Origin of the sequence: Acinetobacter sp. WCHAc060042 (assembly GCF_003231195.1) — a bacterium.
Lineage (GTDB): Bacteria > Pseudomonadota > Gammaproteobacteria > Pseudomonadales > Moraxellaceae > Acinetobacter.
In genome coordinates, this window is the sequence record NZ_QKVN01000019.1 from 1 (window position 1) to 57,671 (window position 57,671).

The 57,671-nt window shown below is 40.0% G+C and carries 55 protein-coding genes and 1 pseudogene (1 of these 56 running past the window's edge); 21 read left to right on the top strand and 35 right to left on the bottom strand.

The window, feature by feature from the left end; translation table 11 throughout:
* Both DPG01_RS18825 and DPG01_RS09640 read left to right on the top strand, forming a co-directional pair.
* On the top strand, nt 1–230 hold a 230-nt coding region (locus tag DPG01_RS18825), incomplete at its 5' end, for a hypothetical protein (protein WP_213065996.1).
* 16 nt (nt 231–246) lie between these two features.
* Nucleotides 247–1,044, top strand: a complete 798-nt coding sequence (locus tag DPG01_RS09640; RefSeq protein ID WP_110974936.1) for a type 1 glutamine amidotransferase domain-containing protein — start codon at nt 247–249, stop codon at nt 1,042–1,044.
* Nucleotides 1,045–1,187: 143 nt separating this feature from the next.
* Here the strand turns inward: DPG01_RS09640 and DPG01_RS09645 are convergent, their stop codons facing one another.
* The 8 genes from DPG01_RS09645 to DPG01_RS09680 form a co-directional block, all read right to left on the bottom strand.
* The gene (locus tag DPG01_RS09645; protein WP_110974937.1) at nt 1,188–1,955 is read right to left on the bottom strand and encodes an alpha/beta fold hydrolase; all 768 of its coding nucleotides are present in this window, start codon (nt 1,953–1,955) and stop codon (nt 1,188–1,190) included.
* A gap of 278 nt (nt 1,956–2,233) precedes the next feature.
* Nucleotides 2,234–3,541, bottom strand: coding sequence for an MSMEG_0569 family flavin-dependent oxidoreductase (locus tag DPG01_RS09650; protein ID WP_110974938.1), 1,308 nt, complete (start codon nt 3,539–3,541; stop codon nt 2,234–2,236).
* 14 nt (nt 3,542–3,555) lie between these two features.
* Nucleotides 3,556–3,846 carry an MSMEG_0570 family nitrogen starvation response protein gene (locus tag DPG01_RS09655; RefSeq protein WP_086208581.1) on the bottom strand — a complete coding sequence of 97 codons (291 nt, stop codon included), beginning with the start codon at nt 3,844–3,846 and terminating at the stop codon, nt 3,556–3,558.
* Complete coding sequence (locus DPG01_RS09660; protein ID WP_110974939.1) at nt 3,834–4,880, bottom strand: sll0787 family AIR synthase-like protein; 1,047 nt, start codon at nt 4,878–4,880, stop codon at nt 3,834–3,836. The genes DPG01_RS09655 and DPG01_RS09660 overlap by 13 nt, the downstream gene beginning before the upstream one ends.
* A complete protein-coding gene (locus tag DPG01_RS09665; RefSeq protein ID WP_110974940.1) occupies nt 4,880–5,443 on the bottom strand; it encodes an MSMEG_0567/Sll0786 family nitrogen starvation N-acetyltransferase in 564 nt (187 codons plus the stop codon). The genes DPG01_RS09660 and DPG01_RS09665 overlap by 1 nt, the downstream gene beginning before the upstream one ends.
* Before the next feature lie 10 nt (nt 5,444–5,453).
* Nucleotides 5,454–6,533 (bottom strand): MSMEG_0568 family radical SAM protein, encoded by a 1,080-nt coding sequence (locus tag DPG01_RS09670; protein WP_110974941.1) that lies wholly within the window; start codon nt 6,531–6,533, stop codon nt 5,454–5,456.
* A 33-nt stretch (nt 6,534–6,566) separates the two neighbouring features.
* On the bottom strand, nt 6,567–7,559 hold the full coding sequence (locus tag DPG01_RS09675; protein ID WP_110974942.1) for a Nit6803 family nitrilase: 993 nt from the start codon (nt 7,557–7,559) through the stop codon (nt 6,567–6,569).
* A 28-nt stretch (nt 7,560–7,587) separates the two neighbouring features.
* Complete coding sequence (locus DPG01_RS09680; RefSeq protein WP_004638761.1) at nt 7,588–8,070, bottom strand: MSMEG_0572/Sll0783 family nitrogen starvation response protein; 483 nt, start codon at nt 8,068–8,070, stop codon at nt 7,588–7,590.
* Nucleotides 8,071–8,287: 217 nt separating this feature from the next.
* Between DPG01_RS09680 and DPG01_RS09685 the strand changes: the two are divergent.
* A pseudogene (locus tag DPG01_RS09685) lies at nt 8,288–10,212 on the top strand (sigma 54-interacting transcriptional regulator).
* Between the two features lie 49 nt (nt 10,213–10,261).
* On the opposite strand, the gene DPG01_RS09690 reads toward DPG01_RS09685, so the two are convergent.
* The gene (locus DPG01_RS09690) at nt 10,262–10,681 is read right to left on the bottom strand and encodes a winged helix-turn-helix transcriptional regulator (RefSeq protein WP_110974943.1); all 420 of its coding nucleotides are present in this window, start codon (nt 10,679–10,681) and stop codon (nt 10,262–10,264) included.
* 112 nt (nt 10,682–10,793) lie between these two features.
* Between DPG01_RS09690 and namA the strand changes: the two genes are divergently transcribed.
* The 3 genes from namA to chrA all read left to right on the top strand — a co-directional run bounded on the left by namA (nt 10,794) and on the right by chrA (nt 14,799).
* Nucleotides 10,794–11,870, top strand: a complete 1,077-nt coding sequence (namA, locus tag DPG01_RS09695; RefSeq protein WP_110974944.1) for an NADPH dehydrogenase NamA — start codon at nt 10,794–10,796, stop codon at nt 11,868–11,870.
* A gap of 653 nt (nt 11,871–12,523) precedes the next feature.
* Complete coding sequence (locus DPG01_RS09700; RefSeq protein WP_110974945.1) at nt 12,524–13,444, top strand: chromate resistance protein ChrB domain-containing protein; 921 nt, start codon at nt 12,524–12,526, stop codon at nt 13,442–13,444.
* 2 nt (nt 13,445–13,446) lie between these two features.
* A complete protein-coding gene (gene chrA, locus DPG01_RS09705; RefSeq protein WP_110974946.1) occupies nt 13,447–14,799 on the top strand; it encodes a chromate efflux transporter in 1,353 nt (450 codons plus the stop codon).
* Nucleotides 14,800–15,552: 753 nt separating this feature from the next.
* Here the strand turns inward: chrA and DPG01_RS09710 are convergent.
* The 4 genes from DPG01_RS09710 to arsC form a co-directional block, all read right to left on the bottom strand.
* On the bottom strand, nt 15,553–16,350 hold the full coding sequence (locus tag DPG01_RS09710) for an undecaprenyl-diphosphate phosphatase (RefSeq protein ID WP_110974947.1): 798 nt from the start codon (nt 16,348–16,350) through the stop codon (nt 15,553–15,555).
* 475 nt (nt 16,351–16,825) lie between these two features.
* The gene (arsB, locus tag DPG01_RS09715; RefSeq protein WP_110974948.1) at nt 16,826–17,875 is read right to left on the bottom strand and encodes an ACR3 family arsenite efflux transporter; all 1,050 of its coding nucleotides are present in this window, start codon (nt 17,873–17,875) and stop codon (nt 16,826–16,828) included.
* A gap of 111 nt (nt 17,876–17,986) precedes the next feature.
* The gene (locus DPG01_RS09720; RefSeq protein WP_086208593.1) at nt 17,987–18,307 is read right to left on the bottom strand and encodes a metalloregulator ArsR/SmtB family transcription factor; all 321 of its coding nucleotides are present in this window, start codon (nt 18,305–18,307) and stop codon (nt 17,987–17,989) included.
* 34 nt (nt 18,308–18,341) lie between these two features.
* The gene (arsC, locus tag DPG01_RS09725; protein ID WP_110974949.1) at nt 18,342–18,776 is read right to left on the bottom strand and encodes an arsenate reductase (glutaredoxin); all 435 of its coding nucleotides are present in this window, start codon (nt 18,774–18,776) and stop codon (nt 18,342–18,344) included.
* A 170-nt stretch (nt 18,777–18,946) separates the two neighbouring features.
* On the opposite strand from arsC, the gene DPG01_RS19075 reads away from it, so the two are divergent.
* Nucleotides 18,947–19,024, top strand: a complete 78-nt coding sequence (locus tag DPG01_RS19075) for an LPXTG cell wall anchor domain-containing protein (protein WP_110974979.1) — start codon at nt 18,947–18,949, stop codon at nt 19,022–19,024.
* A gap of 121 nt (nt 19,025–19,145) precedes the next feature.
* On the opposite strand, the gene DPG01_RS09735 is transcribed toward DPG01_RS19075, so the two are convergent.
* Together DPG01_RS09735 and DPG01_RS09740 are read right to left on the bottom strand one after the other, a co-directional pair.
* On the bottom strand, nt 19,146–20,870 hold the full coding sequence (locus DPG01_RS09735) for a GMC oxidoreductase (RefSeq protein WP_110974950.1): 1,725 nt from the start codon (nt 20,868–20,870) through the stop codon (nt 19,146–19,148).
* A 111-nt stretch (nt 20,871–20,981) separates the two neighbouring features.
* Nucleotides 20,982–22,427 carry a coniferyl aldehyde dehydrogenase gene (locus DPG01_RS09740; RefSeq protein WP_110974951.1) on the bottom strand — a complete coding sequence of 482 codons (1,446 nt, stop codon included), beginning with the start codon at nt 22,425–22,427 and terminating at the stop codon, nt 20,982–20,984.
* A gap of 151 nt (nt 22,428–22,578) precedes the next feature.
* Here DPG01_RS09740 and DPG01_RS09745 point away from each other — a divergent pair, with 151 nt between their 5' ends.
* Nucleotides 22,579–23,598, top strand: coding sequence for an AraC family transcriptional regulator (locus DPG01_RS09745; protein WP_110974952.1), 1,020 nt, complete (start codon nt 22,579–22,581; stop codon nt 23,596–23,598).
* A 68-nt stretch (nt 23,599–23,666) separates the two neighbouring features.
* Here the strand turns inward: DPG01_RS09745 and DPG01_RS09750 are convergent, their stop codons facing one another.
* Nucleotides 23,667–24,236 (bottom strand): hypothetical protein, encoded by a 570-nt coding sequence (locus tag DPG01_RS09750; RefSeq protein ID WP_228156983.1) that lies wholly within the window; start codon nt 24,234–24,236, stop codon nt 23,667–23,669.
* A 48-nt stretch (nt 24,237–24,284) separates the two neighbouring features.
* Nucleotides 24,285–24,491: a hypothetical protein gene (locus DPG01_RS18910; RefSeq protein ID WP_228156984.1), complete on the bottom strand. Its 207-nt coding sequence runs from the start codon at nt 24,489–24,491 to the stop codon at nt 24,285–24,287.
* Nucleotides 24,492–25,174: 683 nt separating this feature from the next.
* On the opposite strand from DPG01_RS18910, the gene DPG01_RS09755 reads away from it, so the two are divergent.
* A complete protein-coding gene (locus tag DPG01_RS09755) occupies nt 25,175–26,419 on the top strand; it encodes an OmpP1/FadL family transporter (RefSeq protein WP_110974953.1) in 1,245 nt (414 codons plus the stop codon).
* A 329-nt stretch (nt 26,420–26,748) separates the two neighbouring features.
* Nucleotides 26,749–27,906, top strand: coding sequence for an OmpP1/FadL family transporter (locus DPG01_RS09760; protein WP_110974954.1), 1,158 nt, complete (start codon nt 26,749–26,751; stop codon nt 27,904–27,906).
* 82 nt (nt 27,907–27,988) lie between these two features.
* Here the strand turns inward: DPG01_RS09760 and thrH are convergent, their stop codons facing one another.
* Complete coding sequence (gene thrH, locus DPG01_RS09765) at nt 27,989–28,606, bottom strand: bifunctional phosphoserine phosphatase/homoserine phosphotransferase ThrH (protein ID WP_058869095.1); 618 nt, start codon at nt 28,604–28,606, stop codon at nt 27,989–27,991.
* 201 nt (nt 28,607–28,807) lie between these two features.
* Between thrH and DPG01_RS09770 the strand changes: the two genes are divergently transcribed.
* Together DPG01_RS09770 and DPG01_RS09775 are read left to right on the top strand one after the other, a co-directional pair.
* Nucleotides 28,808–29,542: a phosphoadenylyl-sulfate reductase gene (locus DPG01_RS09770; RefSeq protein WP_110974955.1), complete on the top strand. Its 735-nt coding sequence runs from the start codon at nt 28,808–28,810 to the stop codon at nt 29,540–29,542.
* Between the two features lie 161 nt (nt 29,543–29,703).
* Nucleotides 29,704–31,083 carry a WS/DGAT/MGAT family O-acyltransferase gene (locus DPG01_RS09775; protein ID WP_086208602.1) on the top strand — a complete coding sequence of 460 codons (1,380 nt, stop codon included), beginning with the start codon at nt 29,704–29,706 and terminating at the stop codon, nt 31,081–31,083.
* A 62-nt stretch (nt 31,084–31,145) separates the two neighbouring features.
* Here DPG01_RS09775 and DPG01_RS18775 read toward each other — a convergent pair whose 3' ends face one another.
* The 6 genes from DPG01_RS18775 to DPG01_RS09800 form a co-directional block, all read right to left on the bottom strand.
* The gene (locus DPG01_RS18775; protein ID WP_086208603.1) at nt 31,146–31,319 is read right to left on the bottom strand and encodes a PA1571 family protein; all 174 of its coding nucleotides are present in this window, start codon (nt 31,317–31,319) and stop codon (nt 31,146–31,148) included.
* Nucleotides 31,320–31,450: 131 nt separating this feature from the next.
* Nucleotides 31,451–32,905, bottom strand: coding sequence for a ribonuclease G (gene rng, locus DPG01_RS09780; protein WP_086208604.1), 1,455 nt, complete (start codon nt 32,903–32,905; stop codon nt 31,451–31,453).
* Between the two features lie 38 nt (nt 32,906–32,943).
* Nucleotides 32,944–33,510, bottom strand: a complete 567-nt coding sequence (locus DPG01_RS09785) for a Maf family nucleotide pyrophosphatase (RefSeq protein WP_110974956.1) — start codon at nt 33,508–33,510, stop codon at nt 32,944–32,946.
* Nucleotides 33,498–33,989, bottom strand: coding sequence for a rod shape-determining protein MreD (gene mreD / locus DPG01_RS09790; RefSeq protein WP_086208606.1), 492 nt, complete (start codon nt 33,987–33,989; stop codon nt 33,498–33,500). The genes DPG01_RS09785 and mreD overlap by 13 nt, the downstream gene beginning before the upstream one ends.
* Complete coding sequence (mreC, locus tag DPG01_RS09795; protein WP_086208607.1) at nt 33,976–34,833, bottom strand: rod shape-determining protein MreC; 858 nt, start codon at nt 34,831–34,833, stop codon at nt 33,976–33,978. The genes mreD and mreC overlap by 14 nt, the downstream gene beginning before the upstream one ends.
* Nucleotides 34,834–34,848: 15 nt before the next feature.
* The gene (locus tag DPG01_RS09800) at nt 34,849–35,895 is read right to left on the bottom strand and encodes a rod shape-determining protein (RefSeq protein WP_086208608.1); all 1,047 of its coding nucleotides are present in this window, start codon (nt 35,893–35,895) and stop codon (nt 34,849–34,851) included.
* A gap of 133 nt (nt 35,896–36,028) precedes the next feature.
* Here DPG01_RS09800 and gatC point away from each other — a divergent pair, with 133 nt between their 5' ends.
* Genes gatC through gatB form a run of 3 tightly spaced genes read left to right on the top strand, consistent with a single transcriptional unit; the run spans nt 36,029 to nt 39,362 of the window.
* Nucleotides 36,029–36,343, top strand: coding sequence for an Asp-tRNA(Asn)/Glu-tRNA(Gln) amidotransferase subunit GatC (gene gatC, locus DPG01_RS09805; RefSeq protein WP_004694671.1), 315 nt, complete (start codon nt 36,029–36,031; stop codon nt 36,341–36,343).
* 53 nt (nt 36,344–36,396) lie between these two features.
* Nucleotides 36,397–37,875 (top strand): Asp-tRNA(Asn)/Glu-tRNA(Gln) amidotransferase subunit GatA, encoded by a 1,479-nt coding sequence (gene gatA, locus DPG01_RS09810; protein ID WP_110974957.1) that lies wholly within the window; start codon nt 36,397–36,399, stop codon nt 37,873–37,875.
* Complete coding sequence (gene gatB / locus DPG01_RS09815; RefSeq protein WP_110974958.1) at nt 37,875–39,362, top strand: Asp-tRNA(Asn)/Glu-tRNA(Gln) amidotransferase subunit GatB; 1,488 nt, start codon at nt 37,875–37,877, stop codon at nt 39,360–39,362. Before gatA ends, gatB begins: the two co-directional genes overlap by 1 nt.
* Nucleotides 39,363–39,409: 47 nt before the next feature.
* On the opposite strand, the gene DPG01_RS09820 is transcribed toward gatB, so the two are convergent.
* Complete coding sequence (locus tag DPG01_RS09820; protein ID WP_110974959.1) at nt 39,410–40,936, bottom strand: hypothetical protein; 1,527 nt, start codon at nt 40,934–40,936, stop codon at nt 39,410–39,412.
* Between the two features lie 385 nt (nt 40,937–41,321).
* Between DPG01_RS09820 and DPG01_RS09825 the strand changes: the two genes are divergently transcribed.
* From DPG01_RS09825 to DPG01_RS09835, 3 genes are all read left to right on the top strand, one after another.
* The gene (locus DPG01_RS09825) at nt 41,322–41,795 is read left to right on the top strand and encodes a hypothetical protein (protein ID WP_110974960.1); all 474 of its coding nucleotides are present in this window, start codon (nt 41,322–41,324) and stop codon (nt 41,793–41,795) included.
* A 223-nt stretch (nt 41,796–42,018) separates the two neighbouring features.
* Entirely contained in the window at nt 42,019–42,597 is a 579-nt protein-coding gene (locus DPG01_RS09830) for a DJ-1/PfpI family protein (protein WP_110974961.1), read from the top strand.
* A 126-nt stretch (nt 42,598–42,723) separates the two neighbouring features.
* The gene (locus tag DPG01_RS09835) at nt 42,724–43,356 is read left to right on the top strand and encodes a hypothetical protein (protein ID WP_110974962.1); all 633 of its coding nucleotides are present in this window, start codon (nt 42,724–42,726) and stop codon (nt 43,354–43,356) included.
* Between the two features lie 121 nt (nt 43,357–43,477).
* On the opposite strand, the gene DPG01_RS09840 is transcribed toward DPG01_RS09835, so the two are convergent.
* From DPG01_RS09840 to sbmA, 4 genes are all read right to left on the bottom strand, one after another.
* Nucleotides 43,478–43,996 (bottom strand): hypothetical protein, encoded by a 519-nt coding sequence (locus tag DPG01_RS09840; RefSeq protein ID WP_110974963.1) that lies wholly within the window; start codon nt 43,994–43,996, stop codon nt 43,478–43,480.
* A gap of 114 nt (nt 43,997–44,110) precedes the next feature.
* Nucleotides 44,111–44,974 carry a hypothetical protein gene (locus DPG01_RS09845; protein WP_110974964.1) on the bottom strand — a complete coding sequence of 288 codons (864 nt, stop codon included), beginning with the start codon at nt 44,972–44,974 and terminating at the stop codon, nt 44,111–44,113.
* 59 nt (nt 44,975–45,033) lie between these two features.
* A complete protein-coding gene (locus DPG01_RS09850; protein WP_110974965.1) occupies nt 45,034–46,089 on the bottom strand; it encodes a hypothetical protein in 1,056 nt (351 codons plus the stop codon).
* Between the two features lie 140 nt (nt 46,090–46,229).
* Entirely contained in the window at nt 46,230–47,423 is a 1,194-nt protein-coding gene (gene sbmA, locus DPG01_RS09855) for a peptide antibiotic transporter SbmA (protein WP_110974966.1), read from the bottom strand.
* A 453-nt stretch (nt 47,424–47,876) separates the two neighbouring features.
* Here sbmA and DPG01_RS09860 point away from each other — a divergent pair, with 453 nt between their 5' ends.
* Nucleotides 47,877–48,071: a hypothetical protein gene (locus tag DPG01_RS09860; protein WP_086208620.1), complete on the top strand. Its 195-nt coding sequence runs from the start codon at nt 47,877–47,879 to the stop codon at nt 48,069–48,071.
* A 169-nt stretch (nt 48,072–48,240) separates the two neighbouring features.
* On the opposite strand, the gene DPG01_RS18830 is transcribed toward DPG01_RS09860, so the two are convergent.
* Together DPG01_RS18830 and DPG01_RS18835 are read right to left on the bottom strand one after the other, a co-directional pair.
* A complete protein-coding gene (locus DPG01_RS18830; protein ID WP_213065997.1) occupies nt 48,241–48,663 on the bottom strand; it encodes a YbaN family protein in 423 nt (140 codons plus the stop codon).
* 9 nt (nt 48,664–48,672) lie between these two features.
* The gene (locus tag DPG01_RS18835; RefSeq protein WP_416332350.1) at nt 48,673–49,269 is read right to left on the bottom strand and encodes a biliverdin-producing heme oxygenase; all 597 of its coding nucleotides are present in this window, start codon (nt 49,267–49,269) and stop codon (nt 48,673–48,675) included.
* A 280-nt stretch (nt 49,270–49,549) separates the two neighbouring features.
* Here DPG01_RS18835 and DPG01_RS09870 point away from each other — a divergent pair, with 280 nt between their 5' ends.
* Together DPG01_RS09870 and DPG01_RS09875 are read left to right on the top strand one after the other, a co-directional pair.
* Entirely contained in the window at nt 49,550–50,095 is a 546-nt protein-coding gene (locus tag DPG01_RS09870) for an RNA polymerase sigma factor (RefSeq protein ID WP_086208621.1), read from the top strand.
* Entirely contained in the window at nt 50,092–51,090 is a 999-nt protein-coding gene (locus DPG01_RS09875) for a FecR family protein (protein ID WP_162622335.1), read from the top strand. Before DPG01_RS09870 ends, DPG01_RS09875 begins: the two co-directional genes overlap by 4 nt.
* Before the next feature lies 1 nt (nt 51,091).
* On the opposite strand, the gene DPG01_RS09880 is transcribed toward DPG01_RS09875, so the two are convergent.
* The 4 genes from DPG01_RS09880 to DPG01_RS09895 all read right to left on the bottom strand — a co-directional run.
* Nucleotides 51,092–52,585: a porin family protein gene (locus DPG01_RS09880; protein ID WP_110974967.1), complete on the bottom strand. Its 1,494-nt coding sequence runs from the start codon at nt 52,583–52,585 to the stop codon at nt 51,092–51,094.
* Between the two features lie 70 nt (nt 52,586–52,655).
* Entirely contained in the window at nt 52,656–53,474 is an 819-nt protein-coding gene (locus DPG01_RS09885) for a Slam-dependent surface lipoprotein (RefSeq protein ID WP_086208624.1), read from the bottom strand.
* 329 nt (nt 53,475–53,803) lie between these two features.
* Complete coding sequence (locus DPG01_RS09890; protein ID WP_110974968.1) at nt 53,804–57,016, bottom strand: TonB-dependent receptor domain-containing protein; 3,213 nt, start codon at nt 57,014–57,016, stop codon at nt 53,804–53,806.
* Nucleotides 57,017–57,507: 491 nt separating this feature from the next.
* Nucleotides 57,508–57,671 carry the final stretch of an energy transducer TonB gene (locus tag DPG01_RS09895; RefSeq protein WP_228156986.1) on the bottom strand. It continues 598 nt past the right edge of the window, so the window shows 164 of its 762 coding nt (coding positions 599–762); its start codon lies off the right edge, out of view — the gene reads right to left on this strand; it ends in the stop codon at nt 57,508–57,510.

Below are 57,671 nucleotides of genomic sequence, written 5' to 3' on the forward strand. Positions count from 1 at the left end.
TTGAAACATCTTTAAACTTTGATTATCACTTTCCATTAGGATTCAGTAGTTATGAAAAGCTCTCTCAACTTTATCTTACACCTGAAGCAAAAGTTGCTTATCAAAAGGGATTGGCCTTACCAGACTCAGCCCGACACTTATTAGATATGGATTTTGGTACGCTCACTCAAAAATCATCTTCAAAAATTCGTTTCACAAACCCCAAAGCTTTGGAAACTGTAAAAAATTAAATCAAGGTGAATAAATATGTCTATCTTTTTGAGAATATGTATATTCCTAGGAGCATTCTTGAGCTTTAATCCAGCATTTTCTGCCGAACAATCAAACAACGCTAAAGCCTCTATTGTTCCTACAAAAATTTTAGTGATTCTGACCAATCATGCTCAGTATCCACATCGAGCCGACTCCACTGGATTATGGCTTACGGAACTCACGCATTTTATAGATATTATTGACACTGCTGGTTTTGAATTAGATTTTGTCAGTCCTAAAGGTGGGAAAGTCCCATTAGATGAGCGTAGCCTTGGATGGTTATATATGGATCGCGCTGCCAAAGCCTATTTAAATGATCCAGAGTTCATATACCTTCTCAATCACACACGCCAACCCGAAGATATTAACCCATTAGAATATAAGGCTATTTATTTTACAGGTGGGCATGGAACAATGTGGGACTTTCGCAATAACGTGACACTCAAAAATATTGCAGAAGAAATTTATAATCACGGCGGTATAATTTCATCTGTATGCCATGGAGCAGCAGGACTACTAAACTTACAAGATTTGAATGGAAAGGCACTAATTGCTGATCGTCATGTTACAGGATTTTCTAACACTGAGGAAAAATTATCAGGGATTGAGGAGCAAGTGCCTTTTTTCTTACAAAATGAACTGATTTCTCAAGGTGCAAACTATAAAAAGGCGTTGTTACCATTTCAATCTTTTGTTGTTGTAGATAATCGTTTTATAACAGGGCAAAATCCCAATTCAAGTAAAGCAGTTGCTAGGGAATTGATCAAACTCATTCAACGTAATAATCAATGATTAAAAACTAATCCAAACCTATAAATAATAAAGTAAAATTCTCTATCTTTAGTGTTTGGCCCCACATCTGTACAAGAATCACCCATACACAGATGTAGGACCGCCTCACTTATAATCTAGTAATCTAGGGCAATTTAACGCTACTATTTCGATACCGCATTCACAGCTTCAAGAATCACTTTAGCGACTGCTTTGGGTTGAGAAATCTGTGGCGTATGCCCTGCTTGCAGCGTTGTAACATGCGCTGAGATTTTTTTTGCCATTGCTACCTGTGCAGCAGGTTGAAGCATATAGTCTTGCTGACTCACGACATACCATGAAGGTTTCGTCTTCCATGCCGCGACAGTCACCTTTTCTTCAAAATTATGACTGTTCGTTGGCGTTTGTGTAGCGAACATTAAGCGCGTTTGTTTTGCAGCAACATCTGGTGCAAGATGCTTCTGAACACCTTCTAAGCTTAATGTTACAAATCCATCTTTATCTGCGACAAGATGACTAAAACCAGATGGTGTCGGATAATCTTTCGAAACATCAACCACGGATTGTCCTTCAGATGGAGCAAATGCAGCAACATAAACCAATGCTTTTACTTTGTCCTTTTGACCAATTTGAGTCACAGGAACACCACCCCAAGAATGTCCAACGAGAACCACAGGACCTTTCTGCATATCTAAAACGCGTTGTGTCGCCTTCACATCATCAGATAATGAACTCAATGGATTTTGTACAGCAACGACATTTACACCTTTGTCTTGTAATAAAGGAATGACTTTGCTCCATGCCGAACCATCAGAAAATGCACCATGAACCAGTACCACCGTTGGTTTTTGAGTTTCCGCAGCAAATGTAGAACTGATTGTAGCCACACCCAAAATCGTGGTCGCAATCGCAGCTTTTATCATTGATTTCATCTCATTTCCTTCAAAGTAGGTTGGCGATTAGCCCGTTATATTTGATAGGAATACTTTATATTTAAAATAAATTAGCTTCAATTATCAAAAAATATCAACACTACATACAAAATATTTCTAATTCAAGGAATTATTACCCATTGCTGAAATCGCGAATTTAAAAAGTAAAAGATTCCGTGAACAATTTTATTCACTGCCTGATCTCAAATAAATAAAATGAAAGCGGACATTTTGGCAACGCTTTATCGTTGCCAAAATAGATCAGATACCATGCTTTTTTAGACTTCAACAGCATCAGCAATTACTGGGCTAAATCTTGAATTTGGCGTGTCGAGCTGCTGTTTAATATGCGCCGCAACAAACTCAGCATCTTTGGCAATGTCTAAAAAGCGACCTGATCCCCAAGTATGTAACCAAGGCAAACCAATAAATGTGACATCAGGGTCAAGCGTGATTCCTCGGTCATGTTTTGGATAGCCATTTGTTTCAAATAAATCTAAATCAATCCATGAATAGTCAGGTCGAAACCCAATACACCAAATGATGGAAGTAATATTTTCCGCAACCAAATCAATTTCCGTAATTTCAGCTTGAGCTGTCCATACAGGCTCATAAACTGAAGCTGGTTCATCTGTCTCAATGCCATTTTCAGCAAGATAAGCATCAATCCCTGCATTAATACGGTTATAGGTTGCATCTGCCATATCCAAGTTTTGCATTAAATCGGGACGAAACACCAATTGTCCATCTTTGTAGTCTTCAAAACGCCCTAATAATTGCATCCCTTCTAATGCAAATTGACGTAGATCAATATCACGACCTCCATCACGTCCAGTTACATAGTGATTGGTACTGTTCCGAACTTCCTCACTATAACGATGGTCTTTGACTGTAGTCTCGTAATAACCCATTTCAAAAAGCCACTTCACCACATCTTTACCCCGATAGAAGCGCGCACAACGTGGTGCATCTCCTGTAGATAAATACACTTTTTTGCCAGCAAGATGTAAATCTTCAGCAATTTGCGCACCTGACTGCCCTGAGCCAACCACCAAAACATTACCTGCGGGTAATTGCTCAGCATTAAAATACTGTTCAGAGTGAATCACCGTGACATTTTCAGGCAAAGTAGATGACAGCTTTGGATAAATTGGCGTGTGATAGCCTCCTGCGGCAACCACTAACTGCTTCGCAGTTGTCGTCCCCCGATCTGTCTCAATCACAAAAGACTGGTCTGCAACTTTTTCAACATGCTGAACTGCAACACCTAAGATTGCAGGAGGATTGAGCTTTTCAATAAACTGATCCAAATATTCAACAATCTCATTTTTTTTCATAAATCCATCAGGCTGATGGCCCATATACGGATGCTCTGGTAACAAACACTGCCAGTTAGGTGTGACCAAGGTAAAATTATCCCAGCGTTTACGTCGCCACGCATGGGTTAACTCGGGTTCTTTTTCTAAAATCACATGTTCAATATTGGCTTTTTTTAAATAGTGGCTGACACAAAGCCCTGCCTGCCCACCACCAATAATCACCACTGGATATTCAGATTTAAGTTTTGCTTGTTCAACTAGCATCATGGTCATCACCTATCTTATTCGTTTGTCATGTCAATAATTTCGATTTGATCTTGGGCTTGAATGCTCAAAATATTAATGTGCCGTTTAATACTGGCGAGATTGTCCATCGCAGCACTACAAGCAAAACCGTAACGCAGTCGGACTCGTTCAGAAGCCTGTTCAAGACCGTTTTCCACTTGCGTCACAAAGTCCGTTAAGCTGTACACCTGCCCAACCCGTAAATAGTCGTAAATAATGCTAGAGGGTGAGTAATATTGATTGACCTCGCCATTTGGCCATTTCACGGTAAAATTTACACTTGGCATAATGTTGGCTCCTGTTGCTGTGCATGTCGGGAAAGATGGGAAAACGGAGCTTGCGCGAGGACTTTTTGATAATTCAGCCCAGTAAAAGCCTGTTGTTGAAAATCCCAAAAAGTCTGTTGTTCAGTCTGCTGCTGAATCTGTACCTTGCCAGAATCTGTGACCTCACCAATCACTGCACAATCAATATCTTGTGAAGCAAATAATTCAATGATGTCCTCACATTCTTCGCTATCAGCCGTCAGTAAAAAGCCATAACTTGGGAAAATTTGAAGCCATTTCAGCCAATCGGTATGTTGTGGCTTCGGAATCTTATCTAGCCAAAGATTCGCTCCTGATCCCGTTGCCTCAAGGAGCATTAACAAACTACCTAAGATTCCTGCATTACTAATGTCACGCGCTGCATACGCGAGATGCTGTTCTGCAATTTCGGGCAATACTTCCAACTGAGTTCTTAAAACCACAGCAGGAACATGTTCAAAACATTTCCAATAAGTGGTTTGCTCATGGAATTTGCCCTGCATATTCAGTGCAATTAAGATTTTCTGCCCCGCTTGAACATGAAAGACCGAGAGCAAATGATTAGCCAATCCTTGTATCGCAACGGAGAGCGTAGGTTGAAAATCTGTATGAATATTGGTGTGTCCACCCACAAGCTTTACGCCATAGGCATCACAAGCTGCTTGTATGCCAGCAAATAACTGTTGACCACGTTGTGTATCGGTATGCCAATAACTATTCACCACCGTTAAAGCTCGCCCCCCCATTGCAGCAATATCACTCACATTCGCCATCACCGCAGACCATCCTGCAAAATAAGGGTGATTAGCCACAAAACTTGGTAGCATTCCTTCACAAGCATGTAATAAATATTGTTCACCGAATGGCATCGCAGCAGCATCATCCGCAGGCAATGCATATAAATCTTGTAGGGTTTGAATGTTCAGATTCAACTGCGATTTAATCGCATGAATATTTTGCTTAGACTGCATCGCTGGCGTGATTTGCAGTTGTGGGAGTAGCTCTGAAAGTCTCATCAGCAGACCTCTCTATAGCTATAAGCTTGCATCACCACATGTTGTAATGGGTAATTTTCGACTTGTGCCTGCATGAGCACATGCGGAAGATTTGCAACATTCAGCTCATGTACAGTGTCCCAACACAACTTTTGAAAATAGCGTTCATTCTGTTGCTGAACCGTTGCAAGGAATGTGGTGCAGCCTAAATTTTTGGCAGTGGATACGGCTGCATTAATCAACGCTTTACCAATTGCATGTTGATGACGGTAGATAGGATCAACACACAAACGCCCGCCCCACCATGTCTGTTCAGCTTCGGGGAAAATACGAACCGCACCAATGACACGATCATGTTCCCCAAATATTTGTCCAATCGCCACAATCGCTAGAGCTTTGAAATCGTGTTCATCACGATCTTCTTTTAAAATTTTCTGCTCATCACGAAAGGTTGCTTCACGTAATTGATAATATTGGCGACGCTCCCAATCTTCTGCTACAACTTTGATAATGATGTCATCCGTGACAAATTGTTTCAGCTCTTCATTGAGCTCAATCAACCATGCATAGTTAGATAATTTCATCATCAACTCCTTATTCATAAGCTCTGAGGGAAGAACAAGCCCCACATTTTGCACAACCTGCCTGTGTGTCCTGTGAATTCAAACCATACTGCCGAAGCTGTGTGCCAATTTGGGGATAAAGCATTTGCATAAATGCTGAATCAGGTTTGGGGTGATGCTCTAAAGCCGTCCCCTGTATCGGCACAAAAGGAACTACAAAGGGATAAACCCCTATTTTTGCTAGACGTTCGGTCATGTTGATAATTTCTTGTTCGGTATCGCCCAAACCAGCCAAGATATAAGTACTGACTTGCCCACGTCCAAAGACTTTGACTGCTGCTTCAAAAGCAGAAAAATAGAACGCAAGGGATACTTCTGCTTTACCCGGCATAATTTGCTTGCGCACTCGATCGCTTACGGCTTCTAAATGCATCCCGATGGATACAGCACCAGCGTCTTTTAATTTTTGAAACCAAGCGAAATCATCAGGTGGTTCACACTGCACTTGAATCGGTAAATCGACTTGTGCCTTAATCGCAACAACTGAGTCGTATAAAATGGCTGCACCACGATCAGGCGTATTCGGTGTTCCTGTGGTCAGCACCATCTGAGTCACCCCATCCAGTTCTACAGCTGCCTTCGCCACTTCAGCCAATTGATCTGGACGCTTACGTATAATGGCGCGCCCATCTTTTAAAGACTGATCAATCGAACAAAACTGACATGCCATTGCTTTATCATTCATGCGAATACAATGCTGCAACACCGTTGTTGCTAGAACATCATGACTATGCAATGTGGCAATCTGTTCATACGGAATACCCTCTGCTGTACTTAACCCATAGAATCGTGGTCGCGTCGGCGAAGTGAGCGTTGCAACAGGTATGCGGTTTTTAAACACAATCACCTCACCTGTTGCAGCATCTTTTTTACCCGTATAAGGAGAATCCTGTGAAGCAAGGTTTAGCACTGGAATCATGAGCGTCTGACCACCCAAGGTCATGGCTTTATGATCGCTTGGACCTGCACCACCTTTGCGAGAAAGTCCAACCTCACCTTCCCATTTCAACCCGTTACATTGCAAATCACTGAGTAATTCAATCGCAGACATGATCTTCTCCTGTTATTTTTTTAAACGGGGTGTCTATGCTTGTACTTCGGCAAATTCAGAGACTTTTTCGATGCTGTTATTCGATGGATTCTCTAGTTTTAACTCATGCAAAACTGAGGTAGGACGACGATCAATCAACAAACTGAGTAATTCTGGACGGCTATAATGCCCAACAGAATCCATCATTCGTTTACGTTTTTCGATTAAGGAAAAGTCTAAATCGGCAATCACATAGCCTTCGCCTTGTGTGATTGGTTCCGATAAAAATTTGCCTTCTGGAGAAACGATGGCCGTAAAACATCCCCCCGAAATTGGACCCAGTTCACAGCCTGTATCTTGCATAATTTGTTGTTGTTGCTCTGGGTAAAGCCATGCTGTGGCATTCACCACAAAACAGCCCGACTCTAAAGCATGGTGCTGAATGGTGGCACTGATCTGATCTGCAAAAATCTGCCCCACGAGTGATCCCGGAAACATCGCCGCATGAATTTGCTCACCATCCGCCATCAAAGCAAACCGAGCCAAAGGGTTATAATGCTCCCAACATGCCAGCGACCCAATACGTCCCACAGCAGAGTCAATCGCACGTAAACCACTGCCATCGCCTTGTCCCCACACCATACGTTCATGATACGTTGGGGTAATTTTACGGCGATGCTGAATAATCGAACCATCCGCATCAAACAACAATTGAGCGTTATAAATCGTGCCGCCTGCACGCTCATTAATACCAATAGAAACCACCATGTTCGCTTCTTTGCATGCCTGTCCAATCAAAGCTGTTGCTGCCGATGGCACGACAACTGATTCATGCAATAGTTTTAAATGTTCTTTACCCATGGCAAACGGTGGTTGCACAAAAGAAAAATAAGGGTAATAAGGCACAACAGTTTCAGGAAATACGGCAAATTGCACACCTTGCTGCCCCAACTCCAAAATCGTGTCACAGATTTTCTTGACCGTACCCGCTTGGCTATACAACACAGGGCTACATTGAACTGCCGCCGCTTTAATGATTTGGCTCATGACTTATTCCCCTTTTTTTCTTAAATACTTAAACAGTCCACGTATCAATAATTAATGCATTGTCACGGCGCATCAAAAGTTTGAGATCCATCACATCGAGAGGATTAATCGGACGAATTCCCTCCATTAAAGCTTTTTCAGTTTGTCCATAAAGTGCTTGCAAGGCGAAACGACAGGCATAAACTTCACCGCCTTCTGCCATAAATGCTTTTAATTGATTATTGACCGCCAAATGTCCCGGAAATGCTTCTGCACCCAATGTTGGAAATCCACGTTGTACCCCCAACTGCACACCCGGACCGTACAGCAAAATCTTGGTTTCAAAGCCTTTGCGTAATAATCGTTTTGCTTGTAAGACATTGACCAAACCAATAGAGCCTTCGAAGGCAACGGTATGAAACGTCACCAATGCTTTTTCACCCGGCTGAGCTTTTACATCCTCAAATACCTTTTCTTCATAATCGACAAGAAAATCACCATCTTTGTATTGTTCAATATCTACTTTAGGCATAGCCGTTCCTCATATCTACGGTTTCAATTCAACCAACTGTTTTGGTCTATCTGTGTTATTGCGAGAGCCATGCCAACATGATTAAAATGCTGTTTTTAAATTTTTATATTATTGAATAATATGATTTTATTATTTATTTTCAGTGGTTTTATAAAAATAAGAATGTGTTGAACAACTACGGTTTTTCGTAGTATTATGAAATTTCATAGTTAAGATTATGATTTTTCATAGCATGAATAATATCGACTTTATTTCTGATTGGGCGTCTTCTGAAGATTCGATTCGTCCGCTTGCTTTTGAGCATACATCTCAAGCATTAATCGTGATCGACCCACATCAAAATCGCTTTATTGATCTGAATATTAGCGCGTCTCAATTATTACGCTATGAACGACATGAATTGATTGCGAAAACAGTTACTTCTGTTTTTGGACACATCAATCAATTGCCACATCTGATGGCATTTACAGATGAAGCGCTCAGTAAGGGTTATGCTTGGAACAATGAGCTATATGCTTTTGATAAAGAACATGAAAAATACAACTCGATGTCACCGCCATTCGTCTGCCTTATAAAAATAAAAATCTACTCATTTGGTCATTGGTCGATGTCAAAGATCTAGAATTACGCCAATTTAACAAAAATGCGGACAAGGTCATTCGTGCAGGGCTAAAAGAATGGCAAGCCTTACAAGAGCTGTTTATTGACTCAGATACAGGCAAACATTTATTACTCAGTTCCGTTGGTGATGGTATTTACAGTATTAACAAGCAAGGACTATGTACCTTTATTAATCCTGTTGGTGCAAAAATGCTTGGCTTACAACCCGAAGATGTTCTTGGTAAAAATATTCATAAAGTTCATCATCATACCCATGAAAATGGAACACACTACCCTGTTGAAGATTGTCCAATTTATGCTGCGGTGCATGATGGTATTGTTCATGAAGGCATTCAAGAGGTTTTCTGGCGACGTGATGGTAGCTATTTTCCAGTCGAATTTACCAGTACACCGATTATCCGTGACAGTGAAATCATTGGTGCTGTGGTGGTTTTCCGAGATATTAGCGATCGTTTAAATACTGAAAAACAGCTCACCCATGCGCTAGAGGAGTTACAAGATTTAAAAAGCCGCCTAGAACAACAAAATGAATATCTACAAGAAGAAATTTTACAAGAAAATCAATATCATGAAATTGTAGGCAATAGCCCTGCTATTCTACAAATTATTGAAAAAATAAAAGTGGTCGCACCTACTGATGCCAATGTCATGATTTACGGAGAATCAGGAACAGGGAAAGAACTCATTGCACGCGCTATCCATCAGTCCAGCCACCGTAAACAGCACCCACTCATTCGTGTGAACTGTGCGGCGATCCCTTCTGAATTATTTGAAAGTGAATTTTTCGGACATGTAAAAGGGGCTTTTACAGGCGCAGTTCGTGATCGAGCTGGACGCTTTGAACTCGCCGATCAAGGAACTTTATTTTTAGATGAGATTGGTGAAATCCCACTTGAATTACAAAGCAAATTACTCCGAGTCTTGCAGGAAGGGACTTTTGAAAGAATTGGCGAAGAGAAGACACGGCACGTTGATGTCAGAATTATTGCCGCCACCAATCGAAAATTAAAAGAAGAAGTGAAGCTTAAAAACTTCCGTGAAGATTTATATTTCCGTCTGAATGTATTCCCAATTCATTCTCCTGCATTACGCGAACGTAAACAGGACATTCCTTTACTGGTCTCGCACTTTACGAAATTGATCAGTGAAAATCGTAAAGTGCCTTATTTACCTTTTTCACAAAAACATATCCTCGAACTACAACGCTATGACTGGCCGGGTAATATTCGTGAATTACAGAATGTATTAGAACGTGCATTAATCACTGCCAAACACGGGGCTGTTTCTTTTCAATATCTGCTTGAACAAGAGCCATCTCAGACCGTACAGCACAATCAAGCCGCAGCAATCGAACAAGTCCTGACAATACAACAGCTTAAACAGTTAGAAATGACAAACCTCCAACTGGCAATCAAACAATGTGAAGGTAAAATTTTTGGTGATGAGGGTGCAGCTAAACGCTTAGGCATTAATCCCACCACACTGATTTCAAAATTAAAAAAACTAGGGATTGAGTATTGAGCTGTGTTGACTCAAATATGCTTGTTCAAACCATCATCAAAGCCTGTGTTTACTCACCCAATCCATCCAAAATTTCAGTTTTGGCAAACATCTCTTTTAGCGCATCTAAATCTTCATCAATCGCTGTTTTCATCCCTCGCCTTTCTAACCATTTTCTGCCCCAAAGGCTCAGTTCCATAATTAAATGCTGTAATTCCTTCCCTTCATCACTTAATGAATATTCAACTTTTGGAGGAACAACAGGATAAACGTGGCGGATCACTAGTCCATCTTCTTCAAGTTCACGTAATTGTTTGGTCAGTAAGCGCTGATTTATACTCACCAAATGACGCTGCAACTCGCTAAAGCGTAAAGTTCCATCCTTAAACAGATGAAATAAAATTACGCCCTTCCACTTTCCACCCAGAATATGCAGTGCTGCTTCCATCGAACAGCCCGGAGCAGAATCATAATTACGCAGTTTTTTCATAGCAGCTTACAGTTACCTTTTGGTAAGTATAGGAATTTTTTTAGCGTATAAACACTAAAAAACAGTATGTATCATCACCTCATCAAAGTAAAACTGATTCTTGGAGAGGACGATGTCCGCACTGTTATTCCAACCAATTACCATCCGAAATACTGAATTTAAAAACCGTATTGCCATGTCTCCAATGTGTATGCACTCTGCTACAGCTGATGGGCATAGCACTGATTTTCATATCGTGCATTATGGCGCACGTGCTTTAGGTGGCGCGGGGCTCATCATGCTAGAGACTGCTTCTGTACTACCCAATGGCCCGATCGGCCCTGGCGACTTAGGAATCTGGAAGGATAGTCATATTGAAAGTTTGGCTCGGGTAGTCGATGTGATTCACCGCTTTGGTGCTAAAGCAGGTGCGCAACTCGGTCATGCAGGTCGCCAACTGGGGATTGATTTACCCTCAATTGCCCCTTCTGCAATTCCGTTTACTGCTGAATCGCGTGTTCCACATGAGATGAGTATTGAACAAATCAAAGAAGTGGTTGAAGCCTTTCGTTTAGGTGCAGCGAGAGCAAAAAAAGCTGGCTTTGATGTAATTGAAATTCACTGCGCACATGGTTATTTACTCAATGAATTTTTATCGCCACTTGCGAATAAACGTACTGATCTTTACAGTGGTAGTCATGAAAACCGCTATCGTATCGTTCGAGAAGTAATTGATGCGGTTCGTAGTGAATGGGATGGCCCGTTATTCTTACGAATTTCTTCAACCGATTATGTTGACGGTGGCAATACACCTCAAGATTTTCTGATCTATGCGCAATGGATGAAGGAACAAGATATTGATTTAATTGATTGTTCATCAGGTGGTATTGCGATGGTTCCAGTCAATACTTACCCGAATTATCAAGTGCCTGCGGCTGAATTATTGCGTAAAGAACTTAAGATCATGACGGGTGCTGTGGGTTTGATTGAAACAGGGCGTCAGGCTGAAGAGATTCTACAAAATGGTCGTGCTGATATTGTTCTGGTTGGTCGTGAGATGTTAAAAGACCCGTTCTGGGCACGCACGGCCGCAGACGATCTAAAAACTGCAATTACGGTTCCCTCTCAATATACCCGTTATGGTTCAGCTTGGCAGCGCACAATGCCAAAGTTAGATGCAGTCCCTTTGCTTGAAACAGTTGAACAATAAATATTGCTAAGATGAAGGGAAAACATTTCCCTTCATTTCACTATTCACTTGCAGTTTTTATTATTTATAACAAAAGTTTAGATTAAAAATTTAAAGAATATCAAACTGATAAGATAAGTAACACTCAAGTACTTGAAGATATGCTCTTACAGCCTCCTATTCCAATAAAAACATAGTGCTCAATCACGTAGAGAAATCCTATGGCGTATAGCCTTTAAAATTTAGTCTATTAATTTCATCAAAAAAGAAGGTGCTGTCTTAGAATAATATGAAAATTTACTGAATAATAAAATGAACAACTCAAATGTGATCATGCAATTAGCATGAAAAACTTGAATGATAGCTGATCGTTTACATCACCATTTAGGTTTAAACAACCAAATGAAATGAATCAAACCTTGAATTGTAAACCGATCGTCTATAAGCATCAAAACTTCATCAGCCATTACAAGCTCTGTGTTGCTATCTCTCATTTACCTGAAATAAATCCCATTTTGTCAGTTAAATTTGAATATGTTAGCTCCACCAGTGGCTTGTAAATATTTGTGCAACAAAACAAGGCTATATTCGTTTTATAGATATTCTTTGCAGAAATTATGATCTAAACAATCAAAAAATATAATATACTTAACAAAATATGTTGAGTATATAACATGAAAATATCCTTACTCATATCCTCACTTCCCACACAGAACACAACCACACGCATGAGAGTATGGCGATCGCTGAAGGCAAGTGGGGCCGCAACCCTTAGAGATGGCGTCTATATCCTCCCTATGGCTCATAGCGACAAATTTGATCCTATCGTTCATGATGTTGTTTCAGAGCAAGGAACGGCCTATGTATTTAACGCTGAGTCGGTTGCAAATTTGGATATTGTGACTATTTTCAGTCGAAAAGAAGAATATGATGCTCTTTATAAACAATTAATAGAGTTAAAAGATCGCTTAACTCAAGATGAAAAGAAAGAGTTACTCAAGCAAGTTCGCAAACTCAGAAAAGGGATCAATGCACTTGTAGATATTGACTATTATCCAGATGAGACTCAAGCACATGTCCTCAATGAACTTTCATTATTGGAACTCGCAATTGCACGTCTAGGCGAAGTGAATGAACCCAAAGCAAGACAAGCCTACATTCAAGTCTTAAACAAAGCGAACTATCAGAATCAATGTTGGGCAACCCGACAAAGACCTTGGATTGATCGCTTAGCCTCTGCATGGCTAATTAAGACTTTTATTGACGCCACACCTACATTTATTTGGTTAGAGCATCCAACTGACTGCCCAGAACACGCATTAGGATTCGATTTTGATGGCGCAAGATTCAGCCACATCAATCACTGGGTCACCTTTGAAGTGCTTTTACATAGTTTTAATTTAGAAACACCAGCACTCCAAAAAATTGCTGAAATTGTGCATTACCTTGATGTGGGTGGGATTGAACCGCCTGAAGCAATAGGGATTGAAAAAGTCATGCAAGGTCTTCGAAGCCAAATAAACAATGATGACCAACTATTTGAATTATCTAATCATATATTTGATGGCTTATACGCCAACCTATCCAGAGAATAATCATGCAACACGAACAGATTCCCTCCCCAGAAACAGACATCCAAACTGTTTCATTTTGGCAAGCCTTTCTGTTTTGGCTTAAATTGGGGTTTATTAGTTTTGGGGGACCCGCAGGTCAAATCGCGGTCATGCACCAAGAACTGGTTGAACAAAAGCGTTGGATTTCAGAGAAGCGATTTTTGCATGCACTTAACTATTGTATGCTCTTACCAGGCCCTGAAGCACAACAATTAGCAACTTATATCGGTTGGTTAATGCATAGAACCGTCGGTGGTTTAGTTGCTGGGATTTTTTTTGTACTACCATCGCTATTTATTTTAATTGGTCTTTCATGGGTTTATGTAAAATTTGGTGATGTACCCATTATTGCTGGCCTCTTTTACGGCATTAAACCTGCTGTTGTTGCTATTGTTTTTCATGCGACGCATCGAATCGGCAGCCGATCACTTAAAAATAAATTCTTATGGCTGATTGCAGCTCTTTCATTTATTGCTATATTTTTCTTCAACTTACCCTTTCCTTTAATTGTGCTCTCTGCCGCAATCATTGGTTATCTAACCAGTAAAAAATATCCAAACCTATTTTCTAGTGGAAACGCACACCAGCAAAGTAAAAAAGATTATGGTCGTGCTTTAATTGATGATGATACTCCTACACCTGAACATGCAATCTTTAGCTGGAAACGTTTGGGCAGTATTCTGCTCATTGGTGGCCTACTGTGGTTTATTCCAATCCTGAGCCTAAGCTTAACGTTGGGATGGGATCATACTTACACCCAAATGGCTTGGTTCTTTACTAAAGCAGCCCTGCTCACCTTTGGTGGTGCCTATGCCGTATTGCCTTATGTTTATCAGGGTGCTGTGAGCTATTACAGCTGGTTAAGTCCGACTCAAATGATAGATGGTTTAGCACTAGGTGAAAGTACGCCGGGTCCTTTAATTATGGTTGTCGCATTTGTTGGCTTTTTGGGAGCATTTAACCAAGCACTCTTAGGCTCAGATCATCTATTCTTGGCAGGAGCTATTGGAGCAACGCTTGTCACTTGGTTTACTTTCCTTTTTTCTTTTGTTTTTATCTTGGCTGGGGCACCGATTATCGAATCAACACATAATGAGCTTAAATTTACAGCCCCGTTAACTGCAATTACAGCGGCTGTGGTTGGTGTGATTCTAAACCTTGCCCTATTTTTTGCTTATCATGTACTTTGGCCAACAGGATTTAACGGCTCTTTTGATGTTGTTGCTGCACTAATTGCATTTGCAGCCCTGATTGGACTGTTCTATTTTGAGCTTAAAGTCATGTATGTCCTAGCAGCTTCAGCGTTAATTGGCTTGCTTTGCTTTACATTTCTTTAATGCATTTAGACTCAATAAATGTGATCTTTTGTGGGATTCAATGCAATCAATCCCACAAAACTTTTTATACCCTCATCACTGCTACGGATATACAGCAACTTCATTTTAGTAGCTCTCTTTCTCGTCCTTAGTTTTTCAGCACGCTTCCAAGATAATAAAGCTCATCTCCATGTCTGCTCATAACTCAGTCATGATTTGTTTTATAGAACCATTTTTCCCATTGCTGAATTAGCCTTACGCATGGCGGAAACTCCTTTTCAATAAGGAAAATTTCTTCCTTGGCAAACTTCGTCCCAAGCATGATTTCCTCCCAGTTAAGCAAACCCGGTATTCAACTTCGAACTTGAACTAAAGCTATTTGAACAATATCGCACTCGTTAGTGCTTTCTAAACAAAACCTGACCCTCAAACGTTAAAACCCTATTATTTTTTATTCTCTTTCTTCACAGTAACCAACATTCTTAATAACACATCATCTCTCCCCCGATTGGGCTTTGGAACAGTGAGATACATAGCTCAAAAGTAAAAAAGATTAATATGAGAATTCTTAACTGATCAGTATTGCCCTATTTACTAAGTTTTTCACTGTAGCTCAATCAAAGAATTGTTTTTATAAATTCGTGTTAAAACTCACAAAACTCATTTTAGAAACACGACACCATGATTTTCAAAAATAATATTGAGTAAAAAATTATCTCACTCTAATAAGAAAAGCAGCGAAATCGCTGCTTTTCTTTTAGGTATTTCTATGTTCTACAAAACAATTAAAATAATAATACCCAGTATGATCCTATACCAAGCAAAGACTCTTAAGGTATGTTTTTCAACAAACCGCACCAGTGCTTTGACAACAAATAATGCTGAAATAAACGCAGCAATAAAGCCCAACACAATACTGACCATGTTATCTTGAGTCAGCACATCTGCGTTACGGACTAAGTCAAATGTCGCAGCACCGAGCATCGTAGGCATCGCCAAAAAGAATGAAAACTCTGTCGCTGCTTTTCTAGAGAGCCCAGCAAACATACCACCGACAATGGTGGCACCAGAACGCGATGTCCCTGGAATCATGGCAACGCATTGTGCACAGCCCACTAGAAGTGCCTGCTTAAAAGTAATCTGTGTGGCTTCTGTAGTTTTATGCTCAAATTGCTTTGATTCAACCCAAAAAATAATCAAGCCCCCAATAATCAAAGCAACAGCTACCACCATCGGGCTAAATAAAACCTGCTTAATAAAATCAACAGCAAACACACCAATAATGACCGCAGGGAAGAAAGCGATCATGACACTTGTTGCAAAGTGACGCGCTTCTCGATCACCACTAAAGAAGCCTTTTAATAAATCTAAAATTTTCTTGCGGTATAACCAACATACCGCAAGAATAGCCCCCAATTGAATTACGACTTCAAAAACTCGACCATCATCGGAATGGAAGTTAATGATATGCCCAAATAAAATCAAATGCCCTGTACTTGAAATAGGCAGGAACTCAGTCAGTCCCTCAATGAAGCCCAAGAAGAGCGCTTTTAAAAATTCAATGTTTTCCATGCTTTAACCAAATTAAAAATATTGTATTCATCATGCTTAATTGAATAGCCAAATAGGAAAAATCTACATTTCTTATTTAAAACATCAACCCATCAAGTCTAGTTCACCAGCATAAATAGCGACTATTTTAAAGTCGTAAATATTAATACAATCTTAAAAGTTTTAGATAGTGCGTTTGTTTATTTTAAAAGACTATTTTTTCTTCATTGTCCATGCGACAAAAAACACCGAAAAACTCTAATAAGTCAAACATATAAAAGGCGCCTTGCACTCTTTTATATGTTTGCTTAAACATGCCCTGTATTTTTACGATTCTATATAAATAGCTTTCAACATCCGTACGAAAGTATTTCAACTAATGAATGCAACCATGTCATGTTGTCAGTCAACACTACAAAAGAGGCCGTAAAGATCTAAACCACAGACTTACTCTCAATGAGGCTTATATATACAACCTGTTTGGGTCTTAGAAGAATCAACCCATGACACCGTTTGAAAATACTTTTTGTCTTAACCACAACGAAACACTAACCAAAGCAATTAAAACAGGAACTTCAACCAAGGGGCCGATCACCGTAGTAAAAGCAACAGGCGATGCTAAACCGAAAGTGGCAATTGCAACAGCCAAAGCCAATTCAAAGTTATTACCAGCAGCAGTGAATGAGATAGCTGTAGTTTTCGGATAATCATTCCCCATCCATTTGCTCATAAAGAAGCTGATAAAAAACATCACAACGAAATAAATCGTCAAGGGAATAGCAATACGTAAAACATCCATCGGTAAGCTCACCACATCATGCCCTTTGAGGCTAAACATGGCTACAATCGTGAACAAGAGGGCCAGTAAACTTAAAGGACTAATTTTCGGTAAAAAAGTAGTTTGATACCACAACAAGCCTCTAGCTTTCACTAAAACCAAGCGCGTAATAAACCCGAGGAAGAATGGAATCCCCAAATACACCAGTACGGCATGGGTAATAGTCCAAAAATCAACATGAATCACCTGTCCCGCAATGCCGAAATAAGGCGGTAAAAAACTCAAGAATAACCATGCGTAGGTACTAAAAAACAAAATTTGGAAAATACTGTTAAATGCAACCAAAGCGGCTACGTACTGATTATCTCCACAGGCCAAACCATTCCAAACCAAGACCATCGCAATACAACGAGCTAAACCAATCAAGATTAAACCTGTCATATATTCTGGATAGCTATGCAAAAAAAGAATAGCCAAAGCAAACATCAACACGGGAGCAATAATCCAGTTTTGAACCAACGATAGTATCAGTGTTTTCTTGTCTTTGAAGACGTCAGGGAGTGCTGCATAATCCACTTTTGCAAGCGGTGGATACATCATCAAAATCAATCCCATCGCAATAGGAATATTGACTGAATCTACACGCATGTTATCCAACGCTATAGAGGCTTGCGGGAAAAAAACACTTATAGCAATTCCCAACCCCATGGCGACAAAAATCCACAACGTCAAATTACGATCTATAAAAGACAACTTTTGCTGAACCATAATGTTCTCATTTAATCTCTGAATTTGTTGGATAAGCGCAATGGTTTTTGTATCAGATACATGCGCTATATCTCTTAACAATCAAACATCTAAACGATGCTTCACCTATATTTACTCACAGCAACTCTGTGTAGCTCGTTCTTGTATGACTACAAACTGACTCGTTGGATGTGTAATCAAAATATTGAGAACCTCCTGACACCACATGGGTAATTGTGGATGGATACTGTAGTACACCCACTGACCTTGACGTCTGTCTTGCAATAGCCCTGAAGAACGTAATAAAGCTAAATGTCGAGAAATTTTAGGCTGGCTAAGCTGTAATTTTTCAGTCAGGTCACAAACACATAACTCTTTATTCTTCGCGACTAAAGCCACAATATTAGAACGTGTTTCATCGGATAAGCATTTGAAAAAACTAACTTGATCCATTTTCATTTCTCTTTGATATATCCAAAATAAATTTCTAGTTCACACGTTGCCCATCTTGATCAATCACTTGCTCACCATCTTCTTTGCTAAACGCGCCCTTTTGTGGCCGGGGCAGAATTTCTAAAACCACTTCTGAGGGACGACTTAATCGGGTGCCTAATTCTGTCACCACAAAAGGACGATTAATTAAAATCGGATACTGAAGCATAAAATCTAACAATTGTTCCTCAGTCCAATCTTCACGCTCTAAGCTCAACTCACGATAAGGTTCAACATTCTGACGAATGGCTTCTCTAAGCTCTAAACCTGCATCTGATATGAGCTGAATGAGTTCTAGTTTCGATGGAGGTGTCAGCAAATATTCAATGATTTCAGGTTCAATTTGTGCATTACGAATGAGCGCTAATGTATTACGCGATGTCCCGCAGTCGGGGTTGTGATAAATCTTAACTTTTGATGTATTCGTCATGCCAACAAACTCTGCCTATCTTTTCAGCACAGTTATATACGTATATTCATATATATGCAATTCCATATATAAAATATCTAACTAAATATAGAAATAAAACCATGCAAGTTGAATCATTTTTCAAGGTCCGTGTTTAAATAAGATTAAACCCAATTGTGTGAGGTCAAGCCATGGAAACCTTCATGATTCTGTTGATTTTAATGATTATTTTGATTTTACTGGTTATATTTTATAAAAAGAAAAAATGAGCCATGTTATTGGGATGCTCTAGTCTCAGTTGCACAATGAATCAACTTATCCAGTGTCTGTAAGAGAGCAAGCGCTCTCTTATTCAAAGTACAGACTAAATCACGTTACACCCACTAGTTATCAGTCATAGATAGGGCTTAATGCACTGGCTAAATCCCCTGTGCCTGTCAATGCAGATACTTGTCCATCCAAAGGCTGACTGAACTCGATACGCTGAATACAGGCTGCACGCTCAGCGGAGAATACAGGGATTTGACTCATGGCAAACTCAGACAATGCGGTAATGGTCAGAGAGGGATTCACACCTAAGTTGCCAGGTACGATTGAACCATCTATCACCCTTAAGTTTTGATAACCAAATACTTGACCTGTAAAGTCCACCACACCATTGTTACGATCATTCCCCATCGCCACACCACTCATAATATGTGCTGTCATCGGTGTCCCTAATAAAATTTCGGTCAATGCTGAACCTGGTTCACCGCCTAGCTTCTCAGAAAATAGCTTCGTAGCTTTTTCAGCCGCAGGAAAAGATACGGTGAGTGGCGTATCGTTTGGCTTTTGTACCGCACTAATGCCATTTCTAAACAAGCGATACCACTTTCTACGCCATTCTAGGTGAATAAAGGCCTCAGACTTCTGCATGACCAAGAGTAAAACTGAACTTCGGGCTTTCCCTTTTGGACGCAAAACTTTATAAGTTTTCAATGGATGCAACAGCGTATTGAGTAAAAATTTCACAATACGCATAAAGCCTTGTCCTGTGACCATCGGAACATAAGGCACATAAATCCAAGAGCCATCTGAACCTTCTGGAAAACGGGTCACTTCAATATTGGTATCTGCATCTACTGAAATGAACGAGCTGATCGCGACACCATCATCCAATTTTTCACGAGTATTGTTTGCTGTGGTCAGCGTTTCTGAATTGGTGCGAATTTCCTGCCCCAATAACGGTGAAATGTTTGGTAGTGTTTTATACTGATCACGCATTTTTAATAATAGCGGTACAGTCCCCATGACTCCCGCAGACAGCACCACACCTCGACTGCGTAAGCTATATTGACGAACTTGTTTTCCTAAGGTTTCTTTGACGATGATTTCATAACCTGCACGACCATCTTCACTTAAAGGAATGATCTTTAGAACTTCCGAACTAGGCCGGATTTCAACCCCATTACGCTCCGCAAAATACAGGTAATTTTTCATAAGCGTATTTTTCGCATTATTGCGACAGCCCAACATACAACTACCGCAGTAGTTACAAGTTTGGCGGTCAGGCCCTGCACCATTGAAATAAGGGTCTTTGACCAGTTTTTGCTTTTTTCCGTCAGATTGTGGGAAGAACACCCCTGTATTTACTGTTTTAAATGAATGTGCATAACCCATTTCAGCTGCAATTTTCTTCAAAGTCTCATCAGCCACGTTAGTATAAGTATTATTGGCTGTACCTAACATGCGCTGTGCCAATCCATAAAAAGGCATTAGCGTTTCCTTCCAATCAGCACGAATCTTGGTCCATGCTACAGACTCAAATACTTCATCTGATGGAATTAAATGCACATTGGCATAAATTTGTGACCCTCCACCAACACCAACGCCATGAATAATTGTGGTTTTATTGGTAAAAGTGAATTGTAATGTACCTTTAAACCCCAACTCAGGTACCCACAGATAATTTTTAGTATCTAAGTTCGTTTCAGGAAAATCTTGATCGCCTCGTCTCAAGCCCTTTTCTAAAATCAGAACCGTATTGCCTTTTTCACTCAAGCGTAATGCACTGACTGATCCACCGAAGCCCGAACCAATCACAATTTGGTCATAGTCAAAATCCTGATCATTCATCCTATTAACTCCTTTAATAGTTTTATTCTTCTGTTTTTAAATACAACGATCTCTTAGCTTCAAACTGTTCAGATTGAAGCGAATATGTGTATAAGTTTTAAACTGACTCGCTTATGACTTAATACGAATCAAAAGGTTCAATAACCAATTGGCAAATTTTCCATAAGGAGGAGCTAAAAACTTCAAACTCGAAAAACCCGCCTGATAAAACACAGGGCGCATTTTTGAAAAAGTCAAAAAGCCTTCATAACCGTGATAATGTCCCATCCCGCTGGCACCAACCCCACCAAACGGCAAGTCATGTTGTCCAACATGAAATAATGCATCATTGACCGAAACCCCGCCCGACATAACTCGGCTAATATAGAACTCAACTAATTTTTTATTATGACTAAATGGATAAAATGCCAATGGTCGATCACGCTGAATAATATAGTCCACCACCTCTTCAGGCTTTTGATAGGTTTTCACCATCAAGATTGGACCAAAAGTTTCGCGGGTATCAATTTCCATCCCATCATTACTGTTCAAGACCAAAGTCAGTGGAAACTTTCGCGTCGTAGCATCCGGTTCTTGTTGGTTCAAATTAATCAGACTTGCGCCCTTAGCTTCGGCATCTGCAAGTGTATGCACTAAGCGTTGGTAAGCACGCTCATCAATGACAGACGTATAGTCGTGACTGTGAATATCTGGGACATGCGCTTTTACCCATGCCGTTGCCGTATGGATGAATGCTTGCAACTTCGTCTCATGTACAAAAACATAATCCACATTGGTACAGATTTGCCCCGCATTAAACTGTTTGACAAACAGAATCCGTTCGACCGCTTTTTCCATAGGGTACTCAGGATCAATCACCGCAGGGGATTTCCCCCCCAATTCCAAAGTCACAGGCGTCAAATTTTGTGCTGCCGCAGCCATGACTTTACGCCCGGTTGCACCAGAACCTGTAAAGATCAAATGATCGAACGGAAGCTTTGAAAAAGCGATTCCCACCTCTCCGGTTTCATCGAAAATTTGCAATTTCTCAGCTTTAAAATATTGAGGGCTGAGCTCAATCAATAGTTGGGCCAAATGCCTTGAATTTTCAGACATTTTGACCATAGCTGTATTACCTGCTGCAAATACCGCAGAGAGTTGAGAAAACATCAAATTAATCGGAAAATTCCACGGCACGATCACGCCAATCACACCCAATGGTTGTGGAATTACACGGTTCTTTGCACCAAAGTACAGGCTATGATCGACATGACGGCTTTGTACTTTGGTCCACTGTTTTAAGTGTTTGATACTTCCATTAATGTCATCAGTAACAGTAATAATTTCAGCCAATAACGTTTCATGACGTGAACGGTTACCATAATCCTGATTTAAAGCATCAATAATCGCTTCACGATGATTATTAATCAGCGCTTTTAAATTCAATAAGTGCTGTTTTCTTTGTGCAAGGGTTTCAATGCCTTGCTCAAGAAAGTGACTGCGCTGTAATTTGAAAGCATTGTGTAGTGTCTGTTCCATCACTGTTTGCTCGATATGAGACTGAGCCGTAAGTTGCATAAGCGTTCCTTATTAACAGCTAAAAAGTGGTGATTTACTGGTCGTCGATTAGGTTAAGCTGAACTCTCATCCTACTTTATCAAATTACTTGAAATTGGCTTGACTTTTTAGGACACTTATTTGATCTTTCAGGACAATATGGAACATTGTTATGGCCAGCTATATTCGTGCAGCCAGCCTTGGTGGATTTGAAGAACTCGTCCGAAGCTATGATGTAAATCCTATTGAAATTTTAAAAGACACTGGGATTTTACCTTCTTTACTTCGAGATCCCGATGCGTTTATTCATTATGATCATTATTTAAGTTTATTAGAAAAAGCAGCTTTCGTGTGCCAAGAAGAGTGCTTTGGCCTAAAACTCGGTGCACTGCAAAATATTAGTACTATTGGCTTAATTGGTGTGTACATGTCACGACAGCTAAGCATTTTGGAGGCGCTAAAAGTTGCCCAAAAATATGTTTACCTACATGCTGAAGGAATTGTATTTCAAGTAACCCGCTATAATGCGCAGACATGTAGACTCAACTTTGTCCGTCTAAATGACTACAACATCGACATGCCACAAAAGTCACAACTCGCAATTTGTCTAGTCAGCAATATTCTCAAGGATTTAATCGGGCCACCTTGGTACGCAGAAAAAATCTGCCTAAAACAAAGAGCACCTCAACACAGCGCGCATGTTTTTAAAGAACATTTTCCCTGTGAAGTTGAGTTTGAAAAAGATGAAGATGCCCTGTACTTCCCAGCAGCATTTTTAACGCTTAAACCCTATAATTTCAATGAAGATGTAGTCGATCAACTGATTCTACAGCGCCTTGAGATGCAAAGCAGTACCAAGGCAGAAGATCAAACCCTTCTCATTGAAAGCTCCATTCGTATGTTAATGGCAACTGGTGATTGTAGTATTGAAAATATCGCATTGTGTCTGGGGATACATCCCAAAAAACTACAACGCACCTTAAAGCAACAAGGAACCAGCTATCGCGATTTGCTCGAAAATATTCGTAAAAAAGAAGCTCTGCGCATGATTGATGCAGGTAATATTAGCTTAACAGACATAGCCTTACAGTTAGGCTATGCGGAGCTGTCAATTTTTAGTCGGAACTTTAAAAACTGGTTTGGCTATCCAGCAAATGAATGGAAAAATAAAGTGAGAAGTCATCTAGAATAACTTCTCACTTTCATTGGAATTCAAAATGAGTATGTGACAGGTTAACCCTACACATTAAAGTCCATTTTTTATTTTTTAGGGAAAACAAAAGAAGCAATCAATCGCGCTCCCCAACCTTTAGGGCTAGCATCATGATCATCCGCCCAATATCTCGCACCCGCACCAACACTGATCAACTGCCCATTTAGATTAATAACTTTTGTAACAGTAAGATTTACTGGCATTGTGGCCTCTTCTGAATTCCAATCATAGGTTGTTTCTGTATTTAGACCCACGGTCGTACTGTTCGGATAGGTATAACTTACAAAAGGTTGCACAAAAGTACTACTGATGGCATCCACGTCATCATCATGTTCTACTCCCCAAATATGGTTTGCCAAAGCACCCACTGTCCAACCATGTGTTTGTTTCAAAATAACAAAAGTCGGTCCAAGTCCATATTGATCTGCACCCAAAGTTTTTTCTGAGGCTGTCGGAAGTAATATCGCTGGACCAACTCCCCATGTAATTCCACTCTCAGAAGTTTTCGAAGGAGAGAAAAATAGACTTTGTACAATATCACCTACCCCCCAATCATCCTTAAGGTTTGATTCGTTATAGACTTGATAAGTCATAGGTAAAACTGTACGTGAAATCAAATTCCAATTTTCATTTAACTCAATCGGTATTACAGGCTGAATATTCAGTTAATAACGTTCAATATTCTCAGCTGCACCAATATTCTCATCGTAATTAAGCTGAAAAGGTACGCTCACCAGATTTGCAACAGGATTTGACAATTGCTTTGCTAAATCTGCATCATCGGCAAAAGCTTGAGAGTTACAAAAGACACTGCATACCATTAAGGAAAGTAATATTTCTAGCTTTCTGTTTCTCATAGAAAAATGATTCATATACCGAATGCCCCTTTATAATTTATGGATATTATTGAGTTATAACAAATACTTGCTCTTTTTCTACTAACTACACTGACTCAACCAGCACATACGGCTCTTTGAATGAATATCAAAGCTTCCGTATCCCACTGATTAAATATGCCTAAATTTTTAATATTATAAATTTTAAATCTTATTACTTTGCTTATTGGATTAAAGCTTAGTTTTTTATAGCACAATTCATAATAGCTGCAACAGTTTTTAACCTTGGTTTCATTATAGTAAATTGATTGCAGAAATAAGTGCTTGGTCCGTGTTTATATAAAAAGGCTTGAATCATAAATAATTTTTAGGTGAAGCACATAAACATCAAATAAAAATCTGTATTTGACGCCACGAAGCTTATTTATTTCTTATTTTTGTGCTTATTTTTTAACCAAAAGAAAATTTTATATTTCAAATTATATACTTATATTTTTCAAAGATTTAATGCTTAAAAAGGCTTTTTTTTAGTATAAAAACTCTATTTAGACTATTTTTTGAACTGCCGAGTTAGTCCTAGAGCATTTACTCTTATTTTAATTGTGCTATTTTTGTGACATGGAGTAACAAATGATTTCGGTAAAACGATTTCTCCAAAAGCCAAAAAGCATAAACACAAAATGAGCAACAAACATTTGCACCTCAAGGAAAGACGTAGAATGAAATTAAAGACATTAACGACAGCAATGATTTTAGCAACTGTACCAATGACGGGGGCATTTGCCGCTGCACTCGATCGTTCAGGTCAGTCTATCTCAGCATTCTTACAACCAGGCAACTACTTTGAAGCAGGTATTTCTGTATTAGATCCAGATGTATCTGGGAAGGCTATTTCAACTGCTGGTGGCGGCAATCTTTCTGACGTGGGAGATGATTACTACTTCCCCTCAGCTGCTCTTAAATTACAAGTAACAGACCACTTCTCATTTGGTTTGATCTATGACCAACCATTTGGTGCTGATGCTGCATACTCAACAAGTGACCCACTTGTTGGTCTCAATACAGGTTTGTTCCACTTAAACGGTGAAGCAACTGAAGTAGAAGTTGACACTCAAAGTTTGTCTATGATTTTTGGTTTCCAGCCAAATGAAAATTTCAACATTTATGCTGGTCCTGTTTATCAAACAATTAAAGGTAATGTTCAATTACGTGGTGCGGCATATGGTTCAGCTAACGGCCTTGGCTTATATAATGCTGATTTAGATGAAGATGGTGCAGTTGGCTGGTTAGCTGGCTTTGCTTATCAAATTCCTGAAATTGCTTTAAAAACATCTATCACTTATCGCTCTGAAATTGACCACAAAGCATCTGCTCGCGAATATGGTCAAAGTAACGTATTAGCATTTGTTGGCAGTAGCCCTGTTTACGATGTAGCAACAGATGCAAATATTACAACTCCCCAATCTGTTAACCTTGATTTCCAAACAGGGATCATGGCAAATACAGTTGCCTTTGCAAATGTACGTTGGGTGAATTGGAAAGACTTTTCTATTGACCTAAAACAATTCGGAACTGTTGCAGATACTCTAGGTGCGCTAGGCCAGACTCCAGACAACCCAAATGGCTTTGATATTGTTGGTTATACTGATGACCAATGGTCAGCAAACGTAGGTGTAGGCCGTAAATTTAATGATCTATGGGCAGGTAATGTCTCAGTAGGTTGGGATTCTGGTGCAGGTAATCCTATATCAACGCTTGGCCCAACTGAAGGTTACTGGAATGTTGGCTTAGGACTTCAATATAGTCCAACACCTGCAACCTTTATCGCTGGTGGTGTTAAATACTTCTGGTTAGGCGATGCAAAAGCGCAAGTCGCATCTAACTTTGGATCAGATACTTATGTTGCAGAATTTAATGACAATGATGCTTTAGCTTATGGCTTAAAAATCGGTTACAAGTTCTAATTACTAATACTGAAAAAACCATCTGCAAAGATGGTTTTTTCATTTTCAACAATGACACCTACGCTCTTTTTTATACACTTGTGATTCATTTGAGCAATAAACAAACACTTAAACATTTTGCATAATATTCAATCAGCCACTCAGCATCTAAAAATAAATCCATATAAATCATAAAATTAATATTTTTTTTTAGTGTTTTTACTCTACACAAGTATATTTTTTAACTTTTCAGTTCATTTTACAACCGTAGTTGAGCATTTACTCTTTTTGTATTTATGTTACTTTTCGTGCCAATCACTTACATAAAGCTACAACAAGGAATGTTCCCTATGAAGCTTACAGCTCTTCGCTCGGCTATTTTGCTCAGCTTAATCCCAACAACTTCTGTCATAGCTGGCGGTCTAGATCGATCTGGGCAATCAATGTCTGCTTTTTTTCAATCGGGCAACTATGCTGAAGCTGGTTTTACAGTAATTGATCCAACTGTAGAAGGTACCTCTACAGTTGTTAAAGATGAAAAAATCAGTGATATGGGAGGTGATTACTACTTCCCTTCTGCAGCGATTAAAATACAGCCAACCGATAATATTTCACTAGGATTATTATATGATCAGCCTTTCGGTGCTGATGCAACCTACTCATCAACAGCAGGTACATTTGGTAATGGTACGGAAGGAACTTCTGTTGAAGTTGATACTCATAATCTAACTGCGCTGATTGGTTACCAACCCAACCAAAACTGGAATTTTTATGCAGGCCCCGTATATCAAACAGTTGAAGGAAAAGTTTCATTACGTGGCGCCGCATACGGTGGTACTCGTCTATTAGGTGGCTACGACATAGATCTCAAAGAAGATGATGCTTTCGGTTGGATTGCAGGTGCCGCATACTCTATTCCTGAAATTGCACTTAGAGCTGCTATCACTTATCGCTCTGAAATTAAACATGAACTTGATACTTCAGAAACATTTGCCCTAGGTGCTGTTGTTCGTCCCAACTCAAACACAGAAGTTGTTACACCTCAGTCTGTAAACATTGATTTGCAATCAGGTGTCGCTAAAGATACCTTAGCTTTTGCAAATATTCGCTGGGTACATTGGGATCAATTTGCAGTTAAGCCAACATATTTAGCTGCTGCAACACAAGCTGCAAGAGGTAAAGCACAAAATCTAATCGACTATTCAGATGATCAGTGGTCTATTACAACAGGTCTTTCTCATAAGTTTAATGATAAATGGGCTGGTTCAGCTTCTGTAGGTTATGATTCAGGCGCTGGAAACCCCGTAACTACACTAGGTCCTGTTGAAGGAAACTGGAGTGTGGGTTTAGGAGCTCAATATAATCCTGCACAAAGCTATTTCATTGCTGCTGGCGTACGTTACCTATGGTTAGGTGATGCAGATGCACAAACAGGTGGGAATGTTGTTGGTAACTTTGAAGATAATAGTGCCCTTGCATATGGTATGAAAATTGGCTATCGCTTTTAATTGACTAATGTTACTAACATTGAAATTCAATGAAAAATGGCGCTAATAGCGCCATTTTTCATTGTTTTTTAAAATCAATACATTAAGCTGGAATATCGCGCACTGAAGCATTACGAATCGCTTCTTTTAAAGCATCATAACCATGAATTGGTGGAAACTGAGGGAACTCTTTGATTACATTTTCTGGCGCATCAAATAAAAACCCTTTGTCCGCTTCACCGAGCATAGTAGTGTCATTATAAGAATCACCTGCGGCAATCACACGGAAATTCAAACCATGTAACGCCTTGACTGCCTCACGTTTTTGGTCAGGTTGACGTAACTTATACGCTGTAATCATTCCCTTTTCGTCAGTTTCTAACTTATGACAAAAAATGGTCGGCCAACCTAATTGCTTCATTAAAGGATGTGCAAACTCATAGAAAGTGTCTGATAAAATAATCAACTGAAAGTGTGTGCGTAACCATTCAACAAATTCTTTCGCACCTGGAAATGGCCCCATTTCGGCAATCACTTCTTGAATATCATTGAGGCCTAAACCATGTTCTTTTAATATATTTAAGCGCTGGGTCATGAGCACATCATAATCAGGAATATCACGCGTGGTTGCTTCAAGCGCCTTAATGCCTGTTTTTTTAGCAAAGTTAATCCAAATCTCTGGAACCAATACCCCTTCTAGATCAAGACAAACAACTTCCATGAAGACTCCCTTTTATTTACGTGGAAAAATTTGCCCTATCATAGCTTAATATTTGTCTAATGCATTGTTGTTTTTTAAATCTATTTTTTTCATAAGCATTGATTTTTTAGTGATAAGTAGCCTAATTCAACTCTATTAAAATACTTAGCAAATAACGTAATATAGGTCTTGTTAGATTCCAAGCCTATTGCCAGGATACTCATGACAACCATTCCAACCATTGACCTTGTCGATGCTCTTGCTGCTGAATACGCAGACAAATCGCCAAGTGAAATTTTAGCACTCGCACTGAATCAAAACGGTGAAATCGCCATTTCATTTTCTGGTGCAGAAGATGTCGTACTGATTGATATGGCGGCCAACTTAGGTAAACCTTTCCGTGTCTTTAGTTTAGATACAGGACGTTTACACGCAGAAACCTATCAGTTTATTGAAACTGTGCGCAAACATTACAACATCAATATCGAAATTTGTTTCCCAGAAGCCAATGCAGTTCAACAACTGGTCAATGAAAAAGGGTTATTCAGCTTTTACCAAGATGACCATAAAGAATGTTGCGGTATTCGAAAAGTTCAGCCATTACGTAAAAAATTAGCCACTTTAGATGGCTGGATTACGGGGCAACGTAAGGATCAAAGTCCAGGTACACGAACTGAAATCCCTGTCGTACAGGCCGATATCGGTTTCTCAGGTGAAGGCAAGCAACTGATTAAATATAATCCCCTTGCCAACTGGAGTAGTGCTGATGTCTGGAGCTATATCCGCATGATGGAAGTCCCCTATAACCCTTTACATGAACGCGGCTTTATTTCTATCGGTTGTGAGCCTTGTACACGACCAGTGCTACCAAACCAGCATGAGCGTGAAGGTCGCTGGTGGTGGGAAGAAGCTACGCACAAAGAATGTGGCTTGCATGCAGGTAATTTGAAAAAGTAAAGACTAAAACCACTGCTCAGCAGTGGTTTTTCGCAACTAATAGATACACACAAAGCGCTCCTATTCTTATAAAAAGTCGATATACTAACCTTAAGTTATATAATTCTAACAAGATTGCTCAGATAAGAGCCGTCATATATTGCAGTGAGGCAATCTAGACTATGCGTCCATTACATCCGATTGACTTTATTTTTTTATCACTTGAAAAGCGCCAGCAACCCATGCATGTCGGTGGATTATTCTTATTCCAAATTCCCGAAAATGCACCAGCCAGCTTCATTCAAAATTTAGTAGCGGATATTCGTAATTCAAAATCTATTCCTATCCCCCCGTTTAACAATAAACTGAATGGCCTATTTTGGGATGAAGATGAAGAATTTGATCTTGACCATCATTTTCGCCATATTGCACTTCCCAAACCTGGTCGTATCCGCGAACTCCTGACTTATATTTCACAAGAACACAGCAGTTTGATCGACCGTGCAAAACCATTATGGACCTGCCATATCATTGAAGGAATTGAGGGTAACCGTTTTGCCATGTATTTCAAAATTCACCATGCAATGGTGGATGGAATTGCAGGTATGCGGTTGGTTGAGAAATCCTTATCACATGATCCAAACATCAAAAGCATCGTACCGCCTTGGTGTGTTGAAGGACCACGCGCTAAACGCTTGAAAGAGGATAAAGCGAGTCGCTTTAAAAAGATTATGAATGGTGTGGTTGGACAGCTTGAATCTACCCCACGTGTCATGTATGAACTGTCTCAAACAGTGATGAAAGATATGGGGCGTAATCCCGATTACGTTTCAAGTTTCCAAGCGCCAAGCTCCATTTTAAACCAACGCGTCAGCTCTTCACGTCGCTTTGCAGCACAGTCTTTTGAATTTGACCGTTTACGCCATATCTCTAAAAGTCTAGGTGTCACAATTAATGACATCGTACTGGCTGTTTGTTCAGGTGCACTGCGTGAATATTTATTATCGCAAGATGCGTTACCTAAAAAACCACTGATTGCAATGGTTCCTGCATCTGTACGTGATGATGATTCATCTATGTCAAATCGTATTACGATGATCTTGGCAAACTTAGGCACACATAAAGAAGATCCATTAGAACGCTTAAACATCGTCCGTCGTAGCGTACAAAATGCAAAAGAAAAGTTCAAACGTATGAACTCAAATCAAATTTTGAACTATAGTGCATTTGTATATAGTGCGGCAGGTCTGAATATAGCCTCAGGCCTATTGCCTAAACGCCAAGCCTTTAATTTGGTGATCTCGAATGTACCAGGACCACGTGAGCCACTGTACTGGAACGGAGCACGTCTCGATGCATTGTACCCTGCTTCGATCATTTTAGATGGTCAGGCACTCAATATCACCATGACTAGTTATTTAGATAAACTTGAGGTCGGTTTGACCGCGTGTCGCAATGCTTTGCCGAAAATGCAAAACTTATTGACTCACTTGGAAGAAGAAATCCAACGTTTCGAAGCGATTGTGGGGGTTGAAAACCCAAAGTTACAAGCGGTCAGTTGATACCGCAGAACCCATCAGAAACTGAATAAATGACATAAAACTAAGGGGCTTCGATAAGCCCCTTAGTTTTTAATGCTACGACATTGTTTTAATAGTTGATGACATGCAGTTCGAATCATGGCAGTGGTAATTTGTACTTCCTTACCTTGCTCGTCCAAAATATATGCATTATGCGTCACTTTCGTATCCAATAAATGTTTCAAACTAGGTTGAATAATTGCTTCTCTAACACCCATATCACACCTCATTTGCTAAACCTATTTGGGAGAATAAGCTTTGGCTATTTCCGTGTTCCTAGTATTCAAAATCTACAGTCGAAAGTAAAATTTCAGTTGTAACAACTATTTAACCATATATTGTTACAATTTCAGCTCAGAATGATATCGTATTGCTCTTGCGTATATAAATTTTCAACCTGAAATTTAATCACACGACCAATAAAATGCTCCAGATCCGCGACTGCTGGCGCTTCTGCGGTTAACAAGCGGTCAATCACGGATGGATGAGCAACGACAGTAAAGCCAGTCTGAGACTGATAGGCGCGTGTATAACGCATGATTTCTCGAAAGATTTCGTAACATACCGACTCTGCTGTTTTCACATAACCACGCCCCTGACAGGTCGGGCAAGATTCACATAATAAGTGTTCTAATGATTCACGTGTTCGCTTACGTGTCATTTCCACTAGACCCAGCTCTGATACCTGCGTGATTTTGGTTTTGGCATGATCTTGCTCAAGCATCCGCTCAAACTGAGTCATCACTTCAGTACGATGCTCCTGCTCTTGCATGTCAATAAAGTCGATAATAATAATACCGCCTAAATTGCGCAGTCTCAGCTGACGAGCAATCACCTGTGTCGCTTCCATATTGGTTTTAAACACAGTGTCTTCTAAAGAGCGACCACCCACATAGGAGCCCGTATTGACGTCAATCGTGGTCATGGCCTCGGTCTGGTCAATCATCAAATAACCACCTGACTTCAGCGCAACACGCGTTTGCAGAGCTTTTTGAATATCTTCTTCTACATTATATAAATCGAAGATTGGACGCTCACCCGGATAGTGAATCAAACGCTCTTTAATATTCGGCACAAATTCTTCAACAAACTCTTTGAGCTTGCCGTGAATTTCACGTGAGTCGACTGAAATTTTAGCGGTTTTTTCGCTTGCAAGATCTCGGATAATCCGCTGCGGTAAAGGTAGCTCTTCAAAAATTAACGATGGCACCGCAATACTAATCTGCTTGCGCTGGATAAACTCCCATAGCTTTGCCAAATAAGCCATATCTTGAGCAATGGCCGCTTCTTCAATACCATCTGCCGCAGTACGAACAATCACAGAACCTGGAAGCTTATGTTCTGCTTGAATTCGCTCAATCATAGAGCGTAAACGGTCACGCTCTGCCTCAGATTCTATTCGTTGCGAAACACCCGTATGGTTCCCATAAGGCATTAAAACCAAATAACGAGAAGGAATAGAGAGATCTGTTGAAAGGCGGGCACCCTTCGTTCCCAACATATCTTTCATGACTTGAACAGTAAGAATTTGTCCCGGTTGCAAAAGCTCAAACACATTCGGAATCGGCTGATTACGTGGCCAAACCATATCATTGATATGCAAAAAAGCAGTTCGTGACAGTCCAATATCGACAAAAGCAGCTTGCATACCCGGAAGAACGCGCACCACTTTACCTTTATAAATATTACCCACTAACCCACGTTTTACCGTACGCTCAACAAATAACTCATTGACCGTGCCGTTTTCAATCAACGCGACGCGACATTCCATAGGCGTGACGTTAATTAATAACTCGTCAGACATAACAAACTCAAAACATTATAAAAAATCTTTTGAGACAGTTAATTTAGTGCCTTAACTGCCCGTAATAACTGTACCGTTTCATACAACGGTAAACCCACCACATTGCTATAGCTTCCCTCAATACGTGGAATATAACGTGCTGCAATGCCTTGTATGGCATAGGCTCCCGCCTTGCCAAGGGGTTCATGTGTTGCCCAATATGCTTCCATATCTTTAGGGCTTAAGTGCTGAAATTCGACTTCAGTACGAACTACTATACTTGAAATTTGTGCATTTGTACGAACACAAACACCTGTATAAACATCATGCTTACGTCCCGAGATTTTTCCCCACATTTCAAAAGCATGTTGTTTCGATTCAGGTTTACCCAAAATCTCTTGATCGACTCCTAAGCTGGTATCCGCAGCGATCACGATCGCATCTGGATAACGAACTTGCACAGCCTCAGCTTTGGCACAAGCCAGTCGCTCTACATAATGAGCGACCAATTCGCCTGTTTGTATCGACTCATCAATATCTGGGCTGTAAATATCAAAAACTAGGCCAAGCTGCTCAAGCAACTCACGACGGCGAGGCGAACTTGACGCTAAAATTAAATGCGCCATTTTTTTAGGAAGAAATATAAAATGGGAAAGGTCAAAACACTACTCAACAGGGGTTGCCAATGACGGGCAATCGAAAACTGCGCCCCGATCATAATTTGCGCGATCCACGTCATAAATAAATGTGCGACAACAGCCAAAGCCGTGATCACCCAGATATTGGCAAACGTCATAATCCGACGTTCTCGGGTTAAAAAGCGTGAGACAAAAGTAATCAGCACAAAACTGAGCGCATTTAAACCTAAGGGTGCATCGAGCAATAAATCGGTGAAAATACCCACAGCAAAGGCGAACCAAATTCCACACCATGTCGGCTGACACAGCACCCAAAACAGCATGACCATCATCATAAACAATGGACGCCAACCAGAGAGCGTATAAGACAGTGGATAGACCATCAACACCGAAGCAATGATCACCGAAAAAATGATCGGAAATAGTGGATCACGCTGTTTGGCAGCACGAAGTTTAGCGATCGGCATGCGGTTGCTCCATCGCTAAAGAATCGGAAAATAACACAACGACGTGATGTCCACCCGCTAGCTGTGCGGCAGGTACCACATCTATTTGAGCAAACTCGCCTGAATTATGACGGCTGATTTTTGAAATCGTACCCACCAAATAACCCGCTGGGAAATGCTCACCAAGACCTGAGCTATACACTTTTTCACCCACTTTAATTTCGGCACTGGTCGGGACATATTCCATTTTCAAATGCCCCAAATCTCCCGTACCCGAAACAATCGCTCGCATACCCGAGCGTTCTAAACGGACTGAAAGTGAATGTTCTTTATCTGAAAGCAACATCACACGGCTACTATGTGGATAGACATTGATAATCTGCCCCATAATGCCTTTGTCATCGAGCACCGTCTGCCCTACTTTTAACTGACTGTTGGCACCACGGTTAATCACAATAATATGACGCAGTGGATCGGCATCGGTTCCAATAACTTCTGCAATCTCCATACGACCATCAATGATTAACGGGGTATCTAACAAACCACGCAAACGGGTATTTTCCGCAGATAGTTCAGATAATTTTTGTAAACGTACCTGTGCCTGTAACAGTTCAGCTTGCATCGCGGTATTTTCACGGCGCAGTTGAGCCTCAGACTTGGTTTGTTGATTCAGCCACTCTCGCGATAACACGGGATAACTTGCTACAGCATAAATTGGATTATAAGCGGCGTACAAGACATCTCTTGCAGGTTGAATCACATGCGGCATGCGCCAGTTAAAAAACAGCACAACCAAACATGTGATCACTGCAATGATAAATGAGCGAAAAGATGGCGGTTGTCTGGAAAACAGATTTGTTTGCACCCGCCGATTCCTTTATTAGCCTACAAATAACATGTCGTGATTTGGATTATCGAAGAACTCCAAAACTTTACCACCACCACGAGTGACACACGTTAAAGGATCTTCTGCAACCACCACAGGTAAGCCCGTTTCTTGCGCAAGGAGTTTGTCGAGGTTACGTAGTAATGCACCACCACCTGTCAACACAATACCGCGCTCAGCGATGTCTGAAGACAGCTCAGGAGGCGTTTGCTCAAGTGCTGATTTCACAGCCGAGACAATACTTTGTAGAGGGTCAGAAATCGCTTGCGTGATTTCGTCCGAAGTTACATTAATGGCACGTGGCACACCTTCAGCAAGGTTGCGACCGCGAACTTCAATCTCAAGCGTTTTAGCATCAGGCTCGGGTAAAGCCATACCCACTTCTTTCTTGATAATTTCTGCAGTGGTTTCACCAATCACACAACCATGAGCCTTACGTACGTAGTTAATGATTTGTTCATCAAATACATCACCGCCAATACGTAGTGAGTCAGCATAGACACAACCTTGTAATGAAATGATCGCAATTTCAGTTGTACCACCACCGACATCCACCACCATCGAGCCACATGCTTGCTCAACTGGCATACCTGCACCAATTGCAGCGGCCATTGGTTCTTCAATCAAACGAACATCACGTGCGCCTGCATTAAATACAGCTTCACGAATAGCACGACGCTCAACCAAAGTTGATTTGCAAGGCACACACACCACAACACGCGGTGCAGGTGGGAACAGACGTTTTTCATGTACTTTACCAATAAATTGGTTCAGCATGGTTTCAGTCACTTCAAAATCGGCAATCACACCATCCTTCATTGGACGAATGGCAGAGATATTCGCAGGGGTACGGCCTAGCATTTGCTTTGCATCAAGACCTACTGCGGCAACGATTTTTTGTGAACCACTGTGACGAATTGCCACAACTGTCGGTTCATTTAATATAATGCCTCGTCCTGGTGCATAAATAAGTGTATTTGCTGTACCTAAATCAATGGCTAGATCGGGCGAAAACAAGCCAATTAGTCTTTTTAGAATCACGGAGACGTTCTCGATTAAACTTTATGTGGACGCAAGGTGGCAACTTTAACTAAATGTGATGATTTGAACAAGTCAATCGCTTATTATAACGCACGATATTTTGAAATTTTTTAATACTGACTCAGGTGATGTTATGTCTACATCGGATGCACAGCATTCTGCAGATTTAAATGCACAAACAGTTTCAGCAATCGCCAATCTTGCTCGATTGTCGCTAGATGATACGCAATCTGCTGAATATGCTCAAAGTCTAAATAAAATTTTAGGCATGATGGAAACCTTAAAAGGCATCGACACCGATGGTGTTGAGCCGCTTAAAAGCCCATTTGATCACCCACAACCCTTACGTGAAGATGTGGTTTCAGAAACCAATCATCGTGATGAATATCAAGCCATTGCACCGCAAGTGCAAGACGGTTTGTACCTTGTTCCTCGCGTGATTGAATAATTTCTATTCAGTTAAACCATTATTTTGTAAAAATTAACGTAAAGACATTTCTCATGACAGATTTACATCGCTTATCGATTCGTGAACTCTCTGAGGGTTTAGCTGGGGCTAAATTTTCATCTCGCGAACTGACTGAACATTATTTAAAGCGCATTGCAAAACTGGATACACAAGTTAAATCTTATGTAACCGTGACTGCAGAACAAGCGCTTGCACAAGCCGATGCTGCCGATGCCGCAATTAAAGCAGGCACAGCAACCGCATTGACAGGTGTGCCCATTGCACACAAAGACATTTTTTGTACCCAAGGCATTAAAACCACTGCGGGTTCAAAAATGTTGGATAACTTTATCTCTCCTTACGACGCCACTGTTGTAGCGAAAGGCAAAGCCGCGGGTCTAGTCACTTTAGGTAAAGTGAACATGGACGAATTTGCAATGGGTTCAACCTCTGAGAACTCATTCTATGGCGCTACAGCAAACCCTTGGAACTTAGGTCATGTACCGGGTGGTTCTTCAGGCGGTTCTGCGGCAGCGGTTGCAGCGGACCTTGCTCCATTTGCCACAGGTACAGACACAGGTGGTTCTATTCGCCAACCTGCATCATTCTGTGGCTTAACGGGTCTTAAACCAAGTTATGGCCGTGTGTCGCGCTTCGGGATGATTGCGTATGCATCATCACTAGATCAGGGCGGGCCAATGGCACGTTCGGCTGAAGACTGTGCCTACCTCATGAATGTGATGGCAGGTCATGACGCGAAAGACTCAACATCGGTTGAAAAAGACGTTGATGACTATGTGGCGAATTTAAACGGCACAGCGATTCAAGGTTTACGCATTGGTATTCCAAAGCAATACTTCAATGTCGCTGGTTTAGATGCAGACGTGAAAGCACGTGTTGAAGAATCATTGAAAAAACTGGAAGAGATGGGCGCGATCTTGGTTGAGATTGATCTCAACATGACTGAAGCTTATGTTCCAACCTATTACTTGATTGCACCTGCTGAAGCGTCATCGAACTTGTCTCGTTACGATGGCGTACGCTATGGCTACCGTGCTGAGAACCCAGTTGACCTGATGGACTTATACAAACGTTCGCGCTCTGAAGGTTTTGGTGCAGAAGTACAGCGTCGTATCTTGATTGGTACGTATGCATTGTCTGCGGGTTATTACGATGCGTACTATGTGAAAGCGCAAAAAGTCCGTCGTCTGATTCAACAAGACTTCTTAAAAGCGTTTGAATCGGTGGATGTGATTGCTGCACCTGCTGCACCAACTACGGCTTATAAAATTGGCGCGAACTTGTCTCCAGTTGAAATGTACTTGGGCGACATTTACACCATCGCGGTTAACCTTGCAGGTCTTCCTGCGATTAACGCACCTGTTGGTTTTGACAAAGACAACTTACCTGTGGGCTTACAGCTAATTGGTAACTATTGGTCAGAATCTCAACTGTTGTCTGTGGTACATCAGTACCAACAAGCAACGGATTGGCATACGAAACGTGCGGCAATTGCTGAGGAGAATGCATAATGGCCCAAAACAATGGTAAGAATGCTGCTAAACCAAAGTCGTTATTAATTGACGGTTGGGAAGTCGTGATCGGGATCGAGATTCACACTCAGTTGGCAACTCAATCTAAAATCTTCTCAGGTTCTTCGACTGAATTTGGTCAAGACCCAAATACTCAAGCCAGCCTTGTCGATTTAGCTATGCCGGGCGTACTGCCTGTATTGAATAAAGAAGTAGTCGATTTAGCCATTCGCTTTGGTTTGGGGATTGATGCTTATATTGACCAAGCATCTGTGTTTGCACGTAAGAACTACTTCTACCCTGACTCTCCAAAAGGCTACCAAATTAGCCAGATGGATAACCCGATTGTAGGCTTGGGTCATATCGACATTCAACTTGAAGATGGTACGGTAAAACGCATTGGCGTCACGCGTGCCCACCTTGAGGAAGATGCAGGTAAATCCATCCATGATCAGTTTGAAGGGATGTCAGGCATCGACTTAAACCGTGCAGGTACGCCTTTACTTGAAATCGTGTCTGAACCTGACATGCGTTCGGTTGAAGAAGCGGTGGCTTATATCAAGTCGATTCACACTTTAGTGCGTTGGTTGGGTATTTCTGACGGTAACATGGCGGAAGGTTCATTCCGTGCAGACTGTAACGTGTCGTTACGTCGTCCGGGTCAACCGTTCGGTACACGTTGCGAGTTGAAAAACCTCAACTCATTCCGTTTCATTGAGCAAGCGATCAATGTTGAAATTGAACGCCAAATGGAAATTTTGGAATGGGATGGTACGATTGACCAAGAAACGCGTCTCTTCGACCCTGTGAAGATGGAAACACGTTCAATGCGTTCGAAAGAAGAAGCGAACGACTATCGCTACTTCCCAGACCCTGACCTGTTGCCTGTAATTATTTCAGATGCACAAATTGAAACGGCTCGTGCTGCATTGCCTGAGCTTCCTGCGGCACGTCGTGAGCGTTTCGTCGCGGACTTTGGTGTCACTGAGTACGATGCGCATGTGTTGACGCTGACCCGTGAAATGTCTGACTTTTATGAAGTGGTTGTGGCTGCTGCTGGCGGCGCTGCACAAGGTAAAGTGTCTGCAAACTGGGTGATGGGCGAATTCTCAGGTGCTTTAAATAAAGCAGGCTTAGAACTCGCAGACTCTCCTGTTTCTGCTGAAAAACTGGGCGGCATGGTTGCGCGTATCGTGGATAACACCATTAGCGGCAAGATTGCGAAGCAGGTGTTCGGCTTTATGTGGGATGAAGGCAAAACTGCGGACGAAATTATTGCGGAAAAAGGCTTGAAGCAGGAAACTGATACGGGTGCGATTGAAGCGATTATCAAAGACGTGCTTGCTGCCAACGAGAAGATGGTTGAAGAGTTTAAATCTGGTAAAGAGAAAGCTTTCAATGGTCTTGTGGGTCAAGTGATGAAAGCATCTAAGGGTAAAGCTAACCCTGCTCAAGTGAATGAGTTGATGAAGAAATTGATTGGTTGATCTGATCTGTTTTTGAAAAAGAAACCCGTCTTAGGACGGGTTTTCTTTTAACTACGGAGGGGATGATCAGATAGACTAACTCTTACATCTTGCATGTTATGATCATATAAAGCTTTTTTAAAATAAGATAAGTACTGAAATGAAGCAGGCCCAATATAAATATTCTTCCAATAACTCTTTAATTCAATATCATAATTCACGAATGTATATGTAAGTAAGTTATTAATATCGAAGATATTTTTAATCCTGGTATCACTAATATCAGTACAATAAATTACTCTACATTCTTCCTCTTCTTTAAATGCCGCATGCTTAAACAAAAAGCTAACCAAAGACAAAAGGCTTCCTATAGGACTATACATTTTAGAACTTTGATTATTAGTTATAACTTTAATATATTCTTTTAACTCGCGTAACAACCTCTTCACGTTCAACTCGTTATTTTCAATTGTTTTGTTATATTTCTTCCACTCCAGCTCAATACTAGAAGCACTCCACCCATCTGCCGTTAACTCTTTATAGAAACTTAATTTAGACCTCTTTGCCAATTCAAGATAATCTGAGTTAGGATCTAGATAACAGCATCTAAAAATTGGTAATTTATTGAATCTAAAAAATTCTTTACATCTTATTTCCTCTAACTCTGAAAACCTAATAAATTCCTGTATTTGAGCAGCTAGAGATGTATTAACTAACCCAAATAAATCAGTAATTAAAACCAAGCTTACACCAGACCCCTCTTTTTGATTAGTTTTTCCATATAATCTAAACTGATTAAGATGATTATGATTAAATGTATAACTAGTTAAAAAATTAAGACTTTCACTATCAATACTTGGGTTTAAATTTAAATATGTATCTAATAACTTCCCTTCTGTTCGATCATTCATAAATTCTGTCGAATTTATTCTTAATCTTGCTTTAGATTTAAAAAGAAGATCATTGGCAACAGCAATAGAAGTATAATGTGCTACTTTTCTCTCATAAGAAAAATCAGGGCTTAACCCTAATAATCTCAAAATTTGTAGAACCCTCAAAACTAATAAACTTTGAAGAATATCACCTTGCTTTATATCAAAATTAAGAAACTCACTAAATGAGTAACTATATTCTTCTTTCAGAATTTCCAAGCCAATTTTGTGTTTACTTTCATCTAAGAAATCTTCTCGATTAAGAAAATGAAAAAAGAAACTAGATAAAAATTTTGCTAAGTTGTTTCTATCTGGAAAAATAAAATTTTTATGCAAAAGCTTTAAAGCTTTCTCCCTATTTTCTTTATATTGAATAATCGAATAATAGGTAGTAACTAAACGCATAAAAAAGGAATATTCATTAAAAATGGAATTTTTCCCATAGCTAAATTCTTTTTTATTTTCTATTAACTCTATTTTTTCTTCAGCACTATAATTTTTACTTTCTATTAGATTCAATAATTTTTGTAGTTCACTCTTTATAAAATTATATTTATGTTCTAAAACTTTTGGATCAACCCAGTCTTTTTCAAATTTAGACTCCAGTGAAAGTATTGCCCATTTCTTCAAAGACAGAATATCATCAATAAACTCAGTATTCATATTTAATAAAATTTATACTTATCTCGAGATAAATTATAACAATAAAATCATATGTATATCAAAATATTATCTTCTATCATCAAACTTGAAGACTTGGGACGGATTCAACTTTCAAAGTCATTTTTTATGCGTGACTTCCACCCCCTCATCCCCCGCCTTCTCCCACTGGGAGAAGGAGCTTTCATTGTAAATTTGATAGCACCATATATTTAATAATGAATGTTCCCTCTCCTTTTTAAGGAGAGGGTTAGGGAGAGGTATTTAAAAATTCAAAACTCTGCTTCGTATAGCTAAAACTACCTATCTAATTCCCAAAAAACTACTACACTAAGCGTATTCTATTAATTAAAAAATCCACTACTTTCAAAAAATCAAAGGACAAAAAATGAAAACTATCATACTTACACTTTCCACTCTTGCCTTCCTTAGCACCACCATCTTTGCAGAAACCAAGCCCAATGTTCCAGCTAAAGATGCTAGCCAAATCTTTAAAGCCGCAGGCTTTTCAAAAACAAAACATGGCTGGGAAGGTAGCTGCGACACAGGTGAAATCACCACATACAAAGACCTCAATGCTGACGGTCTAAAAGACGCAGTCATTTCAGACTACAGCACCATGTGCTATGGCAATACAGGTGTTGGTTACCACATCGTTGCTCAGCAAAAAACGGGAACATGGAAACTCATTTTTGAAAACATGGGCATCCCTACTTTTCTAAAAACCAAAGGAAAAGACGGCTGGCCAGATATTGAAAATGGTGGCCCCGGATTTTGTTTTGCAGTTTACCGCTGGAATGGTCAAAAATATGATGTCAACCGTTATGAATATAACGGCAAAGCCTGCACATTAGACTATTAACATGTGAGCATAGTAAATTTCATATCAGTGAATATATAAACTGATTGATTCAACACGCTTTTACAGACAGTGATAACGCCTCAATTACTTGGAGCTTTTTTATAAAAATGACCTCAGCTATACGACTAAAGAGCACTGAATGACTTAAAAATGACATCTGAACTGTGCTAATTTAGATCAAAATTGAACATAAATATGCACAAACAATAAAAAGGGTTTAAAAATGTCTAAACAAATTTTAATGCTCGTCGGTGACTATGCTGAAGACTATGAAACCATGGTGCCTTTTCAGTTTTTAACAGGTCTCGGTTATACCGTACACGCAGTCTGCCCCGATAAAAACGAGGGCGAAAGCATCGCCACAGCTATTCATGACTTCGAAGGCGAGCAAACCTATAGTGAAAAACGCGGTCATAACTTTGCGATCAACTACAACTTTGAAGCGGTACACACTGCGGACTATGTCGGTTTAGTCATTCCCGGTGGTCGTGCGCCCGAATATTTACGTATGAATGAACGTATCCTTGAAATCGTACGTGAGTTTGATACTGCAGAAAAACCAATTGCAGCGGTTTGTCATGGTGCACAAATTCTTGCAGCAGCCGATGTACTCAAAGGCCGTACTTGTTCAGCCTACCCTGCGTGCGCAGCCGAGGTGAAACTAGCAGGCGGGACTTATGCAGACATTGAAGTGAGTGAAGCTGTAACCGATGGGCACTTGATCACAGCACCTGCTTGGCCTGCACACCCTGCTTGGATAGCGCAGTTTATTCAAGCTTTAGGGGCGACTGTGACGATTTAATCGTCCTTTTGCGAAATAAAACTTTTATCAAAAAATAGAATTTTTGATCTTTTAATTTATTGAAAAGTCTCGATTTATCGAGACTTTTTTATATAATAAAAACATCATAATTTTTGAATAATAAAAATGGAATTCATCAATCCTATAGCAGCTCTTATTGCACTCATTATCGCTATTTTCTCAATTCCTAAAACACTTCATGCAATCAATGAACATAAGCGTAAAAAATTCAAAGATGAGTTAGATTTTTATAAAGAATATTTAGACAATTATTATCAAAAAACTGAATCGGAGCTTTCTTTATTACTGAAAGACAAAGCAGCACAAACGCTCACTCGTTCAACAGTCATTAGTGCAAAATTAGCCGATTACTTTATCTTGTTACACGAACAGAAAAAACTGAATTTCCAAGACGTGACAGATGCTTTTCATTTTGGACATAAATATATTCATGTTGATGAAGAACGCTTAGTTTTCTCACCCAAAATTAATCAAATCAAGTTTAGGAAAAACCTTTATTATTTAATCATCCTTGCGTTACTTGCTTATATCTACGTTCTGTACGGAACAAATGCTGGAGAGAGTTTTCATATTGTAGTAAGGAGTTTAGGTACTATTTTTTCTATTATTTTATGTATTCAGTTTTTGGATAAAATTTTAAACTTAGAAGAAAGTGCTAAATTTTTTGAGATAGTGGATAAGGCTCAAGCTCAAGTAAAGTCAACTACTCAAAATGACGTTTTAATTGGAGACAACTAAGCGATTCAATGCGGTGTTTTTTCCAATTGAACACTCATTCTTAATTCTTATATTTTTAGAAACAGCAGTGCTTTAAGTTCACTTAGAAATAAGAAACTTGAAGCACTGCTAGAAAATACAACTACCTCGTCACACCCAACTTATTCCAAATTTCTGGGGTTAAAAAAGTCGTCACCAATTTATTCAGATCTACATAGCGCAGTACACCTTGCAACTGCCCTTTCACTTCAGGATTCTTTAAAATTTCCTCACCTGTAATCTGCCCAAGTTCCTGAAAACTGTCTCCAACCGCTTGTATGCCTTCTGCTTGTATCACAGCTTTGGTCTGCGCTGAACATTGCTCCACCAAAATGCGCTGTAAAACCTGTGCGAGGTTTTTATCTAACTGTGTACGCTGTGCATCGGTGACATTGCTATACACCTTCAGATCTGGATGTGCAGCCAGTGCCGCAAACGTCCACTGTAACACGGTGGTTTTATCTGTTGCTGTCGTTGACTTCACCAAACAATTACTCAGTTGGTCGACTGTGGTACTGGCTGTTGCAACTTGGACTGAACCACACAATGCTGCTGCTAAAACGGCATGACGAAAAATAGCAGAAGACCGACCACGTAAAATGCTTAAAACAGGCTGTGACATAAACTCAACTCCAATCAACAATTGCATTCTTTGTATCACAAAGCCCGTCAATCAGCCTGTTATGGAACTGTAAAATTACCGCGTAATTGAAGCAAAAAGATAAAGTCGCTTCATTCAAGTGATTTCTATATTCAACTCAGCAGATTCAAACGCATCGAGCTGTGGATGAATGGTCGGGCATGCGTTCCAAAACCAATAGAAGTAACCTTTGGGATCAAGCAGAGTATGCATCTGTATCATAGATTGACCACTTTCGGCTTTCCAACACGCTAAAGCAGCATTACGGTTATTATGTAAATCAACAAATTCAGGAGCGACTTGCTTCGGCATTTCAGGAATATAAAGCGCGTCGCCATGTTCCACCCACAAATCAGCCAAGTAAATTTTTCGATCTTTAGGAAAATAGCGCCCTACTGAAATCACCAACGGTAATTGATTGGGGTCGGTCGAAGCAAATACATGCGGAAAATCATGATGTTCCAAGTCTGTGATGACAAAAGGATATAAGGTTTTCTCGGTCAGATTAGCCTGAGATGAATCGTAAGGAAAAAAGTGACCTGCCATCATGCCATAACGATATTCAATTTGAGATAGCATCTGCTCTGTTGCGACAACTGCAATCGCTTGTCCTGCTTTGACTAAAGTCATACCAAATGCAGCGGCCGTTTCAGGCGTGGCTTTGAGTGGCATAAACTCAAAGGTGGTTCCTGCGAACGCAAGCTGAGTTTGTTCCCCCCAATCGGTTTGGATCGTTTCAATCTCTTCAGGCACAGCATATACATGCCCCATACTCATACTGGCATTGGTCGATGATGCAGAAATGAGTTCAATAGCATCTGACAGATCAGCTAAAAACTCAGGAGTCCCACCATTATTGTAAAAATATGGTTGAGCAGAAATATCAACATCTATTTCTTGCAAAGTCTGATCCAACAAAGGCGCAGTAAAATAGGTGGCTGGGTTTGTGACATGACTCATGATCGAGTTCCTTTGGTTTAGATGCCCACATGAAGTCCTGTCAAAAATAGCCGAAAATATTACTTCATTTGTTTGAGCATATTTTTAGCACCTGTATGGTTATGGTTTTTGGCTAAGTTCTGTAACACGTACTTTGCCTGCCCTTTAGGGTTAGAAAAACGACTGCTATAACTTGGGATGCTGGTTAAACAACGTGCAACTAATATGCCTGATTCGGTATAAACATTTGAGGCATCTGAACCTGGTAAACGCCCATAGTTATATGCGCGTTGTGCATTATTACAAGCAGTGACTTGGTTGCGACCACTGTTAATATCACGGCGAGCTGCCACATACAGTTTGGTCTGTTGCTGTTGTGGTGTTTCTACAGCTTTGCTGACCTTAGGTTGTTCTTCGACTTTAGTTTCCTTTTTGCTCTCCACTTCTTTTTTCGGCTCTTCTTTTTTCACCTCTGACTTTGTCTGCGGAGCTTTGATCACTGTTTTCTTCGTTACAGTACTAGGTGTGGTATTTCTTGGTGCTTGTCCGTGTTCAGCCAAGACTTTAGTTTGTAGATTCACCACACGAGTATCATTGGAACTTGGTAGTTTACGTTCAGACAAAGCCTCTACGCTGACTTGCCACTGTTCACCATTTTTAAGCTGACAACGAAAAGTACCCGTTCCCTGTTTTAAACTGTTATAAGTGCGAAGTAACTTTTTCGCCCACGGATCTTTCACTAAGCTAAAACTACTTTTTTGTGTCTGAGTAAAACGTCCACCATGGGCTTGGCAATACTGACTGAACATGGTTCGTGGATAGAGCACCTCAATGTCTTTTTCATTTTGTACACCCACTTTGTGGTACACATATTCTTTGCTACTTTTGTCAGTATCATTAATTTTTCGTTCTACAATGAGTTCTTGTGGTGATGCAATATTTGTAAACGGTTCTTGTGCTATATTTCCCAGACTAGTACAGCCCTGTAACACACTCCCCAAAACCCCAAATACCCATAAAATTTTATAATTCACTACGACTTTACTCTTAAACACCCGCATAAAAACATTAGCGGAAAGATCATAAAATAACAAACTCAAACTACTGTTTTTATTATTTATTTTAGCTTGATGAATACATCAAAATGATGTGTTTTATGATAAATTCAACACCATTTAATCAATTTAGTTTGAACCATACAACACAAGTTATAGACAAAACGATGCTTGAGCACATAAAAAAACCTGCCCTAGAGGCAGGTTTAAAAACAATGGGTTTATTCGTCAAGTGTCGACTCAAAAGCTTTCAAACGTTTATAAATCGAAAGTAGCTCAATAATGGTTTTCCATGACATGATGAGATATTGAAATGACTCACGGACTTTATCAAATACATTACCAATTTGATTGATTAAACCAAGAGTCATTTTCCCAGCTGCAATCGCAGGAAATAGCACAACAAGACTATATAAAATGTCCAATTGTTTATACCAAGTTGCCACTAAGTTGAAATAAGCATAGTGAAAATACAAACGGAAATAGTTTTTACGTACCCGACTAAACAGTTCAGTCAATGTCGCGGGTTGAGCACGATCTGCATGATCTTCCCCATAAACCAATTCTTTACGATACGCAGCTTCAACTTTTTGGTTATTAAACTCTAAACCTGGTAGTTTGTTTCCCACCACCATTAACAGAACTGTACCAAAAATAGCCCAAATAATGGCCGCCCACACTAAAGAATGCTTTACTTCACCAACGACGGGTAGCTCTGGTACATGTTTCGATAACTCGAACAAAATTGGAAGAAAAGCCACCAATACCATTACTGCTTTGATCAACTCTACGCCCAAATCTTCCATAATCGTGGCAAAACGCATGGTGTCTTCTTGTACACGTTGTGATGCCCCCTCGATATGACGCAATTTTTCCCAACGCTCGGTGTAATATTCATTCATCGCTGTACGCCACCGGAACACATAGTGACTGGTAAAAAAGGCATTGATCACCGCGAAAGTCACTGCAATCATGGCAATATACAAGAAAGTCAAAGTCCCCATATAGAGTTCTTTGATATTCCCTCCTTTACCCAGCATGCCTTGAATCGTATCCCAAAAAGGACCGTACCAAGCATTGATTGCAACACTCACTTGTACACCAAACCAAATGTTAAACAGAATAAATGCAGAACCCCAGATCGACCATCTTTGCCACTTATTGTCTGAAAAAAAACGCCAGAACGAGGCAAAGAGTGCTGTTGCTATAAAAAACCATAGGTAAAACCAAAGAAAGGAAGACGACCAAAAACGGCTTACACCAATAGGCAGTTCAGCGGTTGCATATCCTTGTGGCCATCCTATAGCACTTCCCCATGTGTTGCCTCCCGTATACCACAGTACGACATTGATCACAGACCACAGTAATACTGAAAGGAAGAACCATTTAGGGCTTGGGAAAAATGACTTAAACATGAACGATGTATATCCCTTTTATTTTTAAGGTATGCAATCCCTGCATACTAATCCTTATTTCTTAATTTAGTACAATCGCATTACAGCAAGTTTGTACACTTTACTTATCCTGATTTGGTTATACGTTATTTTATTTAGATACAAATCTACAAGTCCTCATCTAGATATTTTTATAACCCCGAAGTCAATACCCAGTTAAATCAAATAAGATCAATAATTTAAACGAAAATATCTGAGCATTCTTTGCACTTAGATGTTTTTTGTCTGCTGTAGGTTTCTTTGGCCCTAAAGTGAAAGCCATTCTTTAGATTTAAAATTTCTATGTATATAAAAATGCGCCAAGCTTATCTTTCGATTACTTTTTGATTTAATGGATAAAAGATCATTTTTACACACATAAAAATTACTTCATGTTAGTATCGAGACATTAAAAAAAATTGTTGGGTCTGTTCCATGGAAACACTAGTACTTGAACTGATAAAACCACTAACACTGACAAAAGAAGACTTTCCGCCCATTAACTTTGAAGAAGGCACCATTTTAAAAGTCATCATGAAAACCCCAACGGGTTACCTTGTGACAGCGGATTCACGTTTTAATTTTACTGTCTCTTATGATGATGAAAATCAAATCTGGCAGAAGCTCTAGTTTAAGCCTCTTCTCTTAGAAAAATAAAATTTACTCAAGCAGATAAAAATAAACATTCATCTTTTTTATAGATTTAAAACTGATTGTTTTTATTAAAATTTGGGTTCTTCATACCCTGTCAGCACATGAATAGCGTGCTGATAGTTTTCTACACTTATTGATTTTATGATTATTTTTTCCACCAAATCCAAATTTGCACAGCGATCATAATAATAATTGCAATACCGACAAAATAAGGATGTGGTACTTTCCAAAGCATAAGTCCAGCAGCAAGGCTCATACTCAACAAAGAAAGTATTTTCGCTTTTGTCGGTAAGGTTTTATGTTCTTTCCATTGTTGTAAAATGGGACCAATAACCCGATTCTGTACAATCCAACGATGTAAACGCGCCGAACCTTTAGCAGCAAAAATAGTGGCTAAAAAATAAAAATCAAAAGTAGGTAAACCAGGAATAATGATTCCTAATGTGCCTATAGCCAAACAGACCCAAGCAAGCCCAATACACACCCAACGTACCCAAATTGATTTTGCAAGATTTGAATCTGAGTCATCCTTATGTTTGGATATTGAACTTAACTCGGTATTTTGCATGTCTGCCTCTTACTTCAATTGTTCTAAGTCTGCTAACAATTGACCAAAGCGAGAAAAGCCTTGCATCGCGCCCTCAATAACCTGATCTTGCTGCTCTTGACTGAAGTTGGCATCATCCATAGCCTGCTTAAAACGTTTCCAGACCACAGCGCGCCCCTCTGGATAAGCAGCTAAATTACGCGCAGCAAAGTCAGCGCTAAAACCAAACTGGCTCTGCGCTGCTTTAAATAAAAATGCTGCACCTAAAGTCGAACCTTCAGACACATAGATCCAGCCCAAAGCTTGAGGAAAGCTGACATGATCTGTTGCAATGCTACTGGATTGAGGTGCTAACCCTAGATCTTTTAAGTCCAACAGCGCAGCATCTGAACGACCACGCACATCTAAGTCTGGGATAATACGTACCACTTCAGGATGTGCATATAAGTGTTCAACATCTTTCTGGAAATAATACTGAGATAAAGTAAAGCGCGCATAGTTACTTTGGTTTTCAAAGACTTTTGCTTGTGCCATTAACTGTTCCATTCGATCATGTTCTGTCGAAGTTTCCGTTTTTAGACGCTGTGACAGACTTGTTTCTAGCTGCGGGTTCATACTGGTGGTCACGTTTAAATCCTATGGTTCCTGTTTGTACTGATTTCCACGTTTGTTCTTTTCAGAATTTCCCAACAACTCGAATCACGCTTTCGGATCTCTTGAGATTGATGATTTTTCTAAACTGTAAAACTGGACTTATACATATAGACGAACAAAAAGTTCAAAATACGCAAAAATAATTTAACTTTCTTCTCTGTACTGAAAAATCGTCTTTTTTACTTTACGCACTATTGCATTTGGACACATTATAAATGATAATCAATATCATTTAAACCCTTGGGGAAGTATTATGTCTCCTTCCACCTCTTCCAAAGCACAGCAACAGTTAATTGGTGAACTTTATCTTCAGCACCATGACTGGTTAATTCAATGGCTCAGATATCGCATTCGGCATCCCTTTAATGCTGCCGATATTGTGCAAGATACTTTTGTGCGTTTAATCCAAGCCAAACATAAGTTGGCTTCGATCCAAGAACCCAAAGCCTATCTCATCAATATTGCAAAACACGTTTTGATTGATCAGCATCGACGTAATGTAATTGAAACCAATTACTTAAAAAATCTCTACGATGAAGCTCAATTAGGACAAGAGCTAATTCAAGACAACACTATTGAAGACACCATACAAATTCTGGATTTTCTATCGGTTGCCTTAGGTAAAACCACCGCTAAAGTGCGCCAGTCCTTTATTCTTTATTATATTGAAGGCTATAGCCAAACTGAGATTGCTGAATTAACAGGAAAATCACTGCGTAGCATACAAGGCTATTTAGCCGATGGACTCAGTCTCTGTTATGAGCTACGCCATAAAATGCACGCAGAATGCGAAGAATGAAAGACGCTCGGCATATTCGTAAAGAAATTGCCCTTTGGGTGATTCGACTCAACTGTGACAACCCAACTGAGCGTGCACAAGTTCAGCAAGAGTTTCAGGCTTGGCAAAAAAATCATCCGCAATATCTGCCCTATTTTGAAGAATTTCGAGACTTTGATCTTGAAATGCAGAACCTATCACGCCAGCAAAACCTACATGGTGAAACTGTCGAACAAACCTTTCAAGCCATTGAGCATGAACAACAAAAAGTTATCTCATTGTTTAATCAGGCTGTTTTCTCACTGATGGCCATCAGTTGTCTTGGTTATTTGAGTTTTACTTATATTCCCTTTTCTTATTATTTTGCAGACTATAAAACTGCAACCAGTGAAGTGAAGAATATTGTACTCGATGATGGCTCAATGCTGACCCTCGCGCCTAAATCAGCGATAAAAGTGGATTACACCACTGGGCAAAGAAGAATCGAATTGATCCAAGGTGATATCTATGTTGATGTCGCTAAGAACCCTGCTCGCCCTTTTATCGTCCATACAAAACAAGCTGACTATCAAGCACTTGGTACACGTTTTATTGTCAACCAATATACCGATACAAGTGCACTGAATATGTTGCATTCACGTGTTCAAGCCCGTGCTAATCTGACTGCTCAGGCTAAGCCTTTAATTGTTTCAGAAGGTCAACGGATACAAGTTGACGCTCATGGCCTTGGAAAAATTGAAGTCTTTGATACACAAATGTTCAAAACTTCATGGCAAATGCAACAAATTCAGGCCAATGAACTGGCTTTACCTGATCTTCTCAATCGCTTAAATGCTTACCATAGTGGCTACATGATTTTTAATGAAAAAGAACTCAGCCAAATTAAAGTGACGGGGATTATTAACCCTCAACAAGACTTGCTTGGAACACTGCAATTGATCCAGTTACAGTACCCTCAGCTTGAGTTTTTTCAAATCGGAAACTATGTGACCTACGTCAAAATGAAAGCCTCTTAATTTAAAATTTGTACTCAAACTTTAAGCTTAAACTTTGCTTATCATTGCTATATAGCCAGTCTACATTGCTTTTATTTTGGTTATAGTTGTAGGTTAAATTGGGGGTCAGACCATATAGTGTGAATTTGGGCATTTGCAGTACCGCTGTATAATTCTGTTCAAAATCATGACGTCGGGTATCAAAGCCAAAACCATTGACATATTGATCGTACTGTCTCCAACGTAAAGAGCTAAACACAGTCAAGTTGATTCCATCTAGGATCGGTTTACTCAACCCAAAGCGAATACCTTGTTGTTCATAGGCTGCAAAATACTGTTCCTCAGTATTGTGATCGACATAGTCTAATCCTGAAAACAACGTCCACTGCTGTGGTAGAACTTTCCAAAAGGTCACAAATATCGACTTTTCAATGCCACTCTGTTTTTCATATAAGATATGATCGACATCTTCAATTTCTGCTTCCAGTTTTAAGGCCTTATCCTGTCCGATAAAACGCATCCATTCTGCCCGCATACCATAAGCATTTGACAAAGTATCATTGGCATAGCGCCGATGTTCAAACACTGGTGCAACTAAAATTTGATTACGTGGGTTCTGAAAACTATAGCCTGCATTAAAATTGAGGGTAGCTTCATTATAGTCACTTTGCTTTTGATAACTTTTTCCATAACCCAGCGCCTTGAATGCAAATCCATGCTGTCCTACAAGTGACCAACGTTTACTGATGACTGTTTCATAGTCGAATGCACTTGCATCAATCGGATCTGGAGTACCCTGCTTTAAGTCCCGAATAATATATTCACCATTTGCATCCACCCCGACAATGGTGGGTACCAGTGTATAGCGCTCGGAAGAGTTATTAATATTGGTTGCATGACGTATCCCCAAAGCAACGTTACCTTGCCATGTATCACGTTGATCTAAAGTTTTTAAATATGCGTCGATGCTGTGATTAATATTGTGACTGATTTGATCATTTGCCCCCGCTAAATGCTGTTTCACTTGTTCAAACAACTGTTTGGCTTCTTTATTTTTTTGTTGTTCTGTCCATAATCTTGCCAATTCCAAACGAATCATCATATTTTCAGGCTGCAATTCTAAGGCCTGCTGAAATAGGTGCTCAGCTTGTTGCGCCTGACCTTGTACTCTTGCCAGTGAGGCTTGCGCAAAATAAGCCAAAGACAGGTCATGATCTTTAAAATTTAAATAGCGATTTAAGTAAATCTGAGCAGCCTGCCACTGTTTTTGCATGACTGCAATGTATAAAGCACGTCCAACCTCCTCCACATTTGGCTGAACTTGGACGGCCTCCCCATCAATCACCATCGTCGGTAATGGATGAGAATCTATGTTTTGTTGCTGTTTGAACTGTTGTTCTATTTGTAATTGCTGTTGTTGTAATTCTTGGTTCAAACGCAACTGAGTGTCGTCATCTGCTGCATATATATGTTGTTGACTTAAAAAGAATATGCCAATTAACCATTTTTTTTTCATTACTCACACTCAAAAGATAAAACATAGAAATATGAAAGACCTACCGAAGTAAGTCTTTCACGCCTTTCAATTAGGGAGTATATGAAGTCTGAACACCACCAAAGGCTGTATCTAAATTACGGTCATCAAACTGGGCAATACCCGCTAAAGAACCAGTATTGGTCGCTTGGTTACCAAAGAAGTGACCCGATGCATCACCTGCGATTGAACCGTTTGCAGTCGCAGTTCCATAGAAGCTTGCTGAGCTTGCATCAATATCAGCATTCACTTGTAGGCTGCTTACCGTTCCTGTACCTGTTAATTGGCCCGTCAAAGTTGCATTATTGAAGTTTGCTGTAAAGGTATTGGCACCTGTGGCAGTCAAGTTGTTTCCATTGTTAATGCCACTCACGCTATAGGTTGCAGTACCTGCATTCGGTACTGATGCGCCAGTATTGTTGCCAATATAGAAAACTGTACGGGTTGCTGCATCAGCAGCACCTGTATAGTTTCCAGCACTGTCTTTCACCTCTTTGGCCCATTCGCCAAACCAAACATCATTGCTTGCAGCGGGGCTTACATTCTTGAACTTCCAAACACCGAGACCTGTATGTGGAAATGGAATACTGGCCAAATCAATCCCTGCAGCCAACCCATAGATGCCTGTTGCAGGATCATAAGTACCGCCATAATTTGGATTATTAATAAAGCTAACCAGATGATCTTCAAATGATGCTTTTAAGTTCAATAACTGACCTTGGACACCCCCTGCTGCTGTGCCAGAAAGGTTATACGCTGAGCCCAATAACAAATTGGTCGTGTCCGATTGACCATAAACCAAGGCTGCTTGTGCAGAACCCATTACGCCCAATGAAGCAATCATTGCCAGTGTAAGTTGCTTAAATTTCATTTGTTCATTTCCTTTTATTTAGAATTTAAGATCATCAATAATTAAATGATAATCTTAATGATTATTATTTACATATTTGGATTGTATTTATGCTTGATTCAATTCTCTAGATGTAAAGCATAAAAAAGATCGGGCTATGTAAATTGTCAATTAAACTGTACGAATACAGTTTTGTTATTTTCCATACATCCACATGTGAATACATGGACTCTCTACTGAAGGTTCAGCCTATATAGAGTGCCCAACCTTCGGTATTACTTTGAATATTTCAAAACATTTAGCTTTAGAATATTCATATATTAATCAAGGTAATAACCTTCTATTTCAAATTAAAACTTATAGCTCAATGCCAATTTAAAGGCACGACCTGGAGCCGCAACCGCAGAACGGGTTAAAGGATCTAAGTAGTATTGATTGGTTAAGTTGGTACCAATTAGGTCAAGACCTAAATGCTCACTGTGTTGGTAGTGTGCATAGGCATCGACGGTTAGCGTGTCATCCCATTGCAAAGGTGCGTTAAACCAAGCCACCAATTCAGTTCCAATATAAGGATGGTCATAGCCTTCAAAATAATTCAGACGTGTGCCTAGCTCTAATTTGTTATCCAATAACCGTGTGCCGAGGGTTAGGTTCGCTTGGTATTCTGGTAAGGCCATATTGACCAAATAACCTGTTGGGAAACCATAATTGATACAGGTTTTTGCTACACCCGACATAGTCATGGCGTCTAGACTGGCAAGCAGACCTGAACTTTCATCGCAGACTTCATTTTTTGAGTTATAAACCAAGGATAAATCGGTAAAGTATTTACCATTGTCAAAACGCCCTGAAAACTCATAACCTTCGACTGTCTGTTTATCAATATTGCTAAATTTCAGTTGGTTATTACGTTCAATTACATCTTCTGTTTTATTATGAAAATATGCCAGTTTGATGTCTGCATGCCCTTTTTGTAAGTTAAACAAATCCTTCATGTTATATACATAAGCCAGTTCAAAATTGTGGGCATGCTCGGGTTTTAGATCATAACCTGACTGTGATGCCGAAAACCCTAAAGTCGTTTCAAACATGCTCGGCATGCGATAGGCTTCAGTATAGTTAATATAAAAACGGTTGTTCGGATTCAATGTAATGGCTGCCGAAACAGCAGGTGCCCAATTTTTATGGTCTTTTTTCTTTTTCACCACAGTTGAGTTAGTCTCTGTGACTTCAGAAGAACTGACATCAGGCTGACCATTGGTATTGAGCGCCAAGTCTTTTTGACTTAAGTCGACTGTTCCATTTAAGAATGGATTGTTCTCTGCATGAAACTTGCCATCTGCGTCGGCATACCAGTAATGTACCCCTTTAAATTGGTAGGCTTTTCCAATGGCACGTTTGGCACGGTTGCGTAGCGCAAGATTAACGCCCCCCCAATCATAAGCAAAAGCTCCATTTTGATCCATTTCATCAAACATTTCTTGGGTATAGACATCGACGTTTTCCGTATAAGACAGTTTCTGCCCAATGGTCCGTGTGGTTTCCGATAAACCCGCAATGCTGTCTTTATTGCCATTTAAAAAGTCATCAAAAGAACTATACGAAACCGAGCGGGCGCCTGCCGTTAAGTTCAGCCATGACGTCGCCTGCCAATCAAAGTTAAACCAATATTGATTTTCTGAACGATGTCCTGCTCGTGGCAACATACGAAAAGCAGAGGTGCCCTGACTATCGTTGATATATTCATCTTTGGTGGTCAGTTTTTCACGCGTTAAATCCGCTCCAACAGTTAAACTTAAGGCATCCATAAAGTTAAACTTGTTGCTGAGACTCACGCCCTTATGAGTGGTTTTTGCATCGGTAAATGCGGTGTCAAGAATGGTAAAACCATCACCTGGACTTCTGTCTCGAACACCATCCCCATCACGGTCGACATTGGCTTCCCAAACATAGTCCCGTTTTGAAATCCAGTTCACGAAACCACCTGCCGAATAGGTTTGTGATTCTGTATCGGTCTGAAATAAGTTTGCACTGAAATCAAGCCAACGACTATTTTCAGGGTTAAATCTATATTTTAAACTATAAGCTTTCGTACTTACTTCGCTTACAGGCCACTGTGGAACATTGTCTTGGGTTTGCCACATAATTCGCGAAGGCATAATTTCGCCATAAATGGTGTTGGTATCTCGATAGGTCAGTTGTAGCGCATGATCATCGTTTGGTCGCCAGTTCCCCTTTAACAGCCAAGATTCCATACGATTAGAAGTATTAGTGACCTCATTGCCCGGTTGCCAGACCGTTGCCATATAAGGTACCAGCCCTGTATTGTAATCAATGTTGCTACGATCGCCCTGCTTAAAAAAGTCACTATTATGCTTTCCTGCAAAGTAGTTGCCACGGTCTCGATAGGCATAAGCTGCAAGCAAATCAAATTGATCTTGTTTGGTCGCCACCGCAATACGAAGTGCCTGATCTTCTAAATGTGTGAGTTTATTGTCACTACTGGTTTTCGGCGTTACTTGACCCAATGGATCTTCACCATTATAACTGCCGAGTTTCTCCCAACCTTTAGATTCTGCGACATCACGATAATCTTGCCCATGATAAGAATGCATTTTTTGGGCTTTGGTGGTATTCGTCGCCCCTTCTACTTTAATTTCAGCACCATAGCGCTGTCCTTCACGTACAACATCATCTGCTTCTAAAGTCTTAACCGATACCCCACCCGCAATGCCTGTTTTCACATCACGATCTAAAACTGAGCCTTTCACCACTTGAATCGAGCTGAGTAAATTCGGATCAATATAACTGCGACTATTAGCACCGTTGTAGCCACGCCAGACCGTCATCGACTGTTCTGTTCCATCAATCGTGACGGGTACACGTCCCTGCCCTTGCATACCCCGGATATTCGGATCTAAAGCCCCACTATTACGAGCATCGCCACTATACACATTCGACATTCCTTTCAGTAAATCTGAAGGCGTCGTTCCTTTAAAACGCTCAATCGCTTCTTTGCCTGCATAGACGGTCGAAATATTTTTATCATAGACATCATCATAGCCTTGCTCATCTCGTTCTTTTTCGCCACTAAAACTGAGGGCTTCGAGCTGTACATGAACAGAATTTGGGTTTTCCACGTTGAGAGCCTGTGTACTTTGCGACTCAGGCAATGCTTGTGCAATGACCTTATTTTGTGCTGTATCTGACTTTGATGTAGTCGGAGCTTCTTTTAACAAATAACCTGTCGCATTTTTTTGCAAACTAAAAGGCGTATCTTTTAATAAATGCTGGAAAGCTTCGTCGGCTGTGTATTTTCCATTTAAAGCAGGTGCTTGGAACAGATTGGTTTTTTTCGGGTCGAGTAACAAAGTCACATTGGCTTTCTGCGCAACCAAATTCAACGCACTGGTCAAATTACCCTGTGGAATGTGGTAATTCATTTCAGCAACGTGTGGTGCCGCTGAAACAGACTGCATAGCCAATGTCGATGAAATGGCTAGTGATATACAGAGACTTAAATATGTCACCTGCTGTTTAAATTGTTTTGATGAATGCCCCATGCCCCGACCCAAAATAAGTAAATGATAATCATTAACCAAGCAAGCGTATATAAATCCCTTGTTTGTATGTATAGAGACGAGTGGCGGATAAAAAACATGCAAAAAAAATTAATTTAATTTTGCCCCAAAGGAAATAAGCATAAAAAAATAACGGTTTCTTTCAATCCTAGTAAAATAAAATAACAAGATTGTGATAGAAAATGAGGTCTTAAGTCTCATGTTCTATATCTAGAAACAGCATGAAATGTAGAATGCAAACACTCTAGTTTGGGCATTTGTAGTTTTCGTCTTCATTTCACGATGTATAAATAGTCATGTATGGAAAACAAGGCATTTTGATTGGTCAAGTAGTCCATCAAAAAAAGAAGCTTTGTCTCAAGCTTCTTAGCATCATGGCGTATCAGATATATGCTGTACAATGCTCCCAGCCCATTCTGAAAAGAAATGTATGACTATATTTCTCACAAAATATAAGTCCCAAAACACTCGGTTTAACCTGAGATGCGATATTGGAAGGTATTTTTAACATTCGACACACTGGTCGGTTTGCCATCGACGAGACGAGGCTGATATTTAAAAGTGAGTGCAGCCTGAATCGAAGGTCGTACAAACATCGGATGGCAGTCGCCTTGTGCCTTTGGATTTTCTACCCGTC

Excerpts from the sequence above, each read along its gene's own strand:
- DPG01_RS19075 (WP_110974979.1), top strand. The coding sequence starts at position 18,947 with ATGGAAACCTTCATGATTCTGTTGATTTTAATGATTATTTTGATTTTA.
- DPG01_RS09650 (WP_110974938.1), bottom strand. The coding sequence starts at position 3,541 with ATGATGCTAGTTGAACAAGCAAAACTTAAATCTGAATATCCAGTGGTG.
- arsB (WP_110974948.1), bottom strand. The coding sequence starts at position 17,875 with ATGGTTCAGCAAAAGTTGTCTTTTATAGATCGTAATTTGACGTTGTGG.
- DPG01_RS09710 (WP_110974947.1), bottom strand. The coding sequence starts at position 16,350 with ATGGAAAACATTGAATTTTTAAAAGCGCTCTTCTTGGGCTTCATTGAG.
- DPG01_RS09770 (WP_110974955.1), top strand. The coding sequence starts at position 28,808 with ATGACAACCATTCCAACCATTGACCTTGTCGATGCTCTTGCTGCTGAA.
- sbmA (WP_110974966.1), bottom strand. The coding sequence starts at position 47,423 with ATGTTTAAGTCATTTTTCCCAAGCCCTAAATGGTTCTTCCTTTCAGTA.
- DPG01_RS09640 (WP_110974936.1), top strand. The coding sequence starts at position 247 with ATGTCTATCTTTTTGAGAATATGTATATTCCTAGGAGCATTCTTGAGC.
- DPG01_RS09760 (WP_110974954.1), top strand. The coding sequence starts at position 26,749 with ATGAAGCTTACAGCTCTTCGCTCGGCTATTTTGCTCAGCTTAATCCCA.
- chrA (WP_110974946.1), top strand. The coding sequence starts at position 13,447 with ATGCAACACGAACAGATTCCCTCCCCAGAAACAGACATCCAAACTGTT.
- DPG01_RS09860 (WP_086208620.1), top strand. The coding sequence starts at position 47,877 with ATGGAAACACTAGTACTTGAACTGATAAAACCACTAACACTGACAAAA.
- DPG01_RS09885 (WP_086208624.1), bottom strand. The coding sequence starts at position 53,474 with ATGAAATTTAAGCAACTTACACTGGCAATGATTGCTTCATTGGGCGTA.
- DPG01_RS09875 (WP_162622335.1), top strand. The coding sequence starts at position 50,092 with ATGAAAGACGCTCGGCATATTCGTAAAGAAATTGCCCTTTGGGTGATT.
- DPG01_RS09755 (WP_110974953.1), top strand. The coding sequence starts at position 25,175 with ATGAAATTAAAGACATTAACGACAGCAATGATTTTAGCAACTGTACCA.
- DPG01_RS09665 (WP_110974940.1), bottom strand. The coding sequence starts at position 5,443 with ATGAAATTATCTAACTATGCATGGTTGATTGAGCTCAATGAAGAGCTG.
- DPG01_RS09735 (WP_110974950.1), bottom strand. The coding sequence starts at position 20,870 with ATGAATGATCAGGATTTTGACTATGACCAAATTGTGATTGGTTCGGGC.
- DPG01_RS09890 (WP_110974968.1), bottom strand. The coding sequence starts at position 57,016 with ATGGGGCATTCATCAAAACAATTTAAACAGCAGGTGACATATTTAAGT.
- DPG01_RS09690 (WP_110974943.1), bottom strand. The coding sequence starts at position 10,681 with ATGAAAAAACTGCGTAATTATGATTCTGCTCCGGGCTGTTCGATGGAA.
- DPG01_RS09785 (WP_110974956.1), bottom strand. The coding sequence starts at position 33,510 with ATGGCGCATTTAATTTTAGCGTCAAGTTCGCCTCGCCGTCGTGAGTTG.
- DPG01_RS09645 (WP_110974937.1), bottom strand. The coding sequence starts at position 1,955 with ATGAAATCAATGATAAAAGCTGCGATTGCGACCACGATTTTGGGTGTG.
- arsC (WP_110974949.1), bottom strand. The coding sequence starts at position 18,776 with ATGACGAATACATCAAAAGTTAAGATTTATCACAACCCCGACTGCGGG.
- namA (WP_110974944.1), top strand. The coding sequence starts at position 10,794 with ATGTCCGCACTGTTATTCCAACCAATTACCATCCGAAATACTGAATTT.
- rng (WP_086208604.1), bottom strand. The coding sequence starts at position 32,905 with ATGTCTGACGAGTTATTAATTAACGTCACGCCTATGGAATGTCGCGTC.
- DPG01_RS09675 (WP_110974942.1), bottom strand. The coding sequence starts at position 7,559 with ATGAGCCAAATCATTAAAGCGGCGGCAGTTCAATGTAGCCCTGTGTTG.
- DPG01_RS09825 (WP_110974960.1), top strand. The coding sequence starts at position 41,322 with ATGAAAACTATCATACTTACACTTTCCACTCTTGCCTTCCTTAGCACC.
- DPG01_RS09870 (WP_086208621.1), top strand. The coding sequence starts at position 49,550 with ATGTCTCCTTCCACCTCTTCCAAAGCACAGCAACAGTTAATTGGTGAA.
- DPG01_RS09845 (WP_110974964.1), bottom strand. The coding sequence starts at position 44,974 with ATGAGTCATGTCACAAACCCAGCCACCTATTTTACTGCGCCTTTGTTG.
- DPG01_RS09680 (WP_004638761.1), bottom strand. The coding sequence starts at position 8,070 with ATGCCTAAAGTAGATATTGAACAATACAAAGATGGTGATTTTCTTGTC.
- DPG01_RS09745 (WP_110974952.1), top strand. The coding sequence starts at position 22,579 with ATGGCCAGCTATATTCGTGCAGCCAGCCTTGGTGGATTTGAAGAACTC.
- gatB (WP_110974958.1), top strand. The coding sequence starts at position 37,875 with ATGGCCCAAAACAATGGTAAGAATGCTGCTAAACCAAAGTCGTTATTA.
- DPG01_RS09880 (WP_110974967.1), bottom strand. The coding sequence starts at position 52,585 with ATGAAAAAAAAATGGTTAATTGGCATATTCTTTTTAAGTCAACAACAT.
- DPG01_RS09830 (WP_110974961.1), top strand. The coding sequence starts at position 42,019 with ATGTCTAAACAAATTTTAATGCTCGTCGGTGACTATGCTGAAGACTAT.
- DPG01_RS09700 (WP_110974945.1), top strand. The coding sequence starts at position 12,524 with ATGAAAATATCCTTACTCATATCCTCACTTCCCACACAGAACACAACC.
- DPG01_RS09840 (WP_110974963.1), bottom strand. The coding sequence starts at position 43,996 with ATGTCACAGCCTGTTTTAAGCATTTTACGTGGTCGGTCTTCTGCTATT.
- DPG01_RS09655 (WP_086208581.1), bottom strand. The coding sequence starts at position 3,846 with ATGCCAAGTGTAAATTTTACCGTGAAATGGCCAAATGGCGAGGTCAAT.
- DPG01_RS09820 (WP_110974959.1), bottom strand. The coding sequence starts at position 40,936 with ATGAATACTGAGTTTATTGATGATATTCTGTCTTTGAAGAAATGGGCA.
- gatA (WP_110974957.1), top strand. The coding sequence starts at position 36,397 with ATGACAGATTTACATCGCTTATCGATTCGTGAACTCTCTGAGGGTTTA.
- DPG01_RS09660 (WP_110974939.1), bottom strand. The coding sequence starts at position 4,880 with ATGAGACTTTCAGAGCTACTCCCACAACTGCAAATCACGCCAGCGATG.
- DPG01_RS18910 (WP_228156984.1), bottom strand. The coding sequence starts at position 24,491 with ATGAATCATTTTTCTATGAGAAACAGAAAGCTAGAAATATTACTTTCC.
- DPG01_RS09670 (WP_110974941.1), bottom strand. The coding sequence starts at position 6,533 with ATGTCTGCGATTGAATTACTCAGTGATTTGCAATGTAACGGGTTGAAA.
- DPG01_RS09775 (WP_086208602.1), top strand. The coding sequence starts at position 29,704 with ATGCGTCCATTACATCCGATTGACTTTATTTTTTTATCACTTGAAAAG.
- DPG01_RS18830 (WP_213065997.1), bottom strand. The coding sequence starts at position 48,663 with ATGCAAAATACCGAGTTAAGTTCAATATCCAAACATAAGGATGACTCA.
- gatC (WP_004694671.1), top strand. The coding sequence starts at position 36,029 with ATGTCTACATCGGATGCACAGCATTCTGCAGATTTAAATGCACAAACA.
- DPG01_RS09720 (WP_086208593.1), bottom strand. The coding sequence starts at position 18,307 with ATGGATCAAGTTAGTTTTTTCAAATGCTTATCCGATGAAACACGTTCT.
- mreD (WP_086208606.1), bottom strand. The coding sequence starts at position 33,989 with ATGCCGATCGCTAAACTTCGTGCTGCCAAACAGCGTGATCCACTATTT.
- DPG01_RS09740 (WP_110974951.1), bottom strand. The coding sequence starts at position 22,427 with ATGCAACTTACGGCTCAGTCTCATATCGAGCAAACAGTGATGGAACAG.
- DPG01_RS09835 (WP_110974962.1), top strand. The coding sequence starts at position 42,724 with ATGGAATTCATCAATCCTATAGCAGCTCTTATTGCACTCATTATCGCT.
- DPG01_RS18775 (WP_086208603.1), bottom strand. The coding sequence starts at position 31,319 with ATGGGTGTTAGAGAAGCAATTATTCAACCTAGTTTGAAACATTTATTG.
- thrH (WP_058869095.1), bottom strand. The coding sequence starts at position 28,606 with ATGGAAGTTGTTTGTCTTGATCTAGAAGGGGTATTGGTTCCAGAGATT.